At 62.6% G+C, this 57,671-nt stretch carries 54 protein-coding genes (1 of these 54 running past the window's edge); 27 read left to right on the top strand and 27 right to left on the bottom strand.

The window, feature by feature from the left end; genetic code table 11:
• From LJY18_RS21395 to LJY18_RS21380, 4 genes are all read left to right on the top strand, one after another.
• Positions 1-399, top strand: partial view of a TIGR04211 family SH3 domain-containing protein gene (locus LJY18_RS21395; RefSeq protein WP_238044286.1) — the 3' portion only. The gene continues 288 nt to the left of window position 1, outside the view; the window shows 399 of its 687 coding nt (coding positions 289-687); its start codon lies off the left edge, out of view; its stop codon occupies positions 397-399.
• 463 nt (positions 400-862) lie between these two features.
• On the top strand, positions 863-2,155 hold the full coding sequence (locus tag LJY18_RS21390; protein ID WP_442964513.1) for a methyl-accepting chemotaxis protein: 1,293 nt from the start codon (positions 863-865) through the stop codon (positions 2,153-2,155).
• Positions 2,156-2,160: 5 nt separating this feature from the next.
• Positions 2,161-3,006, top strand: a complete 846-nt coding sequence (locus LJY18_RS21385) for a nitrate- and nitrite sensing domain-containing protein (RefSeq protein ID WP_238044282.1) — start codon at positions 2,161-2,163, stop codon at positions 3,004-3,006.
• Between the two features lie 10 nt (positions 3,007-3,016).
• Positions 3,017-4,294 carry an EAL domain-containing protein gene (locus LJY18_RS21380; RefSeq protein ID WP_238044280.1) on the top strand — a complete coding sequence of 426 codons (1,278 nt, stop codon included), beginning with the start codon at positions 3,017-3,019 and terminating at the stop codon, positions 4,292-4,294.
• A 38-nt stretch (positions 4,295-4,332) separates the two neighbouring features.
• Here the strand turns inward: LJY18_RS21380 and LJY18_RS21375 are convergent, their stop codons facing one another.
• The 6 genes from LJY18_RS21375 to LJY18_RS21350 all read right to left on the bottom strand — a co-directional run bounded on the left by LJY18_RS21375 (position 4,333) and on the right by LJY18_RS21350 (position 10,432).
• On the bottom strand, positions 4,333-5,079 hold the full coding sequence (locus tag LJY18_RS21375) for a Crp/Fnr family transcriptional regulator (RefSeq protein ID WP_238044278.1): 747 nt from the start codon (positions 5,077-5,079) through the stop codon (positions 4,333-4,335).
• 131 nt (positions 5,080-5,210) lie between these two features.
• On the bottom strand, positions 5,211-5,630 hold the full coding sequence (locus tag LJY18_RS21370; protein ID WP_238044276.1) for a group I truncated hemoglobin: 420 nt from the start codon (positions 5,628-5,630) through the stop codon (positions 5,211-5,213).
• A gap of 2 nt (positions 5,631-5,632) precedes the next feature.
• Positions 5,633-6,493, bottom strand: a complete 861-nt coding sequence (locus LJY18_RS21365) for a DUF3034 family protein (protein WP_238044275.1) — start codon at positions 6,491-6,493, stop codon at positions 5,633-5,635.
• Between the two features lie 4 nt (positions 6,494-6,497).
• Positions 6,498-8,840: a bifunctional diguanylate cyclase/phosphodiesterase gene (locus tag LJY18_RS21360; RefSeq protein ID WP_238044392.1), complete on the bottom strand. Its 2,343-nt coding sequence runs from the start codon at positions 8,838-8,840 to the stop codon at positions 6,498-6,500.
• Positions 8,827-9,510: a methylamine utilization protein gene (locus LJY18_RS21355; protein WP_238044274.1), complete on the bottom strand. Its 684-nt coding sequence runs from the start codon at positions 9,508-9,510 to the stop codon at positions 8,827-8,829. The genes LJY18_RS21360 and LJY18_RS21355 overlap by 14 nt, the downstream gene beginning before the upstream one ends.
• Before the next feature lie 169 nt (positions 9,511-9,679).
• Entirely contained in the window at positions 9,680-10,432 is a 753-nt protein-coding gene (locus tag LJY18_RS21350; protein ID WP_238044273.1) for a helix-turn-helix transcriptional regulator, read from the bottom strand.
• Positions 10,433-10,710: 278 nt separating this feature from the next.
• On the opposite strand from LJY18_RS21350, the gene LJY18_RS21345 reads away from it, so the two are divergent.
• From LJY18_RS21345 to cmoB, 6 genes are all read left to right on the top strand, one after another.
• Positions 10,711-11,427 carry a hypothetical protein gene (locus LJY18_RS21345; RefSeq protein ID WP_238044272.1) on the top strand — a complete coding sequence of 239 codons (717 nt, stop codon included), beginning with the start codon at positions 10,711-10,713 and terminating at the stop codon, positions 11,425-11,427.
• A gap of 58 nt (positions 11,428-11,485) precedes the next feature.
• Complete coding sequence (gene lon, locus LJY18_RS21340) at positions 11,486-13,897, top strand: endopeptidase La (protein ID WP_238044271.1); 2,412 nt, start codon at positions 11,486-11,488, stop codon at positions 13,895-13,897.
• 222 nt (positions 13,898-14,119) lie between these two features.
• On the top strand, positions 14,120-14,512 hold the full coding sequence (locus LJY18_RS21335; RefSeq protein WP_238044270.1) for a protease inhibitor I42 family protein: 393 nt from the start codon (positions 14,120-14,122) through the stop codon (positions 14,510-14,512).
• Positions 14,513-14,719: 207 nt separating this feature from the next.
• The gene (locus LJY18_RS21330) at positions 14,720-15,253 is read left to right on the top strand and encodes a hypothetical protein (RefSeq protein ID WP_372868109.1); all 534 of its coding nucleotides are present in this window, start codon (positions 14,720-14,722) and stop codon (positions 15,251-15,253) included.
• Positions 15,254-15,443: 190 nt separating this feature from the next.
• Complete coding sequence (cmoA, locus tag LJY18_RS21325) at positions 15,444-16,187, top strand: carboxy-S-adenosyl-L-methionine synthase CmoA (protein WP_238044268.1); 744 nt, start codon at positions 15,444-15,446, stop codon at positions 16,185-16,187.
• Positions 16,184-17,152, top strand: a complete 969-nt coding sequence (gene cmoB, locus LJY18_RS21320; RefSeq protein WP_238044266.1) for a tRNA 5-methoxyuridine(34)/uridine 5-oxyacetic acid(34) synthase CmoB — start codon at positions 16,184-16,186, stop codon at positions 17,150-17,152. Before cmoA ends, cmoB begins: the two co-directional genes overlap by 4 nt.
• A 147-nt stretch (positions 17,153-17,299) precedes the next feature.
• Here cmoB and pdxJ read toward each other — a convergent pair whose 3' ends face one another.
• The 12 genes from pdxJ to rpoE form a co-directional block, all read right to left on the bottom strand.
• Positions 17,300-18,043: a pyridoxine 5'-phosphate synthase gene (gene pdxJ / locus LJY18_RS21315; RefSeq protein WP_238044264.1), complete on the bottom strand. Its 744-nt coding sequence runs from the start codon at positions 18,041-18,043 to the stop codon at positions 17,300-17,302.
• A complete protein-coding gene (gene recO, locus LJY18_RS21310) occupies positions 18,036-18,734 on the bottom strand; it encodes a DNA repair protein RecO (protein WP_238044262.1) in 699 nt (232 codons plus the stop codon). Before recO ends, pdxJ begins: the two co-directional genes overlap by 8 nt.
• Before the next feature lie 50 nt (positions 18,735-18,784).
• The gene (gene era / locus LJY18_RS21305) at positions 18,785-19,687 is read right to left on the bottom strand and encodes a GTPase Era (protein WP_238044259.1); all 903 of its coding nucleotides are present in this window, start codon (positions 19,685-19,687) and stop codon (positions 18,785-18,787) included.
• A complete protein-coding gene (gene rnc / locus LJY18_RS21300; RefSeq protein ID WP_238044256.1) occupies positions 19,680-20,369 on the bottom strand; it encodes a ribonuclease III in 690 nt (229 codons plus the stop codon). The genes era and rnc overlap by 8 nt, the downstream gene beginning before the upstream one ends.
• On the bottom strand, positions 20,366-20,743 hold the full coding sequence (locus tag LJY18_RS21295) for a DUF4845 domain-containing protein (RefSeq protein WP_238044254.1): 378 nt from the start codon (positions 20,741-20,743) through the stop codon (positions 20,366-20,368). Before LJY18_RS21295 ends, rnc begins: the two co-directional genes overlap by 4 nt.
• A gap of 98 nt (positions 20,744-20,841) precedes the next feature.
• Entirely contained in the window at positions 20,842-21,696 is an 855-nt protein-coding gene (gene lepB, locus LJY18_RS21290) for a signal peptidase I (protein WP_238044252.1), read from the bottom strand.
• A 5-nt stretch (positions 21,697-21,701) separates the two neighbouring features.
• Positions 21,702-23,501 carry a translation elongation factor 4 gene (gene lepA, locus LJY18_RS21285; RefSeq protein WP_238044251.1) on the bottom strand — a complete coding sequence of 600 codons (1,800 nt, stop codon included), beginning with the start codon at positions 23,499-23,501 and terminating at the stop codon, positions 21,702-21,704.
• Between the two features lie 223 nt (positions 23,502-23,724).
• Positions 23,725-25,152, bottom strand: coding sequence for a DegQ family serine endoprotease (locus tag LJY18_RS21280; RefSeq protein WP_238044249.1), 1,428 nt, complete (start codon positions 25,150-25,152; stop codon positions 23,725-23,727).
• Positions 25,153-25,187: 35 nt separating this feature from the next.
• On the bottom strand, positions 25,188-25,643 hold the full coding sequence (locus LJY18_RS21275) for a SoxR reducing system RseC family protein (protein WP_238044248.1): 456 nt from the start codon (positions 25,641-25,643) through the stop codon (positions 25,188-25,190).
• Positions 25,640-26,593 (bottom strand): MucB/RseB C-terminal domain-containing protein, encoded by a 954-nt coding sequence (locus LJY18_RS21270; protein ID WP_238044246.1) that lies wholly within the window; start codon positions 26,591-26,593, stop codon positions 25,640-25,642. The genes LJY18_RS21275 and LJY18_RS21270 overlap by 4 nt, the downstream gene beginning before the upstream one ends.
• A gap of 8 nt (positions 26,594-26,601) precedes the next feature.
• The gene (locus LJY18_RS21265) at positions 26,602-27,195 is read right to left on the bottom strand and encodes a sigma-E factor negative regulatory protein (protein ID WP_238044245.1); all 594 of its coding nucleotides are present in this window, start codon (positions 27,193-27,195) and stop codon (positions 26,602-26,604) included.
• 30 nt (positions 27,196-27,225) lie between these two features.
• Entirely contained in the window at positions 27,226-27,807 is a 582-nt protein-coding gene (gene rpoE / locus LJY18_RS21260; protein WP_238044244.1) for an RNA polymerase sigma factor RpoE, read from the bottom strand.
• 378 nt (positions 27,808-28,185) lie between these two features.
• Between rpoE and nadB the strand changes: the two genes are divergently transcribed.
• Positions 28,186-29,802, top strand: a complete 1,617-nt coding sequence (nadB, locus tag LJY18_RS21255) for an L-aspartate oxidase (protein ID WP_238044243.1) — start codon at positions 28,186-28,188, stop codon at positions 29,800-29,802.
• Here the strand turns inward: nadB and LJY18_RS21250 are convergent.
• Positions 29,771-30,223, bottom strand: coding sequence for a protein YgfX (locus LJY18_RS21250; protein WP_238044242.1), 453 nt, complete (start codon positions 30,221-30,223; stop codon positions 29,771-29,773). The genes nadB and LJY18_RS21250 overlap by 32 nt on opposite strands.
• Positions 30,207-30,461: an FAD assembly factor SdhE gene (locus LJY18_RS21245; RefSeq protein ID WP_238044241.1), complete on the bottom strand. Its 255-nt coding sequence runs from the start codon at positions 30,459-30,461 to the stop codon at positions 30,207-30,209. The genes LJY18_RS21250 and LJY18_RS21245 overlap by 17 nt, the downstream gene beginning before the upstream one ends.
• 201 nt (positions 30,462-30,662) lie before the next feature.
• Here LJY18_RS21245 and ygfZ point away from each other — a divergent pair, with 201 nt between their 5' ends.
• Complete coding sequence (ygfZ, locus tag LJY18_RS21240; RefSeq protein ID WP_238044390.1) at positions 30,663-31,604, top strand: CAF17-like 4Fe-4S cluster assembly/insertion protein YgfZ; 942 nt, start codon at positions 30,663-30,665, stop codon at positions 31,602-31,604.
• Positions 31,605-31,643: 39 nt separating this feature from the next.
• On the top strand, positions 31,644-32,480 hold the full coding sequence (locus LJY18_RS21235; protein WP_238044240.1) for an HDOD domain-containing protein: 837 nt from the start codon (positions 31,644-31,646) through the stop codon (positions 32,478-32,480).
• 177 nt (positions 32,481-32,657) lie between these two features.
• On the opposite strand, the gene LJY18_RS21230 is transcribed toward LJY18_RS21235, so the two are convergent.
• The gene (locus LJY18_RS21230) at positions 32,658-34,049 is read right to left on the bottom strand and encodes a sensor histidine kinase (protein WP_238044239.1); all 1,392 of its coding nucleotides are present in this window, start codon (positions 34,047-34,049) and stop codon (positions 32,658-32,660) included.
• Between the two features lie 16 nt (positions 34,050-34,065).
• Positions 34,066-34,737: a response regulator gene (locus tag LJY18_RS21225; protein WP_238044238.1), complete on the bottom strand. Its 672-nt coding sequence runs from the start codon at positions 34,735-34,737 to the stop codon at positions 34,066-34,068.
• Between the two features lie 324 nt (positions 34,738-35,061).
• Here LJY18_RS21225 and LJY18_RS21220 point away from each other — a divergent pair, with 324 nt between their 5' ends.
• The 6 genes from LJY18_RS21220 to LJY18_RS21195 all read left to right on the top strand — a co-directional run bounded on the left by LJY18_RS21220 (position 35,062) and on the right by LJY18_RS21195 (position 41,494).
• Entirely contained in the window at positions 35,062-36,321 is a 1,260-nt protein-coding gene (locus LJY18_RS21220; RefSeq protein WP_238044237.1) for an OprD family porin, read from the top strand.
• 29 nt (positions 36,322-36,350) lie between these two features.
• Positions 36,351-37,331, top strand: coding sequence for a Bug family tripartite tricarboxylate transporter substrate binding protein (locus LJY18_RS21215; protein ID WP_238044235.1), 981 nt, complete (start codon positions 36,351-36,353; stop codon positions 37,329-37,331).
• A gap of 101 nt (positions 37,332-37,432) precedes the next feature.
• Entirely contained in the window at positions 37,433-37,876 is a 444-nt protein-coding gene (locus LJY18_RS21210; protein ID WP_238044233.1) for a tripartite tricarboxylate transporter TctB family protein, read from the top strand.
• A gap of 3 nt (positions 37,877-37,879) precedes the next feature.
• On the top strand, positions 37,880-39,388 hold the full coding sequence (locus tag LJY18_RS21205; RefSeq protein ID WP_238044231.1) for a tripartite tricarboxylate transporter permease: 1,509 nt from the start codon (positions 37,880-37,882) through the stop codon (positions 39,386-39,388).
• Positions 39,381-40,412 (top strand): AbrB family transcriptional regulator, encoded by a 1,032-nt coding sequence (locus LJY18_RS21200; protein ID WP_238044229.1) that lies wholly within the window; start codon positions 39,381-39,383, stop codon positions 40,410-40,412. Before LJY18_RS21205 ends, LJY18_RS21200 begins: the two co-directional genes overlap by 8 nt.
• 185 nt (positions 40,413-40,597) lie before the next feature.
• Positions 40,598-41,494 carry a DUF6279 family lipoprotein gene (locus tag LJY18_RS21195; protein ID WP_238044227.1) on the top strand — a complete coding sequence of 299 codons (897 nt, stop codon included), beginning with the start codon at positions 40,598-40,600 and terminating at the stop codon, positions 41,492-41,494.
• On the opposite strand, the gene ung is transcribed toward LJY18_RS21195, so the two are convergent.
• Positions 41,466-42,158 (bottom strand): uracil-DNA glycosylase, encoded by a 693-nt coding sequence (gene ung / locus LJY18_RS21190; RefSeq protein WP_238044225.1) that lies wholly within the window; start codon positions 42,156-42,158, stop codon positions 41,466-41,468. The two genes, LJY18_RS21195 and ung, sit on opposite strands and share 29 nt — an antisense overlap.
• A gap of 161 nt (positions 42,159-42,319) precedes the next feature.
• On the opposite strand from ung, the gene LJY18_RS21185 reads away from it, so the two are divergent.
• Positions 42,320-42,733 carry a PaaI family thioesterase gene (locus LJY18_RS21185; RefSeq protein ID WP_238044223.1) on the top strand — a complete coding sequence of 138 codons (414 nt, stop codon included), beginning with the start codon at positions 42,320-42,322 and terminating at the stop codon, positions 42,731-42,733.
• Between the two features lie 57 nt (positions 42,734-42,790).
• On the opposite strand, the gene LJY18_RS21180 is transcribed toward LJY18_RS21185, so the two are convergent.
• Positions 42,791-43,672: an AraC family transcriptional regulator gene (locus LJY18_RS21180; protein ID WP_238044221.1), complete on the bottom strand. Its 882-nt coding sequence runs from the start codon at positions 43,670-43,672 to the stop codon at positions 42,791-42,793.
• 132 nt (positions 43,673-43,804) lie between these two features.
• Between LJY18_RS21180 and LJY18_RS21175 the strand changes: the two genes are divergently transcribed.
• The 6 genes from LJY18_RS21175 to mmsB all read left to right on the top strand — a co-directional run bounded on the left by LJY18_RS21175 (position 43,805) and on the right by mmsB (position 50,899).
• Positions 43,805-45,310 carry a CoA-acylating methylmalonate-semialdehyde dehydrogenase gene (locus tag LJY18_RS21175; RefSeq protein ID WP_238044219.1) on the top strand — a complete coding sequence of 502 codons (1,506 nt, stop codon included), beginning with the start codon at positions 43,805-43,807 and terminating at the stop codon, positions 45,308-45,310.
• 101 nt (positions 45,311-45,411) lie between these two features.
• Positions 45,412-46,659 (top strand): substrate-binding protein, encoded by a 1,248-nt coding sequence (locus LJY18_RS21170; protein ID WP_238044216.1) that lies wholly within the window; start codon positions 45,412-45,414, stop codon positions 46,657-46,659.
• Between the two features lie 6 nt (positions 46,660-46,665).
• Positions 46,666-47,832: an acyl-CoA dehydrogenase family protein gene (locus LJY18_RS21165; protein ID WP_238044214.1), complete on the top strand. Its 1,167-nt coding sequence runs from the start codon at positions 46,666-46,668 to the stop codon at positions 47,830-47,832.
• Positions 47,833-47,979: 147 nt separating this feature from the next.
• A complete protein-coding gene (locus tag LJY18_RS21160) occupies positions 47,980-48,798 on the top strand; it encodes an enoyl-CoA hydratase (RefSeq protein ID WP_238044211.1) in 819 nt (272 codons plus the stop codon).
• 44 nt (positions 48,799-48,842) lie between these two features.
• Positions 48,843-49,949, top strand: coding sequence for an enoyl-CoA hydratase/isomerase family protein (locus LJY18_RS21155; protein WP_238044209.1), 1,107 nt, complete (start codon positions 48,843-48,845; stop codon positions 49,947-49,949).
• A gap of 14 nt (positions 49,950-49,963) precedes the next feature.
• Positions 49,964-50,899 (top strand): 3-hydroxyisobutyrate dehydrogenase, encoded by a 936-nt coding sequence (gene mmsB, locus LJY18_RS21150; protein WP_330872787.1) that lies wholly within the window; start codon positions 49,964-49,966, stop codon positions 50,897-50,899.
• Between the two features lie 174 nt (positions 50,900-51,073).
• On the opposite strand, the gene LJY18_RS21145 is transcribed toward mmsB, so the two are convergent.
• Genes LJY18_RS21145 through LJY18_RS21135 form a run of 3 tightly spaced genes read right to left on the bottom strand, consistent with a single transcriptional unit; the run spans position 51,074 to position 55,970 of the window.
• Positions 51,074-52,378, bottom strand: a complete 1,305-nt coding sequence (locus tag LJY18_RS21145; RefSeq protein WP_238044388.1) for an HlyD family type I secretion periplasmic adaptor subunit — start codon at positions 52,376-52,378, stop codon at positions 51,074-51,076.
• Between the two features lie 58 nt (positions 52,379-52,436).
• Positions 52,437-54,593, bottom strand: a complete 2,157-nt coding sequence (locus LJY18_RS21140; protein ID WP_238044205.1) for a type I secretion system permease/ATPase — start codon at positions 54,591-54,593, stop codon at positions 52,437-52,439.
• Between the two features lie 33 nt (positions 54,594-54,626).
• On the bottom strand, positions 54,627-55,970 hold the full coding sequence (locus tag LJY18_RS21135) for a TolC family outer membrane protein (RefSeq protein ID WP_238044203.1): 1,344 nt from the start codon (positions 55,968-55,970) through the stop codon (positions 54,627-54,629).
• A 334-nt stretch (positions 55,971-56,304) separates the two neighbouring features.
• On the opposite strand from LJY18_RS21135, the gene LJY18_RS21130 reads away from it, so the two are divergent.
• Positions 56,305-57,671, top strand: a 1,367-nt coding sequence (locus tag LJY18_RS21130) for a retention module-containing protein (protein WP_238044202.1), incomplete at its 3' end; no start/stop codon positions are given.

The raw sequence follows: 57,671 nt of genomic DNA, 5'->3' as shown, positions 1-57,671 counted from the left end.
ACCGGCACCACCGTGTGGATTCCGAGCAGGGACCTGCAGGACAGGCCCGGCCAGGCCGAGCGCTTGCCGCAACTGGAGCAGCAAGTGGCCGAGCTCAGCGACCAACTCAAGACCATCGACGACAACTGGAAGACCCGGACCCAGGGCATGCAGGAAACCCTGGACTCGCGCAAGGCGTTGATCGAAGAACTGCAAGCGCACCGCAAGGCCCTCGATGTCGAGCTGACCGAGGCCCAATCGCAGCTGCGCACCGCGCAAGCGCGCCTGGGCGATGAGAACAATCAGCTGTTGATGCGCTACCTGATCTACGGCGCCGGCATCGCCGGTGCCGGCCTGCTCCTCGGGCTGATCCTGCCGGCCATGACCCGCGGACGCAAACGCAACGACCGCTGGTTCTGAACCGCGCAGCGGCCTGACCTGCCCGCAGGCGATGCCATGCAGGCAAACAACCACCGCAGTCTGCGCTGGCTGAACAGCGGTGGTTGTCGCCGAGGGCTATGGCAGCACGCTGTGGGGATGGCTCGATGAACAGTGCCTGGCTTGCCGCGGTCCCCTGCACCAACGTAATCGTCCTCGACGACCTGCCGGCGCTCACAACCCTGCCCGAGTGACAACCGCTGATAGTCGCAGACTGCCAGCGCGGCCAGGTGCTGCAGCGCCCCCTGCGCCATCCCACACCCTCGACGACGGGGCCGCGACGCTCAGCCTGCCCTGATGCGCAGGCACCTCCCTAACCGACAGGCCGAGCGCACGCCAACCAGCGAGCTGTCGGAATATCGAAGCCGCCTTATCACCTGGCAGCGCGGCAAGAGCGCTGCTGCCTTGGTGCTCCGACAGGCACGTTGAAAAGCGCCGACAAGCCATGGCGTCACTCTTGCATAGCATTCAGCGCTGGCAGATATCACTGACAGATCACATCCGCAGGCTTCGCTCCTGCAAGGCAAAGGCGCCTGAACCCGCTGCGGCTATTTCGCAGAGGCTTCAGGCGTTTTTTTGGCTACCGCGTTGGAGATTCAGACACATGAAGTGGCTTACCTACCCTGCGTTCTTGCTGCTGCGCGAACTGGGCATCGTCGGCATGCTCCGCACGCTGCTGGGGATTACCCTGGCGGGCGGTGCCAGCGCGCTGGCGGCACCGACGCTGCCAACCGGGCCACTGTGGACAGTACTGGCCTACCTGGCCATCGCCAGCCTGTGGCTGCTGCAGCAGGAGATCGGACAGTTGCAACGCTACTGTGAAGACGCCGCCCAGCATGGCGCCCAGGCGCCCATCAGCGCTGGCGAGTGGCGGCTGCTGCAGCCGGTCAGTCGCGCCTTCCAGCAGTGGCTGAACCGCGAGCAGCGCCAACAACAGCTGTTGCAGCAGCGCCTGGATGAAATCTCCCACTCCTCGCACGAGCTCGAGCAAAGCGCGGCACTGGTGACCCGCAATGCCGAAGGGCAAAGCCAATCAGCCACTGTCGCGGCGGCGGCGGTAGAACAACTGAATGTGAGCATCGTGCAGGTGGCGGCGCTGGCCGATGAGTCGCGTCAGACCAGCGTGGTGGCCAGCGAGCAGCTGGCCGATGGCATCGAACAGCTCACCAATCTGGTGCAGCAAGTGTCCGCAATGGCGCAGCAAGCCATCACCACCAACGACCTGATCCAGCTGCTGAACAGTAACTCGCGCACCATCAATGAAATGTCCGGCACCATCCGCGGGATTGCCGCGCAAACCAACTTGCTCGCCCTGAATGCCGCCATCGAAGCGGCCCGCGCCGGCGAGAGCGGCCGGGGCTTCGCCGTAGTGGCCGATGAAGTGCGCCGCCTGGCCTTGCACAGCCAGGAGTCGGCGGCCGAAATCAGCCGCAACATCGAATCGGTGCAACAGCACATCCAGGATGCCACGGTCCAGGTGTCCGACCTGACCGACCTGGCGCATCGCAGTGCCCACAGCTCAGAAGCGGTGCGCACCCTGCTCGATCAGGTGCAGCAGCGCACCCTGCAATTGACCGAGCAGGTGGACCAGGTGGCGGTCAGTACCGAACAACAGGGCAAGGCCGTTGCGGAAATTGCCGAACTGGCCGACCGCGTCCGCCAGGGCAATGCCGACAACCTGCTGGCCGCCGATCAGGCCCGCACCATCGCCCACCATCTGGCTCATCTGACAGGATAATCAGCATGAATGGATTCCCCCTCCAGCTCGCCGGCGGCGCCGCCCTGGTCATCACCACCCTGCTGTTCTACGGCCTGCACCGCCGCCTGCAGCGGCACAGGCGCCAGCATCGGCAGCTGAACATTCGCCAGCTGGCCTTGCTACGCGCGCTGATCGCCGGCTTTCAGCGTCATCGCGGCCTGAGCAATGGCGTGCTCTGTGGCGACGCCAGCCTGAGTCAGGATCTTGCCGCCGCGCGCCAGGGGCTGGATCAGCATATTCGCGCGGCCCAGGAACTCGACAGCTCGCACCGGGATGCCTGGAACAGCCTGATCGATCACTGGTCACGGATGCGCGAAGGGCGCAGTAACGACCGGGCGAACAATCTGACCCAGCATCACCTGATCATTCGCAACAGCATCTTCTTGATGGAGGATGTGGCGAGCGAAATCGATCTGAGCGAGGGCCGCGCCGAGCTGGGCTACCTGCCCTGCATCTGGCGCGAAGTGGTCCAGGCCGCCGAATGGGCGGGCCAGGCCCGCGCCCTGGGCACCGGCATGGCGGCGGCCGGCCAGAGCAGTGCCGAGCAGCGCGTGCGCATGCGTTTTCTCTACCAGAAGATCGAGCTGCTGGCCGGTACGGCCTTTGCCACCCTGCAGCGCCATGCCAGCGAGCACCCGCAGGCCAACGGGTTGCGCCTGGAGCATCGCGAACAGGTGGTGGCGGATTTTCTTCGCTGCATCAAACAGGAACTGCTCGGCCAGGAACAACCCGTGATTGCCGCCAAGACCTACTTCCAGCGCGCCACCCAGGCCATCGACGAATTGCTGGCCCTGGTCGATGCGGCGCTGGCTCAGCTCCAGCCCCGCTGAGGAACCGCAGATGCTCAATACCCTCCAGCCGCTGCACTACGACCAGCCAGCACCAGCCCGCCCGCCAGCCCCCGACCGGCTGACTGACCCCATGATCTCCACCCGCTATCGCGGCTTGTCACTGAGCAGCCATTTTCAGCCCATTTTCAGTATCGCGCACGGCCGCGCGGTGGGCTACGAAGGGCTGATTCGGGCCCAGCAGGCCGATGGCATGGCCGAACCGCCGGCCACCCTGCTGGCGATGCCGAGCAATGGCCGGGAATGCCTTGAGCTGGATCGCACCTGCCGGACCCTGCATGTGCACAACTTTGCACGCCAGGCCACGGGGCAGGCCTGGCTGTTTCTCAACCTGAACTCGCAGTACCTGGTCAGCGAGCAACCGGACATCGGTTTTACCCGCAACCTGCTGCAGGCAAGCGGCATTGCCGCGCATCGGCTGGTGATCGAAATCATTGAAAGCGAAGTCAGCGATCATGCCCAGTTGAAGCGTTTCATCAGCCATTTGCGCCAGTTGGGCTGCCTGATCGCCATCGATGACTTCGGCGCCGGGCATTCCAACTTCGACCGCATCTGGGACCTGGAACCCGACATCGTCAAGATCGACCGCCGCCTGATCCAGGACGCCGGCACTTCCCGTCGGGTGGAGCGCATACTCACCGGCATCGTCAGCCTGCTGCACGAGGCCGGCAGCCTGGTGGTCGTGGAAGGCGTGGAAAGCGAACACGAGGCCCTGGTGGCCATCGCCGCCAACGCCGACATGATCCAGGGCTTCTATTTCGCCAGACCCCAGGCGCGCATCGATGCGGGCCAGAGTTTTGCCAATACATTCGACAGTCTGCTGCGCGGCCAGCAGTGGAAAAGCGTCAAACGCAGCGCCGACCTGCAGCACTATGTGCGCGCAATAGAAGGCCTGTTTCGGCAGGCCGTGGCGGACTTCGCCACCCACCAGCAGGTTGAGCTAAGTAGCGGCCTGCTCTTCAGTGACCCGCGCACGGTGCGCTGCTATCTGCTCAATGAGGCGGGTTATCAGGTCTCGCGCAATGTCTATGCGCCGCACTACCAGCAGCAGATGAATGCGCGGTTTGCCCCGCTGTTATGTGGCGACAACGCCAACTGGTCGCACAGGCACTATCACTACCGGGCACTGAAGCAACCGGGCGTGATTCAGATCAGCCGGCCCTATCTGTCGGTCGCCGATTCACGCATGTGCATCACCGTCTCGCAGACCGTCAAGGTTGGCGGCACGCTCTATGTCTTCTGCTGCGACCTGGATTGGCAGGAACCCTGACAAGGCTCGCATTGACCTGCAATCCCCCGCTCGCTTCGTCACCCCAGGGCCGGATGCCCTCGCCGCGCGTCGGCGGGAACATAGAACAGCAGGCGATCGGTTTCTTTCTTGACCACGGCGTAACACTCGCAGCTCAGCTGCTCGAGTTTGCAGCGATCCAGCACTTTGATATGCCCGCGGCTGTATTCGATCACGCCAAGTTTCTGCAACTTGCCGGCGGCCTCGGTAACCCCTTCGCGGCGTACGCCAAGCATGTTGGCGATCAGTTCCTGGGTCATGGTCAACTGGTTGCCTGACAGGCGATCCAGCGATAACAGCAGCCAGCGGCACAGTTGCTGATCAATCGAATGGTGGCGGTTGCACACCGCCGTCTGCGCCATTTGCGTCAGCAGCGCCTGGGTGTAGCGCAACATGAGGTGCAACATCTCACCATGGCGATTGACCTCGTCCTTGAACTGCTTGCCGAGCAAGCGGAAGGCATAGCCGGCGCTCTGCACGATCGCCCTGCTCGGGGTGCTTTCGCCGCCCATGAACACGGCGACGCCGATCAGACCTTCATTGCCCACCACCGAAATCTCCGCCGAGGCGCCGTTTTCCATCACATAGAGCAATGACACGATGGCGTCGATCGGGAAATAAACGTGGCGCAAGGCGTCCCCGGATTCATACAAGACCATGCCGAGCGGCAGGGGGATCAACTCGAGATTCACCAGCAGGCGTTGCTGCACTTCGGCCGGCAAGGCCGCCAGCAGGTGGTTCTGTTGCGGTATGGGCATCGCGGACATAACTGCCACCGTTTGAGTGAAGACCATGGGAACTAGCGTTCTCCACGACACAGGATAGTCCCTGCGTGTCCTCCTTGCGTGCGCTAGCGTACAGAGACGCTCGCGAGACTCGTCAGTCCCGTGGCAGGCCGCTAACGCTCGATCACCTGGCCGCGCATTGGTGCCAGGCGCGCCAGTAGACGGTTCTGCGCCGGAGTGGCGATGCCTTCGGCGTCCATGGCGTCCTGCAGATTTTCCACCAGGGCATTGAAATCGCTGCGCGTGAGATTCTGGCCCTTGTGGCTGTCCTCCATGCTGTCGCCGGTGTAGGTGCAGGGGCCGCCGGCCTCGAGGCAAATCTGTTCGACCAGCTTGTCGCGTAGACGCACGATGTCGATATTCTCGAAGTGGCGGACGATGCGCTGGTCCCTGGCGATGTTGAGCAGCATGCCTTCGACGATCCGGGTGATTCCCGGCTGTTCGCCCAAGGCGCGGTACAGGCTGTCATCCGTTGGCGCGCGCTGGGCGCAGGCGGCCAGGCTCAACGCCAGGACCAGCAGCAAAATGCGCATAGTCAGAAGCTTCCCTGCACGGACAGGTAGGCAGCGTTCTGGTTATCCAGACTGGCAATCTCACCGAGGCGCGCGTAAGCCAGCACCACCGCCAGGTGTTTGTTGGGAAAGTAGCCGAGGAACAGGTCGGCCCAATCGCTCTCACCCGCGAAGCTGAGGTTGTCCGGTTTCTCGCGGTATTCGATACCGAGCGCCCAGTGACGGTCGAACAGTACGGCGACCGAGCCTTCCTTGAGCAGCGAGTGCTGGTCGCGGCGGTCACCGCCGAAGCCAAGCAGGCCCAGTTCGTTGGCCCGGCTGTAGCGCAGGCCACCGTTGAGCAGCAGGTTGTAGCCGAAGGCGCCGCCGAGAATCAGCCGACTGGCGCTGAGGTAGCCTTCGGTGTCTGCGCTGCGCCGGGCGCCGACCAGTCGGGGGATGAGGAAATCCTTCTGCCGCTTGTGCTGGATACCAAGCGATAGCTGAGGCAATTGCCCGTAGATCAGGTCGCCGAACAGCCGCAGTTTCACCCCGAAAATATCCTGACTCAGGCTGTTGTGCGGCAGATTGAGACCTCGCGCCAGGTTGCCCAGGTCGAAGCGCTGACGCGCATAGGATACTTCCACACGGTTGTCGAACGACGCCGCCACACCCGCCACATCCAGGCGGTAGTCAGCCGTTTCCACTCGGGTGGCGAACACATCGCCCCCCCACTCACCACGTTCGCCATAACCGGACAGCACCGCCCACGGGGTGATGCCGCCACCCGCCGCTCCTTCCAGGCTGCTCGCCCCGCCAGTAGCCAGCAGGCGGCCCTGGTCGGCAACAGCCAGACCAGAGCACAGACTGACTAACGCAACGCCAAGCCATTGTGAGTAGTGCATAGTCTTAGGACACCTTCAACGCGGCAACCGGCAACGGCTGGGCGACCCAGGCCTCGAAGGCCGCGGCCGGCAGCGGCCGGCTGATCAGGTAGCCCTGGGCGGAGTCACATTGCCAGTGTTCGAGCAAGCGCAGGCTGCAGGCCAGCTCGACGCCCTCGGCAACCACCTTGAGGCCCAGGCTGTGGCTCATTTCGATGGTCGAGCGGACAATCACTGCGTCTTCGCTGGCCTCATCAAGGTCGAGGATGAAGGACTGGTCGATCTTCAGCTCCTGCACCGGCATGCGTTTGAGCTGGGTCAGCGAGGAATAGCCCGTGCCGAAATCGTCCACCGACAGGCTGATGCCGAGGTCGCGCAAACCATGCAGCACCTGTAGCGCCAGCGTGGGATTGAGCATCACCCCGCTCTCGGTAATCTCGAAAATCAGTTGTTCGGCCGGCACCTGATAGCGCATCAGCAGCTGACTGACGCGCACAGGCAGCTTGGGGTCAATCAGGTCTTCGGTAGAGATATTCAGCGATAGCTGCACGCGCAGGCCGCGGCCATTCCACTCGCGCAACTGCCGCAGGGCCTCTTCAATCACCCAGGCGGTAAGGCTCTGGATACTGCCGGTACGCTCGGCCAGGGGAATGAACTCGCCAGGCGAAATCATCCCCAGTTGTGGATGCTGCCAGCGCAGCAGGGCTTCGGCCTGGTGCACCTTGCCGGCGGCGATATCCAGCTTGGGTTGGTAATGCAGCAGCAGCTCGGCGTTGTCGGGAGCCCGGCGCAGGTCGCGGATCAGGCGAATCTGGCGCTGGTGTGCGGCGTCGCGGCCGCGCTCGTACATCTGCAGGCGGCCAGGCAGTTGCGCGGCGTCTTGCATGGCGATGCTGGCGCGGCGCAACAGATCATCCGCGGTTTCGCCATCGGCCGGGTAGGCGGCGATGCCGACACAACAGTCGAGGACGACCTCCTGATTGCCTATGTGCAAGGGTTTGCTGAGCAATTGCTGCAAGCGGTCGCCGACCACAATGGCACTGTCGCCGTCGCTGTTTTCCAGCAACAGCAGTAACTCGCTGGTCATCAACTGAGCCAGGCTGTCGCCGGGGCGCAGGCTGTCTTGCAGTCGCTGGCTGAGTTGCTGCAGGGCCAGATCGCTGGCGCCCGGTCCACAGCTGTCGTTGACCGCCCGCAGGTTGCCTACGCCCACATACAGCAGCGCCGTTGGCCGCCCGGCGGCAATCGCGCTGCCGAGCCGCTCCTGTGCCAGGGTACGGTTGGGCAGACCAGTCAGCGCATCATGCAGGGCGTTATGCGCCAGCTGTCGCTCACGCTCGGCAATGCCCTGCTGCATGGTATGAAACGCCTTCGCCAGGCTGCCCAGCTCATCGTTGCGATGCAGTTCCAGGGGCATCTGGTAATCACCCTGGCCCACCCGCTCGGCCACAGCTGCCAGGCGCTGCACCGGCTGCGAGATATTGCGCGCCAGCAACAAGGCGCCCCCGAGCGCGGCCAGCAGGGCGATCATGGCAATTAACAGGATATTGCGATCGAGCGGGGCAAAGGCCTGCTGTGCCTGGGTCATGGATTTATGCAGCAGGGCCCGGACTTCAAAGCCATCGCCACTGGCGAGCACCAGCTGTTGATCGAGATAGCGCTCTTCGCCAATCAGCATAAGAGCGCTAGCAGCAGCTGGCTCAATCGCCATCTCGCTCTGCAGCAACGCCCGTGCCGAGGCTGGCAAGGTGCTGATCCAGATCGCCGGCAGCCCATCCTGGCTGGCAACCAGGGTCAGCTCGAGCAGGGTCAGTTCGCGCAGCTCGCGAGCGAATTCCTCGTCCACCTCGAAGCCCATCATCACCCGCGCAATCGGTAGCGGCGCATTGACCGTGGCCTGCACCAACAGGTAAATGCTGTCGCCGATCGGCAGCAGGACAATCTGCTCGCCGTCGCGTTGCAGCGCCCTCACCTGGGCACTCAGGCGCGCGGCGGTCTGGCCGCTGATGCGCCGGTCGGTGCTTACTTCAAGATTGCCATCGAGGCCAAGCATCATCACCGCGCTGGCATTGATCCGTGCACCATGGTTAGCCAGCGCCGAGCGAATGGTTGCGTTATCGCCGCTGGCCACAGCTGCCTTGAAGCCAAAGTCGGCGGCCAGCACCTGCACCGCGTCGTGCAATTGCCGACCGCGCACCTCGAGCAGTTGTTCGAAGACTCGCGTACCCACATCCAATTGCTCGCGGGCCTGGCTGCGCACGGCCACATTGGTGGCGGCCTGCACGGCGAAATACAGGGCGCCGACCACCACCAGCATCAGCAGGATCAGCACACTGGCGATGCGCGCCTGAAAACTACGGGGCAGCATCACGCTTCGCTTTCTTGAAAGCATCGCCAAAGGCACTCGCGGGCCCCTGCGGCGGAGCGACAACGGTGGATGCCTGCAGGGCCAGGGTAAAGCGCTGCTGGGTTTGCAGTTCGCCGAGCACCTGCGTGCCTGCAGCCTGCGGCAGCATGTCGGGGGCCTGCGGGTGCCAGAGGCTGACGGCGTAGCTGCCGACCGGCAAAGTGTCGAGCTGCACCCTGCCCTGGGCATCGCTCACCGCGAACCAGGGGTCGTCGGTGACATAGACATAGCCGACCATCCAGTCGTGGATATTGCAGCCGAGCACCACCGCACCAGGCTTGTCGAACAGCACAGGCTCGCTGGGAGTGCCCTGGTACAGGCGCAGCTCGAACCGCTTGGCCGGCGAGAAGGAATAGACGTGGTGGCGAATATTGTCGCTGTTGGGGAAGGCCACCCTGGTCCCGCTGCGCACCACCAGCACGTTCGGCACGAACTGCTTGGCCTGTTGATCCATCAGCGCCGTCACGGGCTCGGCCTCCGCGCCCAAGGGGCCTTGCAAGGTCAACACCGCACCCGCCAGCGGCTGGCCCAGGGTATCGACCAGCTCGGCATGCAGACTGGCGGCCCAGAGCGCGGGACTGATCAGGCAGAGCAGGCCAGCGCGCAGAAGATCGAGGAGAGGTCTGGTCATGCGGATCACTCATGCTCGGTGCCAACCGCACCACGATAGGAATACTCGCCTCCCCGGCAACTCCGAAGCGTTAACAGGCGGTTAGTGCCGACAAGACTAGCCGGACGCGTGCAGAAGATCACGCATTAGCGTTGGATGAGCCTGTGGTGATTGCCAGCGAACTGCTGCGCTATTCGGCGCCGCGCAGACGCTTGGGGGTCAGACCAAGGTAGCGACGCATGGCCGTGGTCAGCGCGCTCTGGCTGGAGAAGCCGCATTCTTCGGCGATGCGGATCAACGGCAGAGCACTCTCGCGTAACAGCCGGGAGGCACTGTCGAGACGGGTTTTCAGCAGGTATTGATGAGGCGTCAGGCCGACGCTGTCCTTGAACTGCGCATGAAAATGGCTCGGACTGAGACACGCGACCTGGGCCAGTTCGGCGACGCTGATGCGCCGCGCCAGGTGCTCGACGATGTAACCGTCCAGCCGTTCCAGGTTAAGCGCTCCCGGCACCCGAGCGGATTGTTCGCCGAACAGGCGCAGGTGCAGCGCACGCAGCAGCACGCCACCGAGGGCGCGCGCCAGCAGTGGGTCGCTGCCGTAACGTTCCAACTCGGCACCGGCGTAGCTCAGCAGGTTCTGGAAATCGGCATCCAGCTGCGGGTAACGCGGAGTCTCGAACAGATGGGTGAGCAAGGCCAGGTCTTCGCTGGAGGTGCCCTGCTCGTCCAGATCGATGATCAGCATGCGGTTGTCACCCATGCCGGCGAACTGGTGATCGGCATCGCCGGGCACCAGACAGGCGCGCATGCGACACACCTCGCCGCCACGGCCGTTGACTTCGAACTCCGCACGACCGGTCAGCGACAGCACCAACTGGTGGTGATCGTGGGTGTGTTCATGGGCCTGGTCATCCAGGCGCAGCAGGCGCGCTTTGAGCATTGCAACGACAATCCGCGGACGTGTACTGGCACTTTAACCAGTTGTGCGGGTCGCCGTCACCCCCCGCGACCAGTGGCGGGGGACTCCCCGCCAGACCTCAAGCTGCAGCTGCGGCCAACGCACCAAAACCGCCGGGAAAGGCGGCGCGCGCACGATAATGGCGCAGCGATCGATGCCGCCGGCCCCCTCAGCCCCGCGCCAGAGCGGGCGTGCCTTAACTGGCAGGAAAGTTGCTGGCACTCACCTGATGCACTTTGTGCCTACCCAGGATTTGCCCAATGGAACTCAGCATCGCCCTGGCCCTGGCGGCGGGCCTGTTTTTACTCGGCCAGTGGCTCTGCCGGCGCGCCACTCGACGCCACCAGCAGGCGCTCGGCCACCTGCAAAACGCCACCCTGCTGCGCGCCATCGAACTGTTGCAAACCTTGCAGCAGCATCGCGGCCTGGGGGCGCAGCAGGATATCGTCAGCGTCAGCCGGCGCAACGCCCTGGCCCGCCAGCTCGACCAGCTCTGGCTGAACTGGCCAGGCCCCAGCCTGCAACTGCCGCCATTGCAACAGGACTGGCCACAGCTGCGGCGCAATCCGGCCGACTTCGAGGCCCACAGCCGGATGCTGGAAGCCCTGCTGAGGGTCATCGAACAACTCGAGGAGCGCCTGAGTCTGAACGACTCACCGGCACTGCAGGGTCTGGGACCGGCATTGCGTCGCCTGGAAGACCTGGCGCGCCTGCGTGGCCTGGCGATGCGGGCGGCCAACTACAACCACTGCCCGGCCGGGCTGCAGCTGCAGATGCGCGAGCTGTGCCAGCAACTCGACGACCCCGCCCGCACAGAACCCCTGCATGGCCTGCTGCAACGCCTGCAGCGGGAGCTGATAGAGCCCCCCCAGGTTTGCCTGGCGCCCAACGATTTGTTTGCCCTGCTCACTCCACTGATCGACGCTCGCTTGAACGACTTGCGCCATACTCTCGAGAGGCGCATCGCTCCGAGCTGATTGAAAAGCGCCATGCCTTGCCCCCATGTAGCACTTAGGGTGCAACCAGAGGTGCCGCATGAACGAGCCACAGGACATCGAAATCGTCGCTGAACAAGCCAGCGAAGCCGAGCACGACCGCCGCAGCGACCATGGCCTGGCGTTGCCCGATCAGCAGTTACCCGACAAGCTGTATGTGATCCCGATCCACAACCGGCCGTTCTTCCCCGCCCAGGTGCTGCCAGTAATCGTCAACCAGGATCCCTGGGGCAAGACCCTGGAACGCGTGGGCAATACCGCGCACAAGTGCCTGGCGCTGTTCTTCATGGACAACCCACCGGCAGACGGCGCCAGCTTCGACCCCGACAGCCTGCCCGCACACGGCACCTTGGTGCGGGTTCACCATGCCACCGAGGAAGGTGGCAAACTGCAATTCGTCGCCCAGGGCCTGACCCGCGTGCGCATTCGCGGCTGGCTCAGCCGCAAACCGCCTTACCTGGCGGAAGTCGAATACCCGAAAAGCTCGCCCGACCCGCGTGACGAGGTCAAGGCCTACGGCATGGCGCTGATCAATGCGATCAAGGAGCTGTTGCCGCTCAACCCGCTGTACAGCGAAGAGCTGAAGAATTACCTGAACCGCTTCAGCCCCAACGATCCCTCGCCGCTGACCGACTTCGCCGCCGCCCTGACCAGCGCCCCCGGCAAGGAGTTGCAGGAAGTGCTGGATACCGTGCCGATGCTCAAACGCATGGAGAAGGTCCTGCCCCTACTGCGCAAGGAAGTGGAAGTCGGGCGCCTGCAGAAGGAGCTGTCGGCGGAGGTCAATCGGCAGATCGGCGAGCGCCAGCGCGAGTTCTTTCTCAAGGAGCAGCTGAAGATCATTCAGCAAGAACTGGGCCTGAGCAAGGACGATCGCAGCGCCGACATCGAGCAGTTCGAGCTGCGCCTGGAGGGCAAGACCCTGCCCGAACAGGCGCGCAAGCGCATCGACGAAGAACTCAACAAGCTGTCGATCCTCGAGACCGGCTCGCCCGAATACGCGGTCACCCGCAACTACCTGGACTGGGCCACCGTGCTGCCCTGGGGGGTTTTCGGCAAGGACAAGCTCGACCTCAAGCACGCGCGCCAGGTGCTCGACCAGCACCACGCGGGGATGGACGACATCAAGGACCGCATCACCGAATTTCTCGCCGTCGGCGCCTTCAAGGGCGAGATCGCCGGCTCCATCGTCTTGCTGGTCGGCCCGCCCGGCGTGGGCAAGACCAGCATCGGCAAGTCGATCGCCGAATCCCTCGGCCGGCCGTTCTACCGCTTCAGCGTCGGCGGCATGCGCGACGAGGCCGAGATCAAGGGTCACCGTCGCACCTATATCGGCGCCCTACCCGGCAAGCTGGTGCAGGCGCTGAAAGAGGTCGAGGTGATGAACCCGGTGATCATGCTCGACGAAATCGACAAGCTCAGCAGCAGCTATCAGGGCGATCCGGCCTCGGCACTGCTGGAGACCCTCGACCCGGAGCAGAACGTCGAATTCCTCGACCATTACCTGGACCTGCGCCTGGACCTGTCCAAGGTGCTGTTCATCTGCACCGCCAACACCCTCGACTCGATTCCCGGCCCCCTGCTCGACCGCATGGAGGTGATCCGCCTGTCCGGCTACATCACCGAGGAAAAAATGGCCATTGCCAAGCGCCACCTGTGGCCCAAGCAGTTGGCCAAGGCCGGCGTACCCAAGAATCGCCTGGCCATCAGCGATGCCGCCTTGAAGGCGCTGATCGAGGGCTACGCCCGTGAAGCCGGCGTACGTCAGCTGGAAAAACAGCTCGGCAAACTGGTGCGCAAGGCCGTGGTCAAATTGCTCGATGACCCGGCCAACACCGTCAAGATCGGCCCCAAGGAGCTGGAAGCCAACCTTGGCATGCCGCTGTTCCGCCGCGAGCAGGTGCTCTCAGGTGTCGGCGTGATCACCGGTCTGGCCTGGACCAGCATGGGTGGCGCGACCTTGCCGATCGAGGCGACGCGCATCCATACCCTCAATCGCGGCTTCAAACTCACCGGCCAGCTCGGCGAGGTGATGAAGGAGTCGGCGGAAATCGCCCACAGCTACATCAGCTCGCACCTCAAGCAGTTCGGCGGCGACCCAAGCTTTTTCGACCAGGCCTTCGTCCACCTGCATGTTCCCGAAGGCGCCACCCCCAAGGACGGCCCCAGCGCCGGGGTGACCATGGCCAGTGCCCTGCTCTCGATCGCGCGCAACCAGGCGCCCAAAAAAGGCGTGGCCATGACCGGCGAACTGACCCTCACCGGCCAGGTCCTGCCGATAGGCGGCGTGCGCGAGAAAGTCATTGCCGCGCGCCGGCAGAAGATTTTCGAGCTGATCCTGCCGGAAGCCAACCGGGGTTCCTACGAGGAACTGCCGGACTACCTCAAGCAAGGCCTGACGGTGCACTTCGCCAAACGCTACAGCGATGTGGCCAAGGTGTTGTTCGACTAGAGGCCACTAGACCCGAGGTTCATAGGCAAGGCCTGCGATAGCCGACCCAAGCCAATTCCTGCATACGGATAAGCCCCGGTGCATTTCCGGGATGGCGACGGCCTCGGATGGCGCAGTGCCGGCTCTCTCAATCCAGGCGGGTTACAAAATCCCTCGGAGGCTTACGCCTGGCCCTGCACAGCGGCTATGCTGGAAGGCGTTTGCCGACCACAGGAGTTGATCATGCCCACCGCCCATCGCCTGCTACTGCCGTTTGGCCTCGCCCTGTTGGGCGCCTGCGCCAATCAACCCAGCAGCCAGACTGTGCAACAGCAAAGCCAATGTCCGCTGCGCCTGCACAGTGGCCAATATGTGATCCTGACCCTGCCGAGCAACCCCACCACTGGCTTTCGCTGGGTCCTGCGTGACGGTGCCAGCAACCTGCTCGACAGCCTCGGACCGGAGGTCTATAGCAACCCGGAAGACGCCGGATTGGTCGGCAGTGCTGGCCAATCGACCTGGCGCTTCCAGGCCAGACAGGCAGGCGATGGCCACCTGCTGCTGACCTATCAGCGGCCCTGGGAAGCTGGAGTGGCGCCGGCAAAAACCTTCGACTGTTCGATCAGGGTCAAATAAGCCCCTGCAGCGGGACAGGGTATCCCGGTTAGCCATTATTGAGACAACTATCGGCACAACCTCTCAGCCATGTAACAACCCCCACTCAGCTGTTAAGCAAACGAAACATCAGATTCCGACTAGATTAACTGTATGGCATAGCAGCATCCGACTTGTGGGGAGAACGACATGACAGCCCGCTGGCGTGAAGCTTTTGTAGTTGTGACTTTGATCTGTTTGAGTGGCTGTGGCAGCTTGCTACCCAGCGAACGCGCCGAAGTGCAGTCGCCATTTATCGACTACCTGGATGCGGAAATGCGCTATTCCCAGGCGATCAACGGCATGACCAGTCGCTCCGAACTATTCTCCCTGGGCTTTGACCCGCTGGCCCAGGGCAACGGCAAAATGCTCTCGTTCATCGACGTACGCTTGATGTTCGTGCAGCCGAACATTCCCATCGAATACCTGCCGGACGGTCTGGTGCGATGCCTGGAAGCCAAGGATCGCTGCATCGGCTATGCCTTCGAATTCACCAAGACCGATACCCAACGGGTCGGCAGTTTCTGGGCCGATGTGTTCAACTTCCGCAAACAGCGAGCGATGCAGGGCTGGTCGTTCCGCGCTGTATTTGTACTGGTCGACGACACCCTGGTGCACAAGGTCAGCAATGGCGAGCCGAACATTCGTCATTTCGAAGTCAAACGCAACCCGCTGGGTCCGCTGCAGGGCGCCGGTGAGTATTTCTCCGATCAGTTGAAGTGATCCTGGATGCCGCTCAGAGCTGAGCGGCACGCCGCAAGATGGTACGAAATATCAAGGCCCGGGAAGCAGGGCTGCCTTCGCTCCGCGCCATGCACCAGCTGTGCCCTGCAGGAGAAGGACACAAGGCCGTCGTCGCTGCGCCTCTTTCACGCTAAAATCGGCGGCTTTCTCGACCTTGCGCGGAACCACCGTGAAAAAACAGCCCGACCGTCTCTTCGCCCAGCCCCTTGCCCAGGTGCCGGACTTCGCCTTCAACGAGGACGTGGTGCGGGTATTCCCGGACATGATCAAGCGCTCAGTACCCGGTTACCCGACCATCGTCGAGAACATCGGCGTACTCGCCGGCCAGTTCGCCCAGCCGCACAGTGTGCTCTACGACCTCGGCAGCTCCCTCGGCGCGGTGACCCAGGCCCTGCGCCGCCACGTACAGGTCGAAGACTGCCGGGTCATCGCGGTGGACAATTCCAGCGCCATGGTCGAACGCTGCCGCGAATACCTGCATGCCCAGGATTCGATGTTCCAGGAGTTGTTGCCGGTCGAGGTGATCGAGGCCGACATTCTCAGCCTGGAGTTCCAGCCGGCCTCGCTGGTGGCGCTGAATTTCACCCTGCAATTCATCCAGCCAGAACAACGCCTGGCCCTGCTTGGCCGGATTCGCCAGGCCCTGCTGCCCGGCGGCGCCTTGATCCTCTCGGAGAAACTGCGCTTCGAAGATGCCGAGCAACATAAGCTGCTCGGCGACCTGCACATCGCATTCAAGCGTGCCAACGGCTATAGCGAACTGGAAATCGCCCAGAAACGCAGCGCCATCGAAAAGGTCATGCTGCCAGATAGCCTGGAGCAACACCGTGAACGCCTGCTGGCCGCCGGCTTCAGCAAGGTGGTGCCCTGGTTTCAGTGCCTCAACTTCGCCTCTTTGATTGCCCTGCCATGATCAACCGCCTCGACCTCGATGCCCTCCAAGCGCAATTGGCTGGAACGCCACTGCAAGACTGGTCTGCCGGCCTGCCCGGACAGATCGACGCCAAACTGGCCATCGGCCATGGCGATCTGCAACGTTGGTACGGCGCCGTTCAGGCATTGCCGGCGCTGAATGTCGAACAATTGCAGCTGTTGACTGCCTTCAGCTTTGACGGTGCCTGCAATGAAAGCACCCGCGCTGAACTGAAAAGCGCGCTGCAGGGCCTGATCCCTTGGCGCAAAGGCCCTTTCGAGCTGTTCGGCGTGCATGTCGATACAGAATGGCGCTCGGACTGGAAGTGGCAGCGCGTGGCGCCCTACCTCGACCTGGCCGGCAAGCGTGTGCTGGATGTTGGCTGCGGCAACGGCTATTACATGTGGCGCATGCTCGGGGCCGGCGCCGACAGCGTGGTCGGCATCGATCCCAACTGGCTGTTCCTCTGCCAGTTCCTGGCCATCAAGAACTACCTGCCGGACCTGCCGGCCTGGCACTTGCCGCTGGCCTTCGAAGAGCTGCCGGGCAAGCTGCAAGGCTTCGATACCGTGTTCTCCATGGGTGTGCTCTATCACCGGCGCTCGCCGATCGATCATTTGCTGGATCTCAAGGATTGCCTGGTCAAGGGCGGCGAACTGGTGCTGGAAACCCTGGTGGTAGAAGGCGACGCCCAGCAGGTGCTGGTGCCCGAAGACCGCTACGCGCAGATGCGCAACGTCTGGTTCCTGCCGTCGGTACCGGCACTGGAACTGTGGCTGCGCCGCGCCGGCTTCATCGATGTGCGTTGCGTGGACGTCAATACCACCTCGGTACAGGAGCAACGCGCGACCGACTGGATGCGCTTCCAGTCGCTGCCGGAATTTCTCGACCCGGCCGACCACAGCCGAACCCTCGAAGGCCTGCCAGCGCCGACCCGTGCCGTGCTGATCGCCCGCAAGCCCTGATTGTCGGCGTTCATTCGTCCCGGGGGCGGGCTAAATCATTCAAGTCGTAGGGTGGACTCAGGAGCGCAGCGAGCAGTCCACCATTACCAGCAGCAACGGCGTACTGCTTCGCGAGTACGCCCCACAGCGTCAGTCCACATCCATGAGCTAGCGATTGGCTGCCGCAACGATCAACTCCTTCATCTCCGCTACTGCCTGCTTGAACCCGACGAACAGGGCATGCGCGACCAGGGCATGGCCGATGTTCAGTTCGTTGATGCCGGCAATCGCCGCCACCGCCTCGACGTTGTGGTAATGCAGGCCGTGGCCGGCATTGACGATCAGGCCATGGGCCAGGCCGCAGGCAACGCCGTCGCGAATCCGCGCCAACTCCTTGGCCGTTTCGGCCGGCGTACTGGCATCGGCATAACGCCCGGTATGCAGTTCGATAGCCGGCGCTCCGACGCGCTTGGAGGCTTCGATCTGCCGCGGATCCGGGTCGATGAACAGCGAGACTTCGCAGCCGATGCGGCTCAGGCGCTCAACCGCGGCGCGAATTCGCGCCTCTTGCCCAGCCACGTCCAGGCCACCCTCGGTGGTCAACTCCTGGCGGGTTTCCGGCACCAGGCAGACGTGCTCGGGACGAATGCTTTCGGCGAAGGCGAGCATCTCTTCGGTGACGCCCATTTCGAAGTTCATGCGCGTCTGCATGACCTCCTTGAGCAGGCGCACGTCTCGCTCCTGGATGTGCCGACGGTCTTCGCGCAGGTGCACGGTGATGCCATCGGCACCCGCCTCCTCGGCGTCCAGCGCGGCCTTGACCGGATCCGGGTATCGCGTACCGCGGGCCTGGCGCAGGGTCGCCACATGGTCGATGTTCACACCCAGCAGAATACGGTTGGCGTCAGTCACGTGGTGGCTCCTTGAGCGTCATGAAGAGTTCGCGGCTGACCAGCGGTCGACCGCCTAAATGGGGCGCCAGGGCCTGGCGCATGAGGCGCTTGGCCGCAGACAGGGCGCCTGGGACGCTCCAGTCGGCCTCGGCCATGGCGAGTAATTCGCTGCCATGGAATACACCCGGCTGCAACTGGGCGACCGCTTCCAGGCCAGCATCGGCCTGCAGACGATAGAGGCCCGCCGCGACGATCGGCTGGCCGAGCCGGTCCACATCCAGGGCGAAACCATAGCCCAGCTCATCGAGCAAACGCCATTCAAAAGAACGCAGCAAGGGCTCCAGCGCACGGCCCTGGGCCAGCGCCAGCACGGTCATGGCGTAGTGGTCGAAAGTCGCCGGGTGTGGGTCTTGCTCCGGCAGCAGGCGGATCAGCAGCTCATTCAGATAGAGACCACTGAACAGGGCCTCAGCGTGCAACAGATTGGGGATACCGGCGGCTTCGAGACGGCTGACGGTCTTCAGCTCACCGCGCCCGCGCAACTCCACTTCCAACGGCACAAAAGGGCGCGCCAGGGTACCGGCCTTACCCCGCGCGCCGCGCAATACTACGCGCAGGCGGCCTTGCGGGGTGAGCAAGTCCACCAGCGCACTGCTCTCGCGGTAAGCACGGCTGTGCAGAACATAGGCTGGCTGGCTGACCGGAAGCATGGCGGGTGATTACTCGGCATGACGGGTGCAAGGGTGCACCCGCGCGCAGCTCAAATGTTGTCGTAACCCAGGGAACGCAAGGCGCGCTCATCGTCCGACCAACCGCCTTTGACCTTGACCCAGAGGTTGAGCATGACCTTGGAGTCGAACATCACCTCCATGTCCTTGCGCGCCTCCTGGCCGATGCGCTTGATCCGCTCGCCCTTGTCGCCAATGATGATTTTCTTCTGACCATCGCGCTCGACCAGAATCAAGGCATGGATGTGCAGGATGCGTCCATCGCGCTTGAACTCTTCGATTTCCACGGTGATCTGATACGGCAGCTCGGCGCCCAGCTGACGCATGATCTTCTCGCGCACCAGCTCGGCGGCAAAGAAACGGCTGGAGCGGTCGGTGACCTGGTCTTCCGGGAAGAAGTGCACGCCCTCGGGCAGGCGCTCACCCACCAGTTTTTCCAGGGTCTCGAGGTTATGCCCGTGCTGAGCGGAGACCGGTACTATCTCGGCGTTGGGCAACTGGGTCGCCAGCCACTCGAGATGCGGCATCAGATCGGCCTTGTCTTCGAGGCGGTCGGTCTTGTTGATCGCCAGGATTACCGGCCCCTGCACGTACTGCACGCGTTCCAGGACCAGCTGGTCCTCGTCGGTCCAGCGGGTGCGGTCGACCACGAAGATCACCACGTCGACATCTTTCAGCGCCGACGAGGCGTTCTTGTTCATGTAGCGGTTGAGGGCTTTTTCGTTGTTCTTGTGCAGACCTGGGGTATCCACATAGATCGCCTGCACAGCGCCTTCGGTCTTGATCCCGAGCATGTTGTGCCGGGTGGTCTGCGGCTTGCGCGAGGTAATCGCCAGCTTCTGTCCGAGGATATGGTTGAGCAGGGTCGACTTACCCACGTTGGGCCGGCCAACAATGGCAACATAGCCACAGCGTGTAACGGGTGTATCAGTCATGACCATTCTCCACACCCAGGGCAATCAAGGCAGCGGCTGCAGCGACCTGTTCGGCGATGCGACGGCTGGCACCCTGGCCCAGGGTCTTGTCATTCAGTAAGGAAATCTGGCATTCGACGACGAATGTCCGACAATGCGGATCGCCCTGGATGTCCACCACGTCATAGCGTGGCAGCTCGCAGGCGCGCGACTGCAGGAACTCCTGCAAGCGGGTTTTCGGATCTTTGTTGGTATCGACCAGGGTCAGACCTTCCAGTTCATTGCTCAGCCAGGCGACCACGCGCTCGCGCGCGGCGTCCATTCCGGCATCCAGGTAGATGGCGCCGATCAGTGCTTCAAGAGCGTCGGCGAGAATCGATTCACGGCGGAAGCCACCACTTTTCAATTCGCCGGAGCCGAGCCGCAAGTAGTCACCCAGATCAAAACCACGGGCCAGGATGGCCAGGGTCTCGCCCTTGACCAGGCGCGCGCGCAAGCGCGACAACTGCCCTTCGCGGGCCAGGGGGAAGCGCTCGAACAGCACCTCACCGGCAACGAAGTTAAGGATGGCGTCACCGAGAAACTCCAAACGCTCATTGTTGCGTCCGGCGAAACTACGGTGGGTAAGTGCCAATACCATCAGGTCCTGGTCTTTGAAGGTATATCCGAGCTGGCGCTCGAGACGAGCTAACGAAGCACTCACGGCATGCGCACGCGGTATTCTTTGTCGAACCGCACCACCAGATCGAGGTTCTCGATCAGTGGTTCGCGCTTTTCATACTTCAGATGTGCACGAAACTCGTTGTTCTCGATTTTCACTTTCAACGCTTCTTTCAGATTCAGGTCGCGAATGCTGTTGACCTCCATGCCCTTGGCGACATGCCCATAGAAAGCACCGACCGAACGGATATCCATTGTCTGGTCATCTTCTACCGAGGTGATGATTTTATCCATCGACATGTAGTCGAGGTAATGCGGCAGCATCTTGAATGCCGTGCTGGCGAAGAACGCCACAACCGCCAGTACCATCAACCAGCTCAGTATCGACAAGCCTTTCTGCGAACGTGCAAATGTCATGTTTGCCCCCAAGTTCGACCAATGTGAGTGCCCAGCGGGCTAAGACTATATATAGCCTGCGGCGCTGTATTGAACAGCGCCGCAAAATACGCGAAACGTCAGTGAATCAAACCGACGCGAGAGAAATTCGGCAGATTGCGCAATTTCGGGTCAGGCCAGCTCATCCAGATGGCGAACGCTTTGCCGACGATATTCTGATCCGGCACCATACCCAATAATGGCTGGGGAATGGCCGGATCGTTCCAGTAACGGCTGTCATTGGAGTTATCGCGGTTGTCGCCCATCATGAAGTAATGCCCTTGCGGCACCACCCACTCGTGCCCTGGCTCGGCCCGATAACGATTCATTTCCTTGCGAACCAGGTGCTCGACTTCGCCCAGCCGCTCCTCATAGAGGGCCACGCTACCGAGACTGCCGGGCTCTTCGCCGAGCAAATGCTGAGCTACGAGCTGATCGTTGAGGTACAGGCGCTTGTCAGTGGTGTAACGAATATGATCACCAGCCAAACCTACCACGCGCTTGATGTAGTTGATGCTCGGGTCGCTCGGGTAACGGAACACCATGACATCGCCACGCTGCGGGTCATCCACGTCAATGACCTTGACATCCAGCACCGGCAGACGAATGCCATAGGCGAACTTGTTGACCAGGATGAAATCGCCCACTTCCAGGGTTGGCTTCATCGAGCCGGACGGTATCTGGAACGGCTCGATCAAAAAGGAACGCAGCACCAGCACGATCGCCAGCACCGGGAAGAACGATTTACCGTACTCCACAAGCAATGGCTCTTTGTTCAGGCGTTCGATCACGGCCTCGTCAGGCTGGCTGACCTGGCCATGGTAATTGCCAATGGCCGTACGGCGGCGCGGAGCCAGAAAGATCAAATCGAACAGGGCCAGCGCACCACAAACGGCGACAGCGATAACCAGCAACAGCGGGAAATTTAGCGACATAGGACCTAACTATCCAACCTGAGCACAGCAAGGAAGGCTTCTTGTGGAATCTCCACGTTACCGACCTGCTTCATCCTTTTCTTACCGGCCTTCTGCTTTTCCAGCAGCTTGCGTTTACGGCTCACATCACCGCCGTAACACTTGGCCAGCACGTTCTTTCTGAGCGCCTTGACTGTGGTTCGCGCGACAATCTGCCCGCCAATGGCGGCCTGGATTGCCACATCGAACATCTGCCGCGGAATCAGTTCTTTCATCTTCTCGGTCAACGCACGCCCTTTGTAGTGTGCGTTGTCACGGTGCACGATCAACGCAAGGGCATCGACCTTCTCACCGTTGATCAGGACATCCAGCTTGACCAGATTAGCCGACTGATAACGATCGAAATGGTAGTCCAGCGACGCATAGCCACGGCTGGTCGACTTCAGGCGGTCGAAGAAGTCCAGGACCACTTCGTTCATCGGCAGGTCATAGGTCACTTGTACCTGGGAGCCGAGGAACAGCATGTCGTGCTGCACGCCACGCTTCTCGATGCACAGGGTAATGACGTTACCCAGGTGCTCCTGTGGCACCAGGATATTGGCCCGCACGATCGGCTCGCGCATGTCTTCGATGGTCGACAGATCGGGCAGTTTCGACGGGTTGTCGACGTAAACCGTTTCACCGGTCTTGAGCAGCAACTCGAAAATAACCGTCGGCGCCGTGGTAATAAGGTCCAGGTCGTACTCGCGCTCCAGGCGCTCCTGGATGATTTCCATGTGCAGCATGCCGAGGAAGCCGCAACGGAAGCCGAAGCCCAGGGCATCGGAGCTTTCCGGGGTGTACTGCAAGGATGAGTCGTTCAGCGTGAGCTTTTGCAGGGCTTCGCGGAAATCCTCGAAATCGTCGGAACTGACCGGGAACAGACCGGCATAGACCTGCGGCTGGATGCGCTTGAAGCCTGGCAGCATGTCGACGTCGGGGGTGGAACTCAAGGTCAGGGTATCGCCCACCGGCGCACCATGAATGTCCTTGATACCGGCAATGATGAAGCCTACTTCACCGGCTTTCAGGTCAACCGTGGCGCTGTGCTTGGGGTTGAATACGCCGACACTGTCGACCAGGTGAATCTTGCCGGTGGATTTCACCAGCACCTTGTCACCTTTCTTGATCCGCCCATGGCGCACACGAACCAGGGAAACCACCCCCAGATAGTTGTCGAACCAGGAGTCGATGATCAGCGCCTGCAAAGGCGCCTCGATATCACCAGTCGGCGCGGGAATGGTGTGCACCAGACGCTCGAGCACCTCGTCGACACCCAGGCCGGTCTTGGCGCTGCAGGTCACGGCATCGGTGGCATCGATGCCGATGATTTTCTCGATTTCTTCCTTGACCCGATCCGGGTCGGCCTGCGGCAGGTCGATCTTGTTCAGCACCGGCATGACCTCGAGGCCTTGCTCGATGGCGGTGTAGCAGTTGGCGACCGATTGCGCCTCGACGCCCTGACCGGCATCGACCACCAGCAGCGCACCTTCACAGGCCGCCAGGGATCGGCTGACTTCATAGGTGAAGTCGACGTGACCGGGGGTATCGATGAAGTTCAACTGGTAGGTCTTGCCGTCGCGCGCCTTGTAATACAGGGTCACGCTATGAGCCTTGATGGTAATCCCGCGCTCACGTTCAAGGTCCATGGAGTCCAGGACCTGGGCTTCCATTTCACGATCGGCCAGGCCGCCACACATCTGGATAAAACGATCGGCCAGGGTGGACTTGCCGTGATCGATGTGGGCGATGATGGAGAAATTGCGGATATGACTCAGGTCACTCACAGGACAACACTCGAAAAGGTCGCGGGCGACAGCCCGCCGAAAATAGCCGTGAAGTGTACCCGATTGGCGCCGCAGCCGTCACGCCCAGGCGCCAATTGGCAGACACGAAGAAGGGCGATCGGAATCGCCCTTCTGGTTTGGCCATGCAGGTCGCACCCGACTCGGGATCAAGCCCGGGATGCAGTATCAGCAGCGCAGAGTCATCCGGCAGCCCGCACCGACTTCACTCCGCCAACTTGAAGGTGATGAAGCTGGCGCGCCCCTGGCGCAGCACCCGCATGGAAACAGAGCGATTCTTCGGCAGCTCCTGGGCCACCCGGGTAAAGGTTTTCGCCGAGTCGATGGCCTGATTATTCAAATGGGTAATCACATCACCCGGACGCAAGCCGATCAGCGCGGCGGGACCGTCGAGAACCTCGGTGATCACCACGCCACCTTGCAGGTCGAGGCTTTTCTTCTGCTCGGCAGTCAATTCGACCACCTTGACCCCGAGTCGATTGCTGCTGCGCTCTACCCCAGGCCCAGCCGTGCCGGCCAAGATCTCGCCGTCTTCCGGCAAGGCGCCGATGGTCAACTTGAGCTTCTTGCGCGCACCGTCACGCACCACATCCAGCTCAGCCTTGCTGCCTGGCTTCAGGCGACCGACCAAGTGCGGCAGATCTCCCGACATGACGATCGGCGCGTCATTGATGCTGAGAATCACATCGCCTACCAGCAAGCCGCCTTTGGCCGCCGGACCACCCTCCAGCACCTGGGCAACCAGCGCACCCGCCGGCTTATCCAGGCCGAATGACTCGGCGAGATCCTTGTTCACTTCCTGAATCACCACGCCCAACCAGCCGCGACTGACCTTACCCTCGGCCTTCAGCTGCTCAGCCACATCCAGGGCAACACTCATCGGAATGGCGAAAGACAAGCCCATGAAACCACCGGAACGAGTGAATATCTGCGAATTGATACCCACCACCTCACCCGCCAGGTTGAACAGCGGACCGCCGGAGTTACCCGGATTGATCGCTACATCGGTCTGAATGAACGGCACATAGCTTTCGTTCGGCAGGCTGCGGCCCTTGGCACTGACGATACCAGCGGTCACCGAATGATCGAAGCCGAAGGGCGAGCCGATGGCCAGCACCCATTCACCGACCTTGAGGTCTTCGGACTTGCCCAGCTTGACCGTCGGCAGGTTCTTACCTTCGACTTTGAGCAGGGCCACGTCGCTACGCGGATCGGCACCAATCAGCTTGGCCTCCAACTCACTGCGATCCGGCAGACGCACGATGATTTCATCGGCCCCGGCGACCACATGATTGTTGGTCAGCACGTAGCCATCGGCGGAGATAATGAAGCCGGAACCCAGCGACTGCGCCTCTCGCTGGCGACCACCGTTTGGTGTGCGCGGAACCTGAGGGAAATTGCGCTCGAAAAATTCGCGAAAGATCGGTGGCAGGCCTTCAAGATCGGGAATGACCAACTCGCCAGCACCGGCCACTTGCTCCGGTATTTTCTGTCGGGTGCTGATATTGACTACCGCTGGCGCGGCCTCCTCGACCAGCTCGGTGAAGTCCGGCAGGTCTGCCTGGGCAACCACCGCCTGCCCCAAGAGCAGTAACGCGACCAAAGAATAGAAAGACGATTTCAGGCTAGGCATCGAGATAAATCTCCGATCGAAAACGAGTATAAAGTTCAAACCGCTGCAGCAGATCCGGCGAGCAAGGCTCGCACGACAACCGGCTGCAAGGCCGGATCATCGGCCGTACGACCGCTGCGCCAACGCACCGCCGACCATGCCATGAACAAGCCGAAAAAAGCAGAGAGAATCACCAGCGGCTCACTCAAGGCCAACTGCTCGGCCAGTAATGCCGCGCTGAACAAGCCGATCAAAGGCAGCAGATAAACCAGTAACGAGCCGCGCACCAGCAATTCTTCGCGCACACCAATCACCACCGCATCACCCACGCTCAACTGCAGATCACAGAGCGCACGAACATAGCCGCGACGCCCACTGGCGCCCAACTTCTCCAGAACGCCATGACCGCAACCTGCACTCACCGAGCAGCTGGAACAGGTGCTTTTACGCATAGTCTCAACCCAGACAGCGCCTGGCTCGACAGCCACGACTCGCCCCTGCTCTTCGATCATTGTATAGCCCGCCCTTCTACGGCGCGCATCGACAAGGCGACGCGCTCTGCCGTGCCCAGCGGAATTTCACCAACCACCGTCACCATCACATCGCCATCAGCGGTCGCCAGACGCCGCGAAACCGCCGCAGTCGGGCCAAGCTGACTGCGCGCATCTTCGGCCATGACGCCATGCAAGGGCTCAACAAACACCGAAAAACGTGCCAACCCATCGAAATAAACCAGACTGGTGACTTGCTCATTGGAAACTGGACTGCGACGTTCGGCCACCCGACTCAAGGTGAAACCAGGGGGCAACCAGTCGGATCGCCAGGCCTCGACAACCTCAGCCGCAGCCTTGCTGGCAGTTACCGGCCGACAATCCGCTCCAGATTGCAGTTCCTGGTCAGTAGGAGGCACGCCAAGATCGAGTTGGGTGAACTGAAAGCGTTCGAGCAGCTGCCCCTTGTCATTCAGTAACAGGGACTTCAGCGGCAGAGCGCTTTCCTGATCCAGGTGCAGCTCAACGCCATAGCGATGCTGGTCGCGCGGCGACAGCGCCAGCACCACAGCCGCACGCCCCGCCACGCGGGACTCGCCGATGACTCGCAGATCATAAGACTCAAGCAGTCGCTGGCTACTCAGGTCGTGCGCCGTCCACGCCTGATAGTCGCCAACCTCGTCGACCAAGGTACCGCTGACGCATTGCGTTCGGCCATCGACATGCAGCACTTCCTGCTCCGGCCCATCCAACTGCAATAATCGCTCGCGCACCACGCCCGCCTCATCCACCCGATGCCAGATACGGTGGGTAGAGAAGCTGCCGTTACGCTCATAAACGAATGTGCCCTGAAAGCTTTGACTTTGGCCCGCATCGGCCAATCGCTCCAGCCAATCTTGCGCCTCGGTAGCAGCGGCAGGTAACGCCAGCCAACTACCGACCAACAAAGAGATGATGGAAATAAAGCGCATGCGCCTCCTTAGCGACCTTCCAGGCTTGCCGCACGAGCATATGGCAGCGCGCTTTCTTGGGCATTCATGGCAGCTTGCTGAGCATGCTGGCGCAAATAAGCCGGCAGACGCTGCTCATGCCAGCCGGGCGCGGCCTCACTGGCAGTTTCAGCCACACCTTGCTGCTCACCCGCAGTACTGAAGCCCGCCAGCATGGCTGGACCCTGCACTTGGGGAGCGCTCAAGGCCGGTTGTGCGGTTTGCTGCGCCAATTGCGTACTGGCAACGTCGTCCTGATTGTACAAGCGCACACCCGCCAGCACGGCGACCGTAACTGAGGCGGCGACGGCAAAACGACCAACTGAACGCCACGGGCCACGAACGAGGGGCTTGCTCTGCACCGGCAAGTCTTCGTCGGCCAGCGCCGCAGAAACTGCAGCTGCAATATCCAGACGCGGCTCAAGCAGCTCCTTATGCATCACCGCACGAGCGATCTGATAACGCGACCAGGTCGCACGCAGCGCGGTATCGTCGCTCGCACCGAGCACCCGCCGCAGTTCCATTTCGTCCGCTTCGTTATCCATCATCGCGGACAGCGATTCCTGCAGGGCTTCACGACTCATGGCGTTCCTCTCTTGGCTGTCGCCGCTGTCTTAACTTTCCTGCAACAGTGGTTGCAAGGATTTGTCTACGGCCTCACGAGCCCGAAAAATTCGCGACCGCACAGTACCGACAGGACACTGCATGACGCTCGCAATGTCCTCATAACTGAGACCATCAAATTCGCGCAAGGTTAGGGCGGTGCGCAAATCTTCTGGCAATTGCTGGATGGCCCGGTGCACGGTGGCTTCGATTTCATCCCGCAGCAACGCGCGCTCAGGCGACTCGATATCCTTGAGAGCGTGATCGCCATCATAGAATTCCGCATCCTCAGCACTGACATCGCTCTCTGGTGGCCGCCGACCGCGCGACACCAGATGATTCTTCGCCGTATTAATGGCAATGCGGTACAGCCACGTATAGAACGCACTGTCACCGCGAAAATTCCCCAACGCCCGATAAGCCTTGACGAAGGCTTCCTGCGCCACGTCTTGCGCTTCATGAGTGTCATGCACGAAACGCACGATCAACCCAAGAATCTTGTGCTGGTACTTCAACACCAACAAATCGAATGCACGCTTATCACCACGCTGCACGCGCTCGACCAGCTGCTGATCTTCTTCCTGAGCTAGCATCAACACTCCTCATTGAGTCCGAAGGAGTGCAGCGCCATCCAATCAATCGACTTGCCAAGATAGACCTGGACGTTGCGCAAAAGTTCTCCCCCCCAAACAAGCTTCCTGCAGAACGCTTTATGTCCTGCACGGAGTGACGCAGCAACGGCCTGAAAGCCCTGCTGCGCAAATAATCTTAGACCGCTCATCTGCCGACGAATGAAAGCCTTTGAAAGCCTTCAACGCACCCCGTCAAATAAGCGCTGTCCTCTGCGGGCGACCTTTTATGGAACCTGAAAGACTAAGAAAGTTCCCCAGCGCCACTGTAGGTCATAAGCCGGCTATTGTGCCGCCCCCCCCCTCTATATACTAGGGGCCGCTTACTTGCGGAATCACGACATGAGCCAACACTACCAACACGACGTTCTGGTCATCGGCAGCGGGGCCGCCGGCCTGACCCTGGCGTTGACGCTGCCCGAACACCTGCGCATTGCCGTTCTGAGCAAGGGCAATCTGGCCAATGGCTCGACTTACTGGGCCCAAGGTGGTGTGGCCGCGGTGCTGGATGACATGGATACCGTAGAGTCACATGTCGACGACACCCTCAATGCCGGTGCTGGCCTGTGTCGCGAAGACGCGGTGCGCTTCACCGTGGAGCATAGTCGCGAAGCAATTCAATGGCTGATCGATCAGGGCGTGCCCTTCACCCGCGACGATCAGACCGCCCGCGAAGATGGCGGCTTCGAGTTTCACCTGACCCGCGAAGGCGGTCACAGCCATCGACGCATCATCCACGCCGCCGACGCAACCGGTGCGGCGATCTTCAAGACCCTGCTCGAGCAGGCCAAGCTGCGGGCCAACATCGAAATGCTCGAGCAGCGCGTGGCGGTTGACCTGATAACCACGCGCAAACTCGACCTGGCCGGCGAACGCTGCCTGGGCGCCTATGTGCTCAACCGTGCCAGCGGCGAGGTTGACACCTATGGCGCACGCTTCGTCATCCTCGCCACTGGCGGCGCGGCCAAGGTGTATCTGTACACCAGCAACCCGGATGGCGCCTGCGGCGACGGCATCGCCATGGCCTGGCGTGCCGGTTGCAGGGTCGGCAACCTGGAGTTCAACCAGTTCCACCCGACCTGCCTCTATCACCCGCAGGCTAAAAGCTTTCTGGTCACCGAAGCCCTGCGCGGCGAAGGCGCGCTGCTCAAACTGCCCAATGGCCAGCGCTTCATGCAGCGCTTCGATGCCCGCGCCGAACTGGCGCCGCGCGACATCGTGGCCCGCGCCATCGACCACGAGATGAAGCGCCTCGGCGTGGATTGCGTCTACCTGGATATCAGCCACAAGCCGGCCGACTTCATCAAAATGCACTTCCCCACCGTCTATGAGCGCTGCCTCGACTTTGGCATCGACATCACCCGCGAGCCGATCCCGGTAGTGCCAGCGGCGCATTACACCTGCGGCGGCGTAGTCGTCGACCAGAGCGGACACACCGATGTACCGGGCCTGTACGCCATTGGTGAAACCAGTTTTACCGGTTTGCACGGCGCCAACCGCATGGCCAGCAACTCGTTGTTGGAGTGCTTCGTCTACGCCCGCTCGGCGGCGGCCGACATCATGCAGAAGCTGGATGAGGTGAGTGCACCGAGCAACCTGCCGACCTGGGATGCCAGCCAGGTGACCGACTCGGATGAAGACGTGATCATTGCGCACAACTGGGACGAACTGCGGCGCTTCATGTGGGACTACGTCGGCATCGTGCGCACCAACAAGCGCCTGCAACGCGCCGAACACCGGGTGCGCCTGCTACTTGATGAGATCGACGAGTTCTACAGTAATTACAAGGTCAGCCGCGACCTGATCGAACTCAGAAACCTGGCGCAGGTGGCGGAACTGATGATCCGCTCGGCCATGCAACGCAAGGAAAGCCGTGGCCTGCACTACACCCTGGACTACCCGCAACAGTTGCCCGAGGCCAAAGACACTATTCTGCAGCCACCCACCTACGGCGACTGAATTTCAGGCGCACCCGCAAGCGCCTGTGCATATCCCGCGGCATGGCATCATGCGGGATGCACAGGCCGCGCACCCGGCGCTCGCCCGCCAGGCGAAAGCGCAGCACCACGACCAGCGGTAACGCCAGACTGTCGGGTCGCAACTGGATGTCCTGCCAGCCGCCAGCAGTACTCCACAACTGCCAACCATCTGCCGTGCAACGCAGCTGGCTGAACGCCTGCGGTGCACTCAGCAGGATAAACCGCGGCAATACCCAAGCGGCATGCCCCAGACACAGGGCGACACCCAGCAATAACCCCCACAGCGGCATCTCGACCAGCGACAAACTGAGCAGTGCTAGCGCCTGAACCAGCCCGTAGAGCAGCAGCAAGCGCCGCGACGGCTGCCAGCGGCACTCGAAGCTGTCACTTGGGCTGGACACGGTCCAGGATCATGCGAACCATGCGCTGCAGGTCGGCATCTTCGGGCTCGGCCCGCTGCATGAACCAACCAAACATATCCTGATCTTCACACTCGAGCAGCTTGCGGTAACGCTCGCGATCTTCGGCATCGAGGGTTGGATACACCTCCTTGACGAATGGCACCAGCAGTACATCCAGTTCCAGCATGCCGCGGCGGCTGTGCCAGTAAAGGCGATTGAGTTCTGTCGAATCGACCATGGGGCGGTTCCTTGATAGAGCCTGGCGGGAAGAAAGCGGCGCAGTATAACAGTCGGCTACACGCTGCAAGCCACTCGCGGATGGTTCGTTGCGCTCAGCGCTCAAGCTTTTTCCTGGCTTTTACGCAAAGCCTGTAGCTTGAGGCTTGTGGCTGCTTTTATGATGACGCCCCTAACTTTCATCCAGCGATTGTTTATCCCTATGGCCGATTCCGCGTTTTTCTCCACCCTCAGCCACGAAGGCGTCCTTGCCGTTCGCGGTCCTGATGCGAGCAAATTCCTCCAGGGCCAACTGACCTGCAACCTCAATTACCTGAGCGATGTCAGCTCCAGCCTCGGTGCTCGCTGCACCCCGAAAGGTCGCATGCTGTCGAGCTTCCGGATTGTCAGCGTGGCCGACGGCTTCCTTCTGGCGATGGCCAGTGAACTGGTCGAGCCGCAACTGCTCGACTTGCAGAAATACGCGGCCTTCAGCAAATCCAAGCTGATCGACGAAAGCGCCGACTGGGTACGTTTCGGCCTGCATGACGGCGACGCCGCGCTGACCAGCCTCGGCCTCGACCTGCCACGCCACGCCGACAGCGTGGCGCGGACCAACGACCTGCTGGCACTGCGCCTGAGCGACGGCCGCGCCGAACTCTGGGCGCCAGCCAACCAAGCCGAGAATCTGCACGCTCATCTGGCCGCGCAGCTGGCGCACGCCCCCCTGAATCAATGGCTTCTGGCCCAGGTGCGCGCCGGTATCGGCCAGGTGCAGGGCCCCACTCGCGAGCTGTTCATCCCGCAAATGCTCAACCTGCAGGCATTGGGTGGCGTCAGCTTCAAGAAAGGCTGCTACACCGGTCAGGAAATCGTCGCGCGCATGCAGTACCTCGGCAAGCTCAAGCGCCGCCTGTATCGCCTGGCCGTGGACGGCGAGCAACTACCCGCGCCGGCACTCGAACTATTTTCTCCCGGGCGCAACGGTAGTGTCGGTGAAGTGGTGCTGGCGGCACAAAGCGACACTGGCTTCGAGCTGCTCGCCGTATTGCTGGAGGATGCGATCAGCGACGGACGCATTCACCTCGGTGCACCGCTCGGCCTGCCACTCAGACTGCTTGACCTGCCCTACACCCTGGACAGCAATCGCGAAATCCAGCGCTAACCACACTGCACCTGCAGCCGATTAGAAGAGATCTGCCCTATGAGCAAGCTTGCCGAGAAAGTCCAACAGGAACTGATCAAGGCCATCGACAACGATGATCTGGTGCTGCCAACGCTGCCGGAAGTCGCACTGAAAGTCCGCGAAGCGGCAGAAGACCCGGACATCGGCATTCCACAGATCAGCAAGGTAATCGGTAACGATGCGGCCCTGACTGCCCGCATCATCAAGGTGGTGAACAGCCCATTGCTGCGCACCAACAAGCCAATCACCGACCTGCAGATGGCCATCAGCCGCCTGGGCATCAACTACACCTGCAACCTGGCCACCGGCCTGGCGATGGAGCAGATGTTCCAGGCCACCTCGGACGTGGTCGACCGCAAAATGCGTGAAGTCTGGAACAAGAGCACGGAAATCGCCGGGATCTGCCACGTTCTGTGCAAGCACTACACCCGCTTGATGCCGGACCAGGCAACCCTGGCCGGGCTGGTGCATCAGATCGGCGTACTGCCGATCCTCACGTACGCCGAAGACAATAATGAACTGCTGTCGGATTCGATCAGCCTCAACCATGTGATTGAACAAATTCACCCACTGATCGGCGACAAGATTCTGCGCACCTGGGACTTCCCTGAGCTGATCGCCATGGTGCCCAGCCAACACCTGGACTTCACCCGCGACAGCGCCAAGGTCGACTACGTCGACATCGTCCAGGTCGCCATCCTGCAGAGCTACCTGGGCAGCCAACACCCCTACACCCAGCTGGACTGGAGCCAGATCCCGGCATTCAGCAAGCTCGGCCTGGATCCGAACCAGAACCTGAATGACGACGAAGATCTCTCCGCGGCCATGGAAGCGGCCATGGGCATGCTGCAGTAAAGCGCAGGCGCATATGGCGGCCTGCGGGCCGTCTGGGCGCGCAGCGCTTCGCCAATCGCCGAGACCTCTTCCAGAGGCTGCCCGAAAATAGTAAATCCTGCAGGTTGGGCTGACTCCGCGAAGCCCATCCTACAGGTCGATTTTTTGGGCTGTGATGCACGGTGCCTTCACAGGCTCTCAGCCAGCCTCGACGGCAAACTCGACTCGCACCAGCAACCCCTGCGGCTGAGCCTGGTGCAGACTGATGCGCGCCTGATGCGCGCGACAGATCTCACCGACGATGGCCAGGCCCAGGCCCGCGCCCGTGCCCTGCACGCCGCGCCGATAGAAACGCTCGAAAACCTTCTCATGCTCCTCGGCGGGGATCCCCGGACCATCGTCCTGAACCTCCAGGATGCCGGGCGCCAGCACCCGCAGGATCACGTTGCCACCGGCCGGGGTATGCGCCAGGGCGTTATCCACCAGGTTGCACAACAGCTCGTTGAGCAGGGTCGGCTCGCCGCGCAGCCACACCGGCTGCTCGGCCTCCAGCGCCAGGGCGATACCTCGCGCATGGGCCAGGGGCGCCAAGGCCAGCCCCAGCTCACGGACCAACTGGCTGAGATCCAGGCGTTGCGCGCCGCCTTCGGCAATCGCCCGCGCCCCGCTTTCGATGCGGGCCAGCGAGAGCAGCTGGTTGGCCAGCTGCGTCAGACGATCGGTGTTCTGCGCAGCCTCTTCCAGGGTACTGCGCCAGGCTGCCGGCTCCTGCGCGCGCAGCCCCAGCTCGACCCGCGCCTTGAGCGCCGCCAAGGGCGTGCGCAGTTCGTGGGCAGCATCGGCGATAAATTGCGACTGGCGCTCGAACAGGTCGCGCAGACGGTCGTTGAACTGGTTCAAGGCATTCACCAGTGGGCGCAACTCGCGCGGCAGCCCGGCATCCGGCAGCGGCCGCAGATCGTCGCTGGCGCGCGCGACCACGGTTCGCCGCAACACCTCCAAGGGGCGCAGCGCGGCACTCACCGCCAACCACACCAGCAGCAATGCGCTGAACACCAACAAGCCCATGCGCCACAGCGTGCCGACCAGCAGCTCACGGACCATGCGTTCGCGCGCCCCCAGGGTCTCGGCCACCCGGATCTCGGCGATGCCATTGAGCAGGGGTTCGCTGACCGGTTGCAGCAGGCTGACCATGCGTACGCCCTGGTTGCGATAGGTGCCATCGTAGAAACGCGCCAGTGCCGGGTAATCGTCGGTGCGCGGTGTGCCGGGAGGCGCAGCCGGCAGGTCTTCGTAACCGGAGACCAGCTGCCCGCGCAGGTCCAGCACCTGATAGTAGATGCGCCCGGCGCTGTCGTAGGCGAAGGTATCCAGGGCAACATAGGGCACATTGGCCTTGAGCCTGCCATCGTCTGCGTACAGGCCCTGGGCAATTGCCCGCGCCGACGCCAGCAAGGTGCGGTCATAGGCGGTGTCGGCGGCGTGTCGGGCACTCCAGTAGGCGCTCATACTGCTGACCAGCAGAATCAGCGCCAGCAACAGCGCCAGACGCCGCAGCAGCCGCCCGCGCAGGCTACCGACTGCAGTCACCCCGCGCCTCCAGCCCTCAGTCACCGACTGCCTCCAACAGATAACCCAGGCCACGGAAGGTGACAATGCGCACGCCACTGCCCTCGAGCTTCTTGCGCAGGCGGTGGACGTAGATCTCGATGGAGTCGGCGCTGGCCTCCTCGTCCAGGCCAAACACCTGGGCCGCAAGTTGTTCCTTGCTCATCACCCGCCCCGGCCGGGCGATCATGGCCTCCAGCACCGCCTGCTCGCGGGAGGTCAGGCTGAGGCTTTCGCCCCGTGCGCTGAAGCGCCGGGTCGCCAGGTCGTAGACCAGATCACCGCAGCGCTGCTGCTGCTCACCGCCCAGAACGCTGCGCCGTAGCAGCGCCTTGACCCGCGCCTCCAGCTCGCTCAGCTCGAAGGGTTTGGCCAGGTAGTCATCGGCGCCGAGGTTGAGCCCATGCACCCTATCCTTGACCTCGCCGCGGGCAGTCAGCATCAGTACCGGCAAGGTCTTGCCGCGCGCGCGCAGACGCGCCAGCACCTGGAAGCCATCGAGGCGCGGCAAGCCGATATCGAGAATTGCCAGGGCGTATTCCTCGCTGGCCAGCGCCAGATCAGCGGCCACGCCGTCGTGCAGCACATCCACCGTCCAGCCGCCACTTTTCAGGGCCTGAGCCACGCTTGCCGCCAGTTGCGGATGGTCTTCGACCAGCAGAATTCGCACCGCCACCTCCCTCCAGAATCGAGCCGAACAAGCGCCACCAACCACGCAGTCCGTGGCGCAGTTTACAGACGCGAGGCGTCCTGTGAATGGCCTAAATGCCAGCGCACAATCGCCGCGGCAAAATTTTGTCGCCTGCCATCCCTGGCGCCTACCCTGCGGGCCGTCGCAGGCGACGTTCAAAAACGCTCCAGGCGTTTTTTTCAGCACTGAAAGCTTGGCGAAAGCTTGACCCCATAGGATCAGTTCCAGGTGGCTCGATCCACCTACCTGAACGGCCGCACAGTGGTGTGCAGCCGTGACAAAAACAACAATGGAGACCACAGGATGCCCATCGCATCAAGCAAGGCCATTGCGCCTGTCCATCTGCTCAGCCTCGCCATAGCTGCAACCTTGCTCAGCACAGCTGCCAAGGCCGACTTCATCGCTGACAGTTCTGCCAACCTGAAGGCCACTAACATCTACCTGAACCGTGACTATCGCGAAGGTACCGGCCAGGACAAGCGCGAGGAGTGGGGCCAGAGCTTCTGGCTCAACGTACAGTCCGGTTACACCGAAGGCCCAGTCGGCCTAGGCCTCGACGCCCAGGGCCTGCTCGGCATCAAACTGGACTCCAGCGCCGACCGCACCAAAACCGGCCTACTGCCGAAGCATGACGATGGCAAGGCACCGGATGAGTTTGGTCGTCTGGGCCTGACCGCCAAGGTCAAGGTCTCTGCCACCGAGCTGCGCTATGGTTCGCACAGCCCCGTCCTGCCGGTGGTAGTGGCCAACGACAGCCGCCTGCTGCCGCAGGTATTCGAGGGTGGCCTGCTGACTTCCTCCGAGGTCAAGGGCCTGACCTTCACTGGCGGGCGCCTGGACAAGGCCATCGACCGCGCCTCGACCGACGCCGAGGAACTGCAGCTCGAAAGCAAGAATGGACGCTACGCCGGAGTGACCGCCGACCACCTCGACCTGCTGGGTTTCGACTACCAATTCAACCAGAACCTCAAAGGCCGCTACTTCCATGGCGAACTTGAGGATGTCTACCGGCAGAACTTCTTCAATGTGCTGGCCAGCTACCCAATGGGCGGCGGCACCATGGCTGCCGACCTGCGTCTTATGCTCAGCGACGAGAGTGGCGCAGCCAAGGCCGGCGAAGTGGACAACCGCGCACTGAACGGTGTGTTCAGCTACGCCCACAGCGGCCACAAGCTGAGCTTGGGCTATCAGGACATGAGCGGCGACACCGGCTATGCCTATATCGCCGGCAGCGACCCCTACCTGGTCAACGACTCCGCCAACGACTACGCCAACCCTGAGGAAAAATCCTGGTCAGTACGCTATGACTATGACTTTGCCGCCCTGGGCGTGCCCGGCCTGTCGGCCTACGCTCGCTATATCAAAGGCAGTGACGCGCGAATCATCGGCAGCAACGAGCGCGGCGACGAAAAGGAAACCAACCTCGAGGTCAAGTACGTAGTGCAAAGCGGCCCGGTGAAGAATCTCTTCGTGCGCCTGCGTAACGCCAATTTCCGCTCCGATTTCGCCCGCGACTCGGACGAATACCGTGTAGTTATCGGCTACACCCTGCCGATTTTCTGATCCAAAATAATAATCCAGAGGATTCAATAATGAAAACTACCCTCACCCGCCTCGCCCTGGCCACCGCCTGTATGGCTTTCGCCGGCCAACTGCTGGCCGCAGAACCCAAGCGCCCCGAGTGCATCGCCCCAGCCAAGCCCGGCGGCGGCTTCGACCTGACCTGCAAGCTGGCGCAGAGCGGCTTGAAGGACAGCGGCCTGCTGAAAGCACCGATGCGCGTCACCTACATGCCCGGCGGAGTCGGCGCGGTGGCGTACAACGCGGTGATCGCCCAGCGTGCCGATGATCCAGGCACCATCGTCGCCTTCTCCAGCGGTTCCTTGCTCAACCTGGCCCAGGGCAAGTTCGGTCGTTACGACGAGACCGGCGTGCGCTGGCTGGCGGCGGTGGGCACCGACTACGGCGCCATCACCGTGCGCGCCGACTCGCCCTACCAGACGCTCAACGACCTGGTCGAAGCGCTGAAGAAAGACCCGTCCAGCATCGTCTTTGGCGCAGGCGCCACCATCGGCGGCCAGGACTGGATGCAGACCGCGCTGATCGCCCGCCTGGCCGGCATCGATCCGAAGAACCTGCGCTATGTGGCCTTCGAAGGCGGCGGCGAAACCCTCACCGCCATGCTCGGCGGCCACGTGCAGGTGACCAGCAGCGGTCTGGGCGAAGTGACCCCGCAACTGGAAGCGAAGAAGGTGCGCATCCTCGCGGTACTCGCCGACGAGCGCCTGCCGGGCAAGCTCGCCGACATCCCCACGGCCAAGGAACAGGGTTACGACATCAGCTGGCCGGTGATCCGCGGCTTCTATGTCGGCCCAGAGGTCAGCGACGAGCAGTACAACTGGTGGAAACAGCAGTTCGACACCCTGCTCGCCAGCGAAGACTTCGCCAAGCTGCGTGAACAACGCGACCTGCTGCCGCTGTCGGTGACTGGCGACGAACTGCAAGCCTTGGTCTTCAAGCAGGTCGAAGACTACAAGGTGCTGGCCGATGCCTTCGGCCTGATGCGCGAGTAACTCGTCGGCGCGCCCGGTCAGACAGCCCTGTGGCTGCTCTGACCGGCGCCCGCAACCGCGCTGAAGCGATCACATTTGTACCTTTTCATGAGACTACCGCCATGTACGTCCGCCTGTTCGCTGCGATCTGGCTGCTTTTCTGCGCCGGGCTCGCCGTTATTGCCTGGGGTTTCCAGGCGCCCTTTGCCTACGACCCTGTCGGTCCACGCGCCTACCCGCTGCTGCTGCTGGCCTTGATGGCCGCCGGTTCACTGTGGCTGCTGGTCAAGCCCGGTTTACTCGAGCAGAAGCTGGACACTTCCAGCGCTTTGCGTTCGCTGTTGTGCATGCTCACCCTGCTGGCATACGCCCTGCTGTTCGAACCCCTGGGATTCGTCATTAGCACCGCCCTGTGCACCTTCGTCCTCGGCCTGCTGTTCACTGGTCGCCTGCTGCCATGCCTCATCAGCGGCGTGCTGATGGGCGCACTGCTCTACGGTTTATTCGATTACCTGCTGGACGTGCCGCTGCCGCTGGGCCTGTTCGAAGCCCTTGTGGAGAACTGAAAAATGGAAACGCTGAATTTCTTGATGCAAGGCTTCGAGGTCGCCAGCCGGCCGGAAAACCTGATGGTGGCGCTGTTCGGCGCCTTCGTCGGCACCATCGTCGGCCTGCTGCCGGGCCTGGGCCCGATCAACGGTGTGGCGCTGCTGCTGCCGCTGGCCTTCGCCCTCGGCCTGCCGCCGGAAACCGCCCTGATCCTGCTGGCTGCCGTGTACCTCGGCTGCGAATACGGCGGACGTATCTCGGCCATCCTGCTCAACGTGCCAGGTGATGCGGCAGCGGTGATGACCACCCTCGACGGCTACCCGCTGGCGCGCCAGGGCAAGGCCGGGATCGCCCTGTCGCTGTCAGCGGTCAGTTCCTTCGTCGGCAGCATCATCGCCACCTGTGGCGTGGTGCTGTTCGCCCCGCTGCTGGCGAAATGGGCGGTGGCCTTTGGCCCGGCTGAATATTTCGTGCTGATGATCTTCGCCATCGCCTGCCTCGGCGGCATGGTCGGCGACAAACCGGTGAAAACCCTGATGGCGGCACTGATCGGCCTGGCCCTGGCCACCGTCGGCGTGGATTCGACCACCGGGGTGTACCGCTTCACCTTCGGCAGCGTCAGCCTGTCCGATGGCATCCAGTTCGTCATCGTGGTGATCGGCTTCTTCAGCGTCAGCGAAGTGCTGTTGATGCTGGAGAAGACCCACAGCGGGCAGAAAGCGGTGAAGACCAGCGGTCGCCTATTGTTCAACTTCAAGGAGTTCTGCTTCACCTTCTGGACCATGGTGCGCAGCTCGGTTGCCGGCTTTGTCATCGGCGTGCTGCCGGGCGCCGGCGCTACTATCGCCAGCGCCATGACCTACATGAGCGAGAAACGCATGGCCGGCGCCAGCGGCACCTTCGGCGAAGGCGACCTGCGTGGCCTGGCCGCCCCGGAAGCGGCCAACAACGCCTCGGCCTGCGGTTCGCTGATCCCCATGCTGACCCTCGGCGTCCCGGGTTCGGGCACCACCGCGGTGATGATCGGCGCCCTGACCCTGTACAACATCACGCCAGGCCCGCTGTTGTTCGAGCAGCAACCGGATGTGGTGTGGGGCCTGATCGCCTCGCTGTTCATCTGCAACGTGCTCCTGCTGGTGATGAACATCCCCCTGGTCGGCCTGTTCGCCCGCATGCTCAGCGTCCCCAACTGGGTGCTGGTGCCGGCGATCACCGCGATCAGCATGGTCGGGGTCTATGCGGTGCACAGCACCACCTTCGACCTGGTGCTGATGATAGGCCTCGGCGTGTTCGGCTACATTTTGCGCAAACTGGACTTCCCGCTGTCGTCGCTGATTCTCGGCTTCGTCCTCGGCGAGCTGATGGAAGACAACCTGCGCCGCGCCCTGTCGATCTCGGCCGGTGACCTCAACATCCTCTGGAGCAGTCCGATCAGCCTGTGCCTGTGGGCTCTCACCGCACTGATGCTGGGCATGCCCGCCCTGCGCTGGTGGCGTGCACGGCGCGTCTCTCAGCTAGCCAATGCTTAATCTCGCCGCCCTGGCCCAGTGGCGTCGCTACTGGGCCACCCCGTTGATCGGCCTGATCGGCGGCTACCTGGCCAGCCTGATCGGCTGGCCTTTGCCGTGGATCATCGGCTCATTGCTGGCGGTCATCGCGGCACGCTGCAGCGGCTGGCTGGTCATGGAACTGCCCGGCGGCCGACAAACCGGACAATGGCTGGTCGCCAGCGGCATCGGCCTGCACTTCACCGGCGAGGTGATGGGCGAGTTGCTCGGTCATTTCGGCGTAGTCCTGGTTGGCGCCCTGGTGACCCTGCTGCTCAGCCTGATCGGCATCGCGCTGTTGCGCCGTGCCGGGGTCGACCCCGCCACCGCCTTCTTTTCCAGCATGCCGGGGGGGGCCAGCGAAATGGTCAACCTGGCGCAACGCCATGACGCCCAGGTCGCCCGCGTTGCGGCGGCGCACAGCCTGCGCCTGTTGCTGGTGGTGCTGCTGGTTCCGGCCATCTTCACCTGGAGCCTGCCGCCCATCGAACCACCGGCGCCGGCGACAGTTAGCTGGCCTTGGCTGGCCGCACTGCTACCCGCCGGCGCGCTGCTGGCCCTGCTGTGGAAAAGACTCAAACAACCCAACCCCTGGATGCTCGGGCCGCTGACGGTGTGCGCCGTCGCCAGCGTCAGCTTCGACCTGCACATCGGCTTGCCGAGCGGGCTCGGCCAGGCCGGTCAATGGCTGATCGGCTGCGCCCTGGGCTGCCACTTCGACCGTGCCTTCTTTCGCAGCGCACCGGGCTTTCTCGCGCGCATTCTGCTGTTCAGCCTGCTCGCCATGGCCAGTGCCGCGTTGCTGGCCAAAGGCCTCGGCTGGCTGGCCGGTCAAGACCAGACCTCGCTGATGCTCGGCATGATGCCGGGCGGCATCACCGAACTGTGCCTGACCGCCGAAGCCCTGCACCTGTCGGTGGCACTGGTCACCGCACTGCAGGTGCTGCGCCTGTTTCTGGTGATGTTCCTGGCCGAGCCGATGTTCAGGCTGTGGCAGCGAATCTAGCGACCTGCCTGCACGTTTCGACCACGTTTAGCCCGCCTCGCGCGGGCTTTTTTTAGTGAATATTTCAAACGCCCCAACACCTGCCCGGGCGGGCGTAACCTGTGGGTCTGTGCCAACCATCGCGCGGCAGTTTCCAGGCACTGCAGTGCAAGCACTGACCGATCACACACGCCGAGGCATATCGCATGACCCTGCCCCGCTGGCCCCTGATCAACAACCTGCTCGTGCTGATCGCCCTGAGCGTGCTGTTGGCCGCCTGCAGCCGGGTCGGCCTGGCCTATCGCAATCTCGACTGGCTGATTCCCTGGCGGCTGGATGATTACCTGAGCCTGAACCGCGAACAGCAGGCCTGGCTCAAACCGCGCCTGCAGACCCACCTGAAGTGGCACTGCAGCAGCGAATTGCCGCGCTATATCGACTGGCTGCAACGCAGCGAAGCGCTGCTTGAGCAGGCGTCACCCAGCGCCAGCCAACTGAGCGAGCAGTTCGCCGAGCTGGATGGCGCGCTCAAGCGCATCTCCCGCGAAATCACCCCGACCGCCATCGAGCTGCTCCAGGGCCTCAACCCCAGACAAGTCGCCGAGCTATATGCCGCCATGGATGAAGACAACCGGGAGGATCGCCAGAACTTTCTCGAACCGTCCCTGGCGACCCAGATCAGCCAACGCGCCAAGCGCATGCAGCAACGCCTGCGACCCTGGCTCGGTCGGCTGAATGAAGCACAGCAAGCACGTATCCAAGAGTGGGCGCACACAGTGCGTGAGCAGAATCGTCTGTGGCTGGACAATCGCCTGCGCTGGCAAACTGCATTTCGCGCGGCGCTCGATGCACGACGCAGTGCCGATTTCCCCGCGCGTCTGACGCGTTTGCTGCAGGAACGCGAGTCCTTGCAGGACGCGCGCTACCGGGCGGCCTACCCACGCTCACGGCAAGCGCTGGCCGAACTGCTCAGCGACCTGCTGGAAAACGCCGACAGCAACCAGCGCGAACGCCTGATCACACGCTTGCGCGATCTGCGCCGCGACCTTGCCCCGCTGGCCTGTGCAACCGCGCCTAGAGTGGCGGCAGTCGCCAGTCGATAGGCGTCATGCCGTGCTGCACCAGGAACTTGTTGCAGCGGCTGAAGTGACCGTTGCCGATAAACCCGCGATGGGCCGACAGCGGTGAGGGATGCGGCGAACACAGCACCAGGTGCTTGCTCGGGTCGATCAGGCGCGCCTTGCCCTGCGCATGCTTGCCCCACAACAGGAAGACCAGGTGTGGACAGTGACCGCTGACCACCTCGATCACCCGATCTGTAAATACCCCCCAGCCCTTGTCAGCATGGGAGCCGGCGATGCCGCGCTCGACCGTCAGCGAGGTGTTGAGCAACAGCACGCCCTGCTCGGCCCAATGCTGCAAGCAGCCATGGCCGGCGATGTCGATATTCAGGTCGCGCTTCAATTCCTTGTAGATATTCAGCAACGATGGCGGCGTGGCGACCCCCGGCTGCACCGAGAAGCACAGGCCATGGGCCTGCTCCGGGCCGTGATAGGGATCCTGGCCGATGATCACTACCTTGACCCGCTCCAGCGGGGTGGAGTTGAGCGCATTGAAGATCAGCGCACCCGGCGGATAGACCTCCTTGCCGGCGGCTTTCTCCTGGCGCAGGAAGTCGGCCAGCTCCTGCATATAGGGCTTGGCGAACTCCTCGCGCAGTGCCTCTTTCCAGCCCGCTTCGAGCTTGATGTTATCGGCGGAGGTCATGCCTGGTTCCCGAGTCGACGAATTGAAGACGGCACGCTAGAGAAGCCTCACAGGCAAGTCAAGGCGCAGACGAATAGACCCTCATCATCCTCCTGGATGCAGATGGCGACAGCTTGGCGGGCAGTCGAGACTGGGGCAACCAACCCCAAGGAGCACCCCACATGGACAGTCCCATCGGTATCAGCCGGGAGCGCCTGGAGCAGGCCCTGGAACACTCCGCCTTTGCCAGGTTGCTCGGCGCCGAACTGCTGGACTTCGCCCCCGGCAAGGTCAGCCTGCAGCTGCACAGCCGCCCGGAACTCAGCCAGCATCACGGTTACACCCACGGCGCGGTGGTCGGTTTCATGATCGACAGCGGTTGCGCCTGGGCGGCGGCCTCGCTGGTGGGCGACGTGGTCACCAGCGAGTACAAGGTCAACCTGCTGGCGCCGGCGATCGGCGACAAGCTGATCTGCCGCAGCGAGGTGATCAAGGCCGGGAAGCGCCAGGCGGTATGCCGCGCCGATGTGTTTGCCGTCAACCACGGCGAGGAGAAGATCATCGCCACCGGCCTGGCGACCATCGCCCGGGTGTAGAAGACGCCGCGGGCGTCGGGAGGCGGCCGCAGCAGGCGGAAGATTTTGCACAAGCTCTCAGCCCTGATGCAGCGCTCGGTAATGGCTGGGTGCCATACCCACCACCTTGCGGAACAAGCGCGAGAAGTAATAGGCGTCGTCATAGCCCAGTTGCTCGGCAACCTGGCGGATGCCCTGCTGGCCTTCGTCGAGCAGGCGGCAGGCGTGGGCCATTTTCAGCTGGATGAACTCCTGGATCGGTGCATGGCCGGTCAGCGCGCGGTAGGTCTTGGCGAAGTGGAAGCGCGACAGCTTGAACTGCGCCGCCAGTTCGTCGAGATTGAGCGAACCGTGCAGGTGGGCGCGCATCACCGCCTGCACCGCATCGACATCCAGCACCCGCCCCGATTTCAACTTGGCCCGCGCCGGCAGCACCGCCAGTGAGGCCAGCAGCGCCTGCAACTGGTGGGCGGCATAGATGAAGTGCGCCAGGCTCAGGCCCTGCTTGCGCAGAGTGAGCAGAGCATCGAACTCGGCCAGCAGCCGTGGTTGCACGCCGATGCGCCAGATCGGCCCCTTGCCCAACGGGCGCAGAAACTCCGCCGCCAGCTCACCATCGAAGTGCACCCAGTACAGCGTCCAGGGCTTGCCGGAATCGGCGCCATAGGCGTGGGCCATGCCCTTGGGCAACAGCAGCAGATCGCCACCGGCGACAGCTATTCGTCCATCCCCCGCCTCCACCCAGCCCTGCCCGGCCCGGCAGTAGATCAGCAGGTAATCGTCCGGAAGCGGCCGATTCATGTGGTGTCCGCGCGCATCTGGATAGAACCCCAGGGCCAACGGATAGCAGCCGAAAGCCAGTGGGTGGCGGCTCAAGAGGCGGCGCAGGCGCGGCGGGGTGATAAAGCGCACGCCGTTGGCCGGTAATGGCCAGTTCGATGTTTCAACCCGAGCGTTCATTCGCCCTCCTACAGCTCAATACCAAGATCGTCCATCCATTGCCCAAGATCGTCAATCCACAAGCACGCCTTCCCCGGCTATAAGGCTAAAAGAAGTAGAACCTTGAATACCTGGATCCAAGGGGAGAACGCGATGAGCAAGGCAATCCCGCAATTGATCGAAGGGGAATGGCGTGCAAGCCGTACCCGCGAATTCATCGAAATCACCGATCCGGCGACCCAGGAAGTGCTGGCCCTGGCGCCCAAGGCCACTGCCGAAGAAATCGAAGCGGCGATCGCCAGCGCCAAGGCGGCGTTTCTCGGCTGGCGCGAAGTGCCGGTGTCCGATCGCGCACGACTGATGCTGCGCTATCAGCACCTGCTCAAGGAACACCATGACGAACTGGCGGAAATCCTCGCCAAGGAAACCGGCAAGACCCTGGCCGACGCCAAGGGCGATGTCTGGCGCGGCATCGAGGTGGTCGAACAGGCGGCCAATATCGCCAGCCTGATGATGGGCGAGACCATGGAGAACGTGGCCCGTGACATCGACACCGCCAGCTGGATTCAGCCACTCGGCGTGTGCGTCGGCGTCACTCCGTTCAACTTCCCGGCCATGATTCCGCTGTGGATGTTTCCCCTGGCCATCGCCGCTGGCAACACCTTTATCCTCAAGCCCTCCGAACAGGACCCCATGACCCCCAACCGCCTGGCCGAGCTGTTTATCGAGGCCGGTGCGCCCAGGGGCGTGCTGCAGGTGCTGCATGGCGGGCGCGAGGTGGTCGACAGCCTGCTCACTCACCCGGATATCCGCGCCGTGTCCTTCGTCGGCTCGGTACCGGTCGGCCAGCACATCTACCGCACCGGCACCGCCCACCTGAAGCGCGTGCAGGCCTTCGCCGGGGCCAAGAACCACATGGTGATCATGCCCGACGCGAACAAGCAGCAGGTGCTGAGCAACCTGGTCGGCGCCAGTTGCGGCGCGGCCGGACAGCGCTGCATGGCGATCAGCGTGGCGGTGTTCGTCGGCGAGTCGAAGCAGTGGATCGCTGAACTGCAGGCGCAGATGGCCGAGCTGCAACCCGGCTACTGGACCGACGGCCATGCGGCGTTCGGCCCGCTGATCAGCCAGCAGGCCAGGCAACGGGTGCTGCGCCTGATCGCCGAGGGCAAGGCGGAAGGCGCCGAGTGCCTGCTCGACGGCTCGCACTGTACGGTGCACGGTTATCCCAACGGCAACTGGCTCGGTCCGACCCTGTTCCGCGGCGTCACGCCGAAGATGAGCCTGTACCGCGAGGAGATCTTCGGCCCGGTCCTGGTGTGCATGGAGGTCGACACCCTCGAGCAGGCGATCGAGCTGGTCAATGCCAGCCCCTACGGCAACGGCACCTCGATCTTCACCCGTTCCGGTGGCGCGGCGCGGCATTACCAGCACGCGGTGGAAGTCGGTCAGGTCGGAATCAACGTACCGGTGCCGGTGCCGCTGCCGTTCTTCTCCTTCACCGGCTGGAAAGGCTCGTTCTACGGCGACCTGCACGCCTACGGCAAACAGGCCGTGCGTTTCTACAGCGAGACCAAGACGGTCACCAGCAGCTGGTTCGATGAAGACGCCGTGGCCGGAACGTCGGGCGGAGCAAATATGACCATTCAGTTGAAATGAGAACGGCGTAGGGTCTGTTAGACCAATAGACGATCTCAACAATTAGTCTAACCGCGTAAAAAGTTCTCCTGATCCCAACAACAAGAACAAGGAGAGCTGCCATGCAACGACTGACTGCCACCCTGGCCCTTTGGGCCGGATTAACCGCCTGCGCGCAGGCCGCCGAGCCGATCACCCTCGGTCTCAATTACCCGCGCACCGGCCCGTATAAGGAAGAAGGATTGGCCCAGATGCGCGGTGCCTTGCTGGCCATCGACGAGCTCAACGCCCAGGGCGGTGTGCTCGGTCGTTCGTTGCGCCTGTCCAGCCGCGATAGCGCCTCGCGCCCGGCGAAAGCCGAGCGCAATGTCGACAAGCTGGCCCGCGAAGGCGCGGCCATGCTGTTCGGCGGTTCCTCCAGCGCGGTGGCGATCGCCTCCGGCCAGCGAGCCGCCACGCATGGCCTGCTGTATTTCGGCACCCTCACCTATTCCAACGACACCACCGGCAAAAATGCGCACCGCTATATGTTTCGCGAGTGCAACAACGCCTGGATGAGCGCCCGGGTGCTCGGCCAGTACCTGAACCAGCACCTGCCGGATCAGCGCTATTTCTACGTCACCGCCGACTACACTTGGGGCCACACCACCGAAGACTCGTTACGCCAGACCACCGGCAGCGCAGATAGCGGCAAACACCCCGGGCTCAAGGTGCCCTTCCCCGGCGCGCGCCTGGCCGATTACCAGGATGTGCTGAGCCAGGCCGCGGCGAGCAACGCCCAGGTACTGGCCCTGGTGCTGTTCGGCGAAGACCTGGTGCGCGCCATGCGCATCGCCAAGGATCTCGGCCTGACCGAGCGCATGCAGATAGTCGCGCCCAACCTGACCCAGAGCATCATCGAGCAAGCCGGCCCCGGCCTGATGGAAGGGGTGCTCGGCACCGAGCCGTGGACCTGGCGCGTGCCTAAACTGGAGCAATCGGCCCAGGGCGAAGCCTTCGTCAACGCCTTCAGCCAGCGGTATGCGATGTATCCGTCCAGCTCGGCGGCATCGGCCTACAGCATCGTCTATCAGTGGGCCGATGCCGCCCGGCGGGCCAAGAGCCTGGACAGCGAGGCCTTGATCAAGGCCCTGGAAGGTCACCGTTACCAGCTACTCAAGGGCCCGCAAGAGTGGCGCGCCTTCGATCACCAGAACTTGCAGACGGTGTATGCCGTCAAAGTGAAGGCTCGCGCCGAAGTGCTCAAGGATCCGCTGAAGCAGGATTACTTTGAAATCGTCGACCGTCTCGACGCCAACCAGGCCGCGCCCAGTCTCGCCGAATGGCAGGCGGAAAGACGCGCCGCCGGGCAACCCCTGACCCTGCAATGAGGACTTATGGATTTCGAACTCAGCGATGAACAACGCCTGCTGGTCGACAGCGCCCGTGCTTTCGCCAGCCGCGAACTGGCGCCCCATGCCGCCGACTGGGACCGCGACCATCACTTCCCGGTGGACGTTATCAAGCTGGCCGCCGAACAGGGCTATCTGGCCCTGTACATCAAGGATGATGACGGCGGCCTGGGCCTGTCGCGACTGTCCGCCGCGCTGATCTTCGAGCAGCTGGCCGCCGGTTGCGTAGCCACCACGGCCTTCCTGACCATCCACAACATGGCGACCTGGATGCTGGCCTCCTTTGCCGACCCCGCGCTCAAGGAGCAGTGGCTGCCCGGCCTGGTCAGCGGCGAACTGCTCGCTTCCTACTGCCTGACCGAGCCGGATGCCGGTTCCGACGCCGCCCACCTGCGCACCCGCGCCCGGCGTGACGGCGACGACTACCTGATCGACGGCAGCAAGTGCTTTATCTCCGGCGCCGGCTCAACCGACGTGCTGATCGTCATGGCCCGTAGCGGCGAGGACAGCGGCGCCAAGGGTATTTCCTGCTTCCTGGTGCCGGCCGACGCGGCCGGGGTGAAATACGGCCGCAACGAACTGAAGATGGGCTGGCGCGCCCAGCCGACCCGCACCATCAGCTTCGAGAGCGTGCGCATCCCCGCCGGCAACCGCATCGGCCCCGAGGGCCAGGGCTTCGTCTACGCCATGCGGGGCCTGGACGGCGGCCGCATCAACATCGCCAGCTGCTCGCTCGGCGCAGCCCAGGCGGCGCTGGAACAAGCGCTGCGCTACGTGGAGGAACGCAAACAGTTCGGCAAGCCCCTCAGCGAGTTCCAGGCCCTGCAATTCAAGCTGGCCGACATGTTCACCGACCTCACGGCCAGTCGACAGATGGTGCGCCTGGCCGCACACAAGCTGGATCGGCAGCACGGCGAGGCCAGTCTGTACTGCGCCATGGCCAAGCGCTTCGCCACCGATCAGTGTTTTACCCTGTGCAACGATGCGTTGCAGCTGCATGGCGGCTACGGTTATCTAAACGACTACCCGCTGGAACGCTGGGTCCGCGACAGCCGCGTGCACCAGATTCTCGAGGGCACCAACGAAATCATGCGGGTGATCATCGCCCGCCGCCTGCTCGAGCAGGGCGGCATGCTCGATCGCCTGCTGTAAGGTTTAACTTGATCGTTCCCACGCTCCGCGGGGGAACGCCACCCCGGACGCTCCGCGTCCTGACACGGGGCAAGCGGGACGCAGAGCGTCCCAGGCTGGGCGCCCGCGCAGAGCGCGGGCACCATCGGAATAGCAACGAGGACACTTATGAGCCACGCCATCGAACCCTACCATCCCGGTGTATTCGACCTGACCCACAAGATCACCGTGGAAAAGCATGGCCACACCGCGCTGATCACCATCAACCACCCGCCGGCCAACACCTGGGACCGCGACTCACTGATCGGCCTCAAGCAACTGATCGAGCACCTCAACCACGACGACGACATCTACGCCCTGGTGGTGACCGGCCAAGGCGGCAAGTTCTTCAGCGCCGGCGCCGATCTCAACCTGTTCGCCGATGGCGACAAGGCCCGCGCCCGTGAAATGGCCCGCCGCTTCGGCGAAGCCTTCGAGGCGCTGCGCGATTTCCGCGGTGTGTCGATCGCCGCGATCAACGGTTACGCCATGGGCGGCGGCCTGGAATGCGCGCTGGCCTGCGACCTGCGCATCGCCGAACGCCAGGCGCAGATGGCCCTGCCGGAAGCCGCGGTGGGTCTGCTGCCCTGCGCTGGCGGCACCCAGCACCTGGCCTGGCTGGTCGGTGAAGGCTGGGCCAAGCGCATGATCCTCTGCGGCGAGCGCATCGACGCCGAAACCGCCCTGCGCATCGGCCTGGTCGAACAACTGGTCGACAGCGGCGAAGCACGCGGCCATGCCCTGCTATTGGCGGCCAAAGTCGCACGGCAGAGCCCGGTGGCGGTGCGCACCATCAAGCCGCTGATCCAGGGCGCCCGCGCACGCAGCCCGAGCACCTGGCTGAGCGAAGAACGCGAGCGCTTCATCGACCTGTTCGACGCCGACGATACCCGCGAAGGTGTCAACGCCTTCCTGGAGAAACGCACGCCACAGTGGCGCAATAAATAAACCCATTCCCCGAGGGTGCGCCCCGCGCACCAGGAACCCGCCACATGAACGTGATTTTCGAAGAACACCACAGCCTGCATGGCTTTCGCATCGGTATCGCCAGCCTGGATGCAGAAAAAAGCCTGAACGCCCTGACCCTGCCGATGATCGAGGCATTGAATGCAAAACTCGCGGCCTGGGCGGATGACCCGACCATCGCCTGCGTGCTGCTGCGTGGCAACGGCGCTAAAGCCTTCTGCGCCGGCGGTGACGTGGTGCAACTGGTGCAGCAGTGCCGCGAACACCCCGGCGAAGTACCGCCCCTGGCGCGGCGCTTCTTCGCCGACGAATACCGTCTCGACCATCGTCTTCATAGCTACCCGAAGCCCTTGATCTGCTGGGCCCACGGCCATGTGCTGGGCGGCGGCATGGGCCTGATGCAGGGCGCCGGCCTGCGCATCGTCACCCCATCGAGTCGCCTGGGTATGCCGGAAATCAATATCGGCCTGTACCCGGATGTCGGTGGCAGCTGGTTCCTCGCCCGCCTGCCGGGCAAGCTCGGGTTGTTCCTGGGCCTCACCGCCAGCAGCATCAACGCCCGCGACGCCCTCGACCTGGACCTGGCCGACCGCTTCCTGCTCGATGAGCAGCAAGACGCCCTGATCGAGGGGCTGGTGCAACTGAACTGGCTGGAACAACCACACTTGCAACTGCACAGCCTGCTCAAGGCCCTGCAGCACGAGGCCCTCGGCAAACTGCCGGAAGCCCAATGGCTGCCGCGCCGCGAACGCATCGACGAGGTACTCGACCAGGCAGATCTACCCACCGCCTGGCGCGCCCTCACCGCCCTGCACAATAGCAGCGACCTGTTGCTGGCGCGCGCAGCCAAGACCCTGGCCAACGGCTGCCCGCTGAGCGCGCACCTGGTCTGGCAACAGATCGCCCGCGCCCGACAGCTGTCAGTGGCCCAGGTATTCCAGATGGAGTACGCCATGAGCCTGAATTGCTGCCGCCACCCGGAACTCCCCGAAGGTGTGCGCGCGCGCCTGATCGACAAGGACCAGAAACCCCACTGGCACTGGCCGGATGTGGCGAGCATCCCCGCAGAGGTGATCGAGTCACACTTCGAGGCCACCTGGGAAGGCGAGCATCCGCTGGCGGATCTGCAGTAACAACGCAGGGAGGTATCGTAGGAACGGGCCAGGCCAGACAGACTTTTCGGAGGAGGGAAACAACCATGAAAACGATCGCCTTTATCGGCCTTGGCCATATGGGCCTGCCCATGGCACGCAACCTGCTCAAGGCCGGCTTCAAGCTCAAAGTCTTCGACCTGGTGCAAGCTGCCATCGACGAACTGGCCCAGGAAGGGGCACAAGCCGCCAGCAGTGCCAGCGACGCCGTGCAAGGCGCCGATGTGGTAATCAGCATGCTGCCGGCCAGCCGTCATGTCGAAGGCCTGTACCTGGGCGACGACGGCCTGCTCAAGGCACTCAAGCCCGGCACCCTGGTCCTGGAGTGCTCGACTATCGCCCCGGAGTCTGCGCGCAAGGTGCATAAAGCTGCTACCGAGCGAGGCCTGGAGATGCTCGACGCGCCGGTTTCCGGTGGTACCGCCGGCGCCGCGGCCGGCACCCTGACCTTTATGATCGGCGGCCAGGCCAGCACCCTGGAAAAAGCCCGCCCAGTCTTTGCCGCCATGGGCAGCCACATCTTCCACGCCGGCCCCGAGGGTGCCGGCCAGGTGGCCAAGGTGTGCAACAACCAAGTCCTGGCGGTGCAGATGATCGCCACCGCCGAAGCCATGGCCCTGGGTGTAGCCAACGGCCTGGAGCCCGCCGTGCTGGCCGAAATCATGCGCCAGAGCTCCGGCGGCAACTGGACCCTGGAAAAATACAACCCCTGGCCCGGGGTCATGGAAAACGCCCCGGCATCCAAAGGCTATTCCGGTGGCTTCATGGCCGAACTGATGGCCAAGGACCTCGGCCTGGCCCAGGAAGCCGCGCAGCACAGCGGCAGCAGCACACCGATGGGCGCCCTGGCCCTGCAGCTGTATCGCCTGCTGCTCAAGCAAGGCAAGGGCCAGCAAGACTTCTCGGTGGTGCAGCAGCTGTTCGTCGAGTAAGTGCAGGCCCGCCCCTAGGGCAAGGATGTAAAGCAGCCACCGCCCTAGCCGGCCCTTGCAGGCCGGGGACATGTCCCGCCTGGCAAATCGCTGCCGGATTGCATCCAGGCGACGATCTGCAGCTGGCAAAAAGCCGCAGATTGCTGCGGCTTTTTCATCTATCCATGGCGCCGATCAGCGCTCGCGCAACGCCTCGGCACGGGCCCGGATGATCGGCTTGAGCAAGTAGCTGAGAACGCTTTTCTTGCCGGTGATGATGTCTACCGACGCGACCATGCCGGGAATGATCAGCAACGGGTGTTCTTCGCTGCCCAGGTGGCTCCTGTTGGTACGCAACTTGATCACGTAGAAGCTGTTGCCATCGTCATCGGTCACGGTGTCCGCACCGATCTGCTCCAGCTCGGCCTTGAGCCCACCGTAGATGGTGTAGTCATAGGCGGTGAACTTGACCATGGCCTCCTGCCCGGGATGGAGGAAGGCAATGTCCTGCGGACGGATGCGCGCCTCCACCAGCAGGTTCTCGCCCAGCGGCACGATCTCTACCAGATCGCTACCCGGCTGAATCACCCCACCGATGGTGTTGACCAGCAGCAGCTTGACGATACCGCGCACAGGCGAGGTGACCAGGGTGCGATTGACCCGGTCTTCCAGCGCCTTGCCGGTCGACTGGATCTTGCTCAGGTCGGTACGCGCCTCATTCAGCTGGGTCAGCGCATCGCTGCGAAAACGTCCACGGGTTTCATCGATCTTGCGCTCGACTTCCTTGATCGCGGCCTCGGCACGCGGCATTGCCAGGGTGGTGGCCTGCAACTGACCGCGACTCTCCACCTCGGCACGCTTCAAGCGGAGCACTTCAACCGGAGAAATCGCCCCCTCGGCCACCAGGGGCTCGGACATGCGGATTTCCTGGCGCAACAGCTCCAGACTGCTGCGAAACTGGCTCTGCTTGGAAGCAAACTCGCGCAACTCCTGACGACGCTGAAGCGACTGCTGCTCCAGCCCGGCGACCTCGTCCAGCAACTGCTGGCGCCGACTGTTGAACAACTGCTCCTCGTTTTCGGCCTGACGCGGCACCTTCTCGCGGACTTCGGCGGCCACCACCAGCTCGCGATCCTGTACTTCCGCACTGAGGCGCTCGACCCGCAACAGCAAGGCCAGGCGATCGGCCTCGGTCTCACCAACGTTGGAAGCAAAACGGGTGTCATCCAGACGCAGCAGCGGGTCGCCGATATTGACGACCTGTCCCTCGCGAACGAACAGTTCGGAAACAATACCGCCTTCCAGGTTCTGGATTTTTTGCAGGTGCGATGAAGGAATCGCCTTGCCATCACCACGGGTCACTTCGTCGACCACGGCGAAATGCGCCCACAGCAAACAGAAGGCGACGAAGGCGATCAAGCCCCAGATGGTCAGGCGAATGACCCTGGGTGCATCCTCGATCAGTGCCTTGCTGACTTCCGGCAAGGGCTCATCGCCCATGGCGTCATGGCTGCCGAAGTAAGACGCAAGAGCCTGACGCAGGCCTTTTGACGGCGGTTTAACTGACACTGATCTGCCCCTTTTTCAGCGCTTCCATGACACTGCCCTTAGGGCCGTCGGCAATGATCTGGCCGCGGTCGACGATGATCAGGCGGTCGACCAGACTGAGCATGGAGGCACGGTGGGTAACCAGCAGCAGGGTCTTGCTGCCGATAACTGCAGCCAGACGCTGCTTGAGCCGCTCTTCACCAGTGTTGTCCATGGCGCTGGTCGGCTCGTCGAACAGCAGGATTTGCGGGTCGAGTAATAACGCCCGGGCCAGGGCAACGTTCTGCCGCTGTCCCCCGGACAGGTTCTGTCCACGCTCGCCGACCTGCAGTTCGTAGCCCTTGGGATGCAGGCGCACGAACTCATGAACGCCAGCCAGCTCGGATGCCTGCAAGACCAGCTCATCTTCCACGTAGCGCGCGCCCACCGTCAGGTTGTCGCGCAGCGTGCCGGAAAACAGCTGGATATCCTGGGGGACGTAGCCGATGTTGTGGCGCAGATCGCTGACATCCAGCTGGCGCACATCGACGCCGTCGACCAACAGGCTGCCGGCATCCGGCTGGTACAGGCCGACAATCAGCTTGGCCAGCGAACTCTTGCCAGAGCCGCTGCGACCGATGATGCCGATCTTCTCGCCGGGGCGCACCACCAGGTTGATGTTCTGCAGGGCGGCCTGCTGCTGGTCCGGATAATGGAAATCCAGCTGGCGGAACTCGATGGCACCCTGCAGTGATTGACGCTTGAGCGGACGCTCCTCTTCCTGACGCTCCTGCGGCAGGGTCATCATATGATTGACTGACTCGAGGGTGACGCGCGCCTGCTGGTAGCGGGTCAGCAAGCCGGACAATTGGGTCAGCGGGCCGAGCGCACGACTGCTGAGCATGTAGCAGGCAATCAGGCCACCCATGCTGAGCTTGCCATCGATGATCTGATAAACACCGAAGACGATCACGATGACGCCGGCCAATTGCTGCAGCAGCATCGTCGCGTTCATCGCCAGACTGGAGAGCATGCGCGCGCGCAATTCCAGGCGACTGAGGGTGCCGATGGTCTGCTCCCACAGGTACTGGCGTTCACTCTCGGCATTATTGACCTTGACCGCATCCAGTCCGGCGAGGCTTTCGATCAGGCTCGACTGACGCTCGGCGGCCAGCGCCATGGTGCGCTCCATGGTTTCCGCGAGGGGGCGCTGTAACGCCCAGCCGATCAGGGCGACCAGCGGAAAGGCCAATACCGGGATCCACACCAGATGGCCGCCGATCATCGCGATCACCGCCAAAATCAGCAGGGTAAACGGCAGATCGATGACACTGGCCAGGGTCAGCGAGGCGAGGAAATCGCGCAGGCTCTGAAATTCGTGGATGTTCTGGGCGAAACTGCCGACCCGGGCCGGACGGAACTTCATGGCCATGCCGACGACCCGCTCGAACAGCGTCGCCGAAATGATCAGATCGGTCTTCTTGCCCGCAAGATCCAGGCACAGACCACGCAAGGTTTTCAGCAGCAGATCGAACAGATACACGCCACAGATACCGATCGCCAGCACCCAGAGCGTGGCCTCTGCCTGGTTGGGCACCACCCGATCGTAAACATTCATGACGAACAGCGGCGTAGCCAGGCCGATCAGGCTGATCAGGAAACTGGCCGCGATAGCGTCTATATAGAGCCAGCGGGAGCGCTTGAGGGTATCGCGGAACCAGGAAGTCGCACGGGGAATCAGCTCGCCGCGATTGAAGTCGAACTTGTGCAGCGGCTGGGCAAAGAACACCTGACCACTGTAATCCTCGGCCAGCATCTCGGCACTGACAAGAACCTCCCCCCCCTCACTCTCGCTGGGCATGACCCGCGCACGGCCCTGCTCGTCCCAACCGAGCAAGACCGCGCTGCGACCTTCACGCAGCAACAGCAGAGCAGGCATAGCCAACGTCGGGATTTTGCGCAGTTCGCGGCGCAACCAACGCCCTTGCAGGCCGGCGCGCGCCGCTGCACGGGGCAGCAACTCGACACTCAGGCGCTGTTCGGGCAGTGGCAAGCCGGCCGTGAGCATGGCCCGACTGACCGGCTTCTGGTGCAGACTGCAAAGTGACAGCAGGCTGTCGAGCAGTGGATCATCGTAGCGATCGCGAGGATCGCTACGGGTCGGGGCCTGGCTGAGGTCTACTGCCACAAAGATTCACTCATGCACGGAGGAAGGTCGCTGTCAGTTCAGGCCCGGCAGTGTCACCTTGGCCTTGACTACGTCCAGCGGCGCCGCAGCCATGGGTGCAACTACACCTTGGCTTTGCAGCAGGGAGCCCATGGTCGCCTTGATCCGGTATTGAGTAAACAGCTCAGTGAAACGCACTTCTTCCAGGCGGCGCGCAGCAGTGAACAATTCGTTCTCGCTGTCGAGCAGGTCCAGCAAGGTGCGATCGCCTAGGCCGAACTGCTTCTGGTAGGAGTCGCGCACCCGGCTGCTGTAGTCGACATATTGCTGTGCGATCGGCAATTGTTGACGCGAATTCTCCAGGGCATTCCAGGCCAGGCCGAGCTCCTCGATCAGCACGCGCAACGCATTGTTGCGAATATCCATGGCCTGATTGACCTGGTGCGCCTTGGACTGCAGGTCGGCCTTGTTGCTGCCACCGGCGAACAGGTTGTAGCGCATACGCAGCATTGCCTGCCATTCATTGCTATGGCCAGGCACACCGTCGACATTGTTGTTCAAACCCTGCGAGAGCTCAGCGTCGAAACGCGGGTAAAACGTCGACTTGGACGCTTCATATTGCTGCTCGCTGGCCTGCACATCAGACTCGGCCGAACTCAGAAAGGGATTATTCGCCAGCAGCTCCTCACGGGCGGCCTGCAGGCTTTCCGGCAAACGACCCGGCAAGCCTTGCGGCATGCTCAGCTCGCTGGGCTCGCGGCCAACCAGACTGTAGTAATTGACCTGCGCATCGGCAAGATTGGTCTGCTCGGTGATCAGGTTGTTGCGCGCTTGCGCCAAACGGGCCTCAGCCTGATCGAGATCGGCCATACGCCCCACTCCGCGCTCGCTGCGCAGGGAAATCTGGTCGTAGATACGTTCGTGGCTACGCAGGTTATCAGCTGCCAAACGGGCCATATCCTGACGCTTGAGCACTTCCAGATAGACCTGCGCGACGTTCAGCGCGGTGCGTTCGGACGTGCCCAGCAGTTCATAGGCACGAGCATTGACAGTGGCCCGCTGACGGCCGACTTCACTGCTGGTGGCAAAACCGTCGAACAACATCTGCTGCAAACGCAGGGTCGACTCACCACGGGTCAGAGTCTCGGTGTTGTGGGTAAGCCCACGCGTGCCCGGACTGTCGGTGCCCTCACGACCGTAACCGGCAAGCAGGTCAACCTGCGGCAAAAAACCGCCCTTGGCAGCTTTCATCTGCTCCTCAACCGACAGGCGTGCATTGATCCCCGCCTGGATTTCCGGATGCACCTCAAGAGCGCTCTGCATGGCTTCGTTGAGTGCTTGGCCGTTGGCCGACAGGGAGATCGCCAGAGCAAGTGGGAGAAGGGCTAAGAAACGCATTGGAGGGTAGATTCCTTTCAGGCTGAGGAGCAGAAGATATACAAAATAACAGGCCGAATCACTGCAGAACGACCCAGTCAACGAGATCACTCACTCACCTTTGCAGGCCGCAAAGGTGACATGAACAACTAGATCAATATCAAAGTGACATCAACGATAGCGAGTGTGTATTATCGCGAAAGAGCGGTCAATAGTTTGGCACGCACTGAGCCAGCACGGAAGCAAAGACAAGTTATTGTCGTCAAATAAATGACGATCAGCCTTTCCTTCTACCTTGGCCCAGGTCACATCAATCAAAGGATCACACCACGCCCTAGGCGTCTGGAGCTTAAGCATGAGCAATTTTGTCGCTGTCATAAAAAGCCTTGTGGGCCAGGTATTCGTTGTCTCCCTCGATGGCCTCACGCGACAAGTGTTCGAAGGCGAGCGCCTGTTCCAGGGCGACCAGGTGGTGACCGCCTCGGGCGGCTCGGCAAGCCTCGAACTGGCCAATGGCGAGGCGATCGAAATTGCCGCCAATGGCAATTGGCAAACAGACGCGGCTCAAGCTGCAGAGCCAGCCCAGACGGCACAAGCGCCTGCCTCCGAACTGGAACAAGCCATCGCCGCCGGCTTCGACCCAACCGCCGACCTCGAACCGACCGCCGCAGGCCCGGGCGCAGCAGGTGGCACAGGTGGTGCGGCAGGTGGTGGTCACAGCTTCGTGATGCTGGATGAAACAGGTCAGCAGCTCGATCCGACGGTTGGGTTCGAGACTCAAGGGCTGGGGTTTGCTGCGCCCTCGCCTGCAGAGGAACAGGCTCCTGGTCCTGTTGAGACTCTCGAGACTGCCAACACCGCTCCTGCTGCGCTGGCTGACAACTTCACCGTGAACGAAGACGGTAGCATCAGCATCGACGTGCTGAGCAATGACACCGACCTGGACGGCGACAGCCTGACCATCACCGCCGTCGATGGCCAGACCATTGCCGAGGGCGGCTCAGTCAACGTCAGCAATGGTTCTGTGACTCTGACCAATGGCCAACTGGTATTCAGCCCAGCCGCCAACTACACCGGTCCAGCCAGTTTTTCCTACACCATCAGCGATGGCGCATTGACCAATACTGCGACTGTCAGTGGCACGGTAGCGGCGGTCAACGACGCACCGGTCGCCAACGCCGACAGCCTGAGCGCCACTGAAGACACCCCGGTGATCTTCACCGCCGCCCAGCTGACCGGTAACGACACCGATACCGAAAATTCGCCGTTGACCATCAACAGCGTCACCAGTGGCACCGGCGGCACCGCCGTGCTCAATAGCGACGGCACCGTCACCTTCACCCCGAACGAGAACTTCAACGGCAGCGCCGACTTCACCTACACCGTCACCGATGGCGAGCTGACCTCCAATGTCGCCACCGCCACGGTCACCGTCGGCGCGGTCAACGACGCACCGGTCGCCAACGACGACAGCCTGAGCGCCACGGAAGACACCCCGGTGATCTTCACCGCCGCCCAGCTGACCGGTAACGACACCGATACCGAAAATTCGCCGTTGACCATCAACAGCGTCACCAGTGGCACCGGCGGCACCGCCGCGCTCAATAGCGACGGCACCGTCACCTTCACCCCGAACGAGAACTTCAACGGCAGCGCCGACTTCACCTACACCGTCACCGATGGCGAGCTGACCTCCAATGTCGCCACCGCCACGGTCACCGT

It is taken from the genome of Pseudomonas sp. MMS21 TM103, assembly GCF_022132145.1.
Classification (GTDB): Bacteria; Pseudomonadota; Gammaproteobacteria; order Pseudomonadales; family Pseudomonadaceae; genus Aquipseudomonas.
The sequence above is the reverse complement of the archived record's forward strand: the minus strand, read 5'-3'. Positions and strand labels throughout refer to the sequence as shown.

Bases quoted from the DNA above. Each gene is read 5' to 3' on its own strand.
- LJY18_RS21390 (WP_442964513.1), top strand. From the start codon at position 863: ATGGCGTCACTCTTGCATAGCATTCAGCGCTGGCAGATATCACTGACA.
- LJY18_RS21385 (WP_238044282.1), top strand. From the start codon at position 2,161: ATGAATGGATTCCCCCTCCAGCTCGCCGGCGGCGCCGCCCTGGTCATC.
- LJY18_RS21380 (WP_238044280.1), top strand. From the start codon at position 3,017: ATGCTCAATACCCTCCAGCCGCTGCACTACGACCAGCCAGCACCAGCC.
- LJY18_RS21375 (WP_238044278.1), bottom strand. From the start codon at position 5,079: ATGTCCGCGATGCCCATACCGCAACAGAACCACCTGCTGGCGGCCTTG.
- LJY18_RS21370 (WP_238044276.1), bottom strand. From the start codon at position 5,630: ATGCGCATTTTGCTGCTGGTCCTGGCGTTGAGCCTGGCCGCCTGCGCC.
- LJY18_RS21365 (WP_238044275.1), bottom strand. From the start codon at position 6,493: ATGCACTACTCACAATGGCTTGGCGTTGCGTTAGTCAGTCTGTGCTCT.
- LJY18_RS21360 (WP_238044392.1), bottom strand. From the start codon at position 8,840: ATGCTGCCCCGTAGTTTTCAGGCGCGCATCGCCAGTGTGCTGATCCTG.
- LJY18_RS21355 (WP_238044274.1), bottom strand. From the start codon at position 9,510: ATGACCAGACCTCTCCTCGATCTTCTGCGCGCTGGCCTGCTCTGCCTG.
- LJY18_RS21350 (WP_238044273.1), bottom strand. From the start codon at position 10,432: ATGCTCAAAGCGCGCCTGCTGCGCCTGGATGACCAGGCCCATGAACAC.
- LJY18_RS21345 (WP_238044272.1), top strand. From the start codon at position 10,711: ATGGAACTCAGCATCGCCCTGGCCCTGGCGGCGGGCCTGTTTTTACTC.
- lon (WP_238044271.1), top strand. From the start codon at position 11,486: ATGAACGAGCCACAGGACATCGAAATCGTCGCTGAACAAGCCAGCGAA.
- LJY18_RS21335 (WP_238044270.1), top strand. From the start codon at position 14,120: ATGCCCACCGCCCATCGCCTGCTACTGCCGTTTGGCCTCGCCCTGTTG.
- cmoB (WP_238044266.1), top strand. From the start codon at position 16,184: ATGATCAACCGCCTCGACCTCGATGCCCTCCAAGCGCAATTGGCTGGA.
- recO (WP_238044262.1), bottom strand. From the start codon at position 18,734: ATGCTTCCGGTCAGCCAGCCAGCCTATGTTCTGCACAGCCGTGCTTAC.
- era (WP_238044259.1), bottom strand. From the start codon at position 19,687: ATGACTGATACACCCGTTACACGCTGTGGCTATGTTGCCATTGTTGGC.
- LJY18_RS21295 (WP_238044254.1), bottom strand. From the start codon at position 20,743: ATGACATTTGCACGTTCGCAGAAAGGCTTGTCGATACTGAGCTGGTTG.
- lepB (WP_238044252.1), bottom strand. From the start codon at position 21,696: ATGTCGCTAAATTTCCCGCTGTTGCTGGTTATCGCTGTCGCCGTTTGT.
- LJY18_RS21280 (WP_238044249.1), bottom strand. From the start codon at position 25,152: ATGCCTAGCCTGAAATCGTCTTTCTATTCTTTGGTCGCGTTACTGCTC.
- LJY18_RS21275 (WP_238044248.1), bottom strand. From the start codon at position 25,643: ATGATCGAAGAGCAGGGGCGAGTCGTGGCTGTCGAGCCAGGCGCTGTC.
- LJY18_RS21270 (WP_238044246.1), bottom strand. From the start codon at position 26,593: ATGCGCTTTATTTCCATCATCTCTTTGTTGGTCGGTAGTTGGCTGGCG.
- LJY18_RS21265 (WP_238044245.1), bottom strand. From the start codon at position 27,195: ATGAGTCGTGAAGCCCTGCAGGAATCGCTGTCCGCGATGATGGATAAC.
- rpoE (WP_238044244.1), bottom strand. From the start codon at position 27,807: ATGCTAGCTCAGGAAGAAGATCAGCAGCTGGTCGAGCGCGTGCAGCGT.
- nadB (WP_238044243.1), top strand. From the start codon at position 28,186: ATGAGCCAACACTACCAACACGACGTTCTGGTCATCGGCAGCGGGGCC.
- LJY18_RS21245 (WP_238044241.1), bottom strand. From the start codon at position 30,461: ATGGTCGATTCGACAGAACTCAATCGCCTTTACTGGCACAGCCGCCGC.
- ygfZ (WP_238044390.1), top strand. From the start codon at position 30,663: ATGGCCGATTCCGCGTTTTTCTCCACCCTCAGCCACGAAGGCGTCCTT.
- LJY18_RS21235 (WP_238044240.1), top strand. From the start codon at position 31,644: ATGAGCAAGCTTGCCGAGAAAGTCCAACAGGAACTGATCAAGGCCATC.
- LJY18_RS21220 (WP_238044237.1), top strand. From the start codon at position 35,062: ATGCCCATCGCATCAAGCAAGGCCATTGCGCCTGTCCATCTGCTCAGC.
- LJY18_RS21215 (WP_238044235.1), top strand. From the start codon at position 36,351: ATGAAAACTACCCTCACCCGCCTCGCCCTGGCCACCGCCTGTATGGCT.
- LJY18_RS21210 (WP_238044233.1), top strand. From the start codon at position 37,433: ATGTACGTCCGCCTGTTCGCTGCGATCTGGCTGCTTTTCTGCGCCGGG.
- LJY18_RS21205 (WP_238044231.1), top strand. From the start codon at position 37,880: ATGGAAACGCTGAATTTCTTGATGCAAGGCTTCGAGGTCGCCAGCCGG.
- LJY18_RS21200 (WP_238044229.1), top strand. From the start codon at position 39,381: ATGCTTAATCTCGCCGCCCTGGCCCAGTGGCGTCGCTACTGGGCCACC.
- LJY18_RS21195 (WP_238044227.1), top strand. From the start codon at position 40,598: ATGACCCTGCCCCGCTGGCCCCTGATCAACAACCTGCTCGTGCTGATC.
- ung (WP_238044225.1), bottom strand. From the start codon at position 42,158: ATGACCTCCGCCGATAACATCAAGCTCGAAGCGGGCTGGAAAGAGGCA.
- LJY18_RS21185 (WP_238044223.1), top strand. From the start codon at position 42,320: ATGGACAGTCCCATCGGTATCAGCCGGGAGCGCCTGGAGCAGGCCCTG.
- LJY18_RS21180 (WP_238044221.1), bottom strand. From the start codon at position 43,672: ATGAACGCTCGGGTTGAAACATCGAACTGGCCATTACCGGCCAACGGC.
- LJY18_RS21175 (WP_238044219.1), top strand. From the start codon at position 43,805: ATGAGCAAGGCAATCCCGCAATTGATCGAAGGGGAATGGCGTGCAAGC.
- LJY18_RS21170 (WP_238044216.1), top strand. From the start codon at position 45,412: ATGCAACGACTGACTGCCACCCTGGCCCTTTGGGCCGGATTAACCGCC.
- LJY18_RS21165 (WP_238044214.1), top strand. From the start codon at position 46,666: ATGGATTTCGAACTCAGCGATGAACAACGCCTGCTGGTCGACAGCGCC.
- LJY18_RS21160 (WP_238044211.1), top strand. From the start codon at position 47,980: ATGAGCCACGCCATCGAACCCTACCATCCCGGTGTATTCGACCTGACC.
- LJY18_RS21155 (WP_238044209.1), top strand. From the start codon at position 48,843: ATGAACGTGATTTTCGAAGAACACCACAGCCTGCATGGCTTTCGCATC.
- LJY18_RS21145 (WP_238044388.1), bottom strand. From the start codon at position 52,378: ATGGGCGATGAGCCCTTGCCGGAAGTCAGCAAGGCACTGATCGAGGAT.
- LJY18_RS21135 (WP_238044203.1), bottom strand. From the start codon at position 55,970: ATGCGTTTCTTAGCCCTTCTCCCACTTGCTCTGGCGATCTCCCTGTCG.